The organism is Aliinostoc maniaoense (assembly GCF_058172895.1).
In genome coordinates, this window is the sequence record NZ_CP187952.1 from 1,556,300 (window position 1) to 1,613,970 (window position 57,671).

The 57,671-nt window shown below is 41.2% G+C and carries 49 protein-coding genes and 1 pseudogene (2 of these 50 running past the window's edge); 24 read left to right on the forward strand and 26 right to left on the reverse strand.

Going from position 1 to position 57,671, the window contains the following annotated elements:
* The 5 genes from ACPZ3T_RS06965 to ACPZ3T_RS06985 form a co-directional block, all read left to right on the forward strand.
* Window positions 1–2,258, forward strand: the 3' portion of a protein-coding gene (locus ACPZ3T_RS06965; RefSeq protein WP_490274676.1) for a WD40 domain-containing protein. Its footprint begins 1,276 nt before the window's first position; only the last 2,258 of its 3,534 coding nucleotides appear in the window; the start codon falls outside the window, past its left edge; the stop codon is at window positions 2,256–2,258.
* A gap of 359 nt (window positions 2,259–2,617) precedes the next feature.
* The gene (locus ACPZ3T_RS06970) at window positions 2,618–3,160 is read left to right on the forward strand and encodes a GAF domain-containing protein (protein ID WP_490274678.1); all 543 of its coding nucleotides are present in this window, start codon (window positions 2,618–2,620) and stop codon (window positions 3,158–3,160) included.
* A gap of 131 nt (window positions 3,161–3,291) precedes the next feature.
* On the forward strand, window positions 3,292–3,414 hold the full coding sequence (locus ACPZ3T_RS06975; RefSeq protein ID WP_490274680.1) for a hypothetical protein: 123 nt from the start codon (window positions 3,292–3,294) through the stop codon (window positions 3,412–3,414).
* Window positions 3,415–3,540: 126 nt separating this feature from the next.
* The gene (locus ACPZ3T_RS06980; RefSeq protein WP_490277145.1) at window positions 3,541–4,740 is read left to right on the forward strand and encodes a class I SAM-dependent methyltransferase; all 1,200 of its coding nucleotides are present in this window, start codon (window positions 3,541–3,543) and stop codon (window positions 4,738–4,740) included.
* 557 nt (window positions 4,741–5,297) lie between these two features.
* The gene (locus tag ACPZ3T_RS06985; RefSeq protein WP_490274682.1) at window positions 5,298–6,176 is read left to right on the forward strand and encodes an NAD(P)-dependent oxidoreductase; all 879 of its coding nucleotides are present in this window, start codon (window positions 5,298–5,300) and stop codon (window positions 6,174–6,176) included.
* Between the two features lie 174 nt (window positions 6,177–6,350).
* Here ACPZ3T_RS06985 and ACPZ3T_RS06990 read toward each other — a convergent pair whose 3' ends face one another.
* On the reverse strand, window positions 6,351–7,709 hold the full coding sequence (locus ACPZ3T_RS06990; protein WP_490274684.1) for a sensor histidine kinase: 1,359 nt from the start codon (window positions 7,707–7,709) through the stop codon (window positions 6,351–6,353).
* 686 nt (window positions 7,710–8,395) lie between these two features.
* Between ACPZ3T_RS06990 and ACPZ3T_RS06995 the strand changes: the two genes are divergently transcribed.
* The 4 genes from ACPZ3T_RS06995 (at window position 8,396) to ACPZ3T_RS07010 (ending at window position 14,067) form a co-directional block, all read left to right on the forward strand.
* On the forward strand, window positions 8,396–9,451 hold the full coding sequence (locus ACPZ3T_RS06995; protein WP_490274686.1) for a permease: 1,056 nt from the start codon (window positions 8,396–8,398) through the stop codon (window positions 9,449–9,451).
* 119 nt (window positions 9,452–9,570) lie between these two features.
* Window positions 9,571–10,335 carry a TIGR03943 family putative permease subunit gene (locus ACPZ3T_RS07000; RefSeq protein WP_490274688.1) on the forward strand — a complete coding sequence of 255 codons (765 nt, stop codon included), beginning with the start codon at window positions 9,571–9,573 and terminating at the stop codon, window positions 10,333–10,335.
* Window positions 10,336–10,584: 249 nt separating this feature from the next.
* Window positions 10,585–12,075 (forward strand): Ig-like domain-containing domain, encoded by a 1,491-nt coding sequence (locus ACPZ3T_RS07005; RefSeq protein WP_490274690.1) that lies wholly within the window; start codon window positions 10,585–10,587, stop codon window positions 12,073–12,075.
* A 435-nt stretch (window positions 12,076–12,510) separates the two neighbouring features.
* Window positions 12,511–14,067 (forward strand): hypothetical protein, encoded by a 1,557-nt coding sequence (locus ACPZ3T_RS07010; RefSeq protein WP_490277146.1) that lies wholly within the window; start codon window positions 12,511–12,513, stop codon window positions 14,065–14,067.
* A gap of 10 nt (window positions 14,068–14,077) precedes the next feature.
* On the opposite strand, the gene ACPZ3T_RS07015 is transcribed toward ACPZ3T_RS07010, so the two are convergent.
* From ACPZ3T_RS07015 to ACPZ3T_RS07045, 7 genes are all read right to left on the reverse strand, one after another.
* Complete coding sequence (locus ACPZ3T_RS07015; protein ID WP_490274692.1) at window positions 14,078–14,833, reverse strand: TspO/MBR family protein; 756 nt, start codon at window positions 14,831–14,833, stop codon at window positions 14,078–14,080.
* A gap of 250 nt (window positions 14,834–15,083) precedes the next feature.
* Window positions 15,084–17,102: a GAF domain-containing sensor histidine kinase gene (locus tag ACPZ3T_RS07020; protein WP_490274694.1), complete on the reverse strand. Its 2,019-nt coding sequence runs from the start codon at window positions 17,100–17,102 to the stop codon at window positions 15,084–15,086.
* A gap of 727 nt (window positions 17,103–17,829) precedes the next feature.
* On the reverse strand, window positions 17,830–19,086 hold the full coding sequence (locus ACPZ3T_RS07025; RefSeq protein WP_490274696.1) for a glycosyltransferase family 4 protein: 1,257 nt from the start codon (window positions 19,084–19,086) through the stop codon (window positions 17,830–17,832).
* A 1,228-nt stretch (window positions 19,087–20,314) separates the two neighbouring features.
* Entirely contained in the window at window positions 20,315–20,806 is a 492-nt protein-coding gene (locus ACPZ3T_RS07030) for an RNA recognition motif domain-containing protein (RefSeq protein ID WP_490274698.1), read from the reverse strand.
* Between the two features lie 772 nt (window positions 20,807–21,578).
* Window positions 21,579–23,765, reverse strand: a complete 2,187-nt coding sequence (locus tag ACPZ3T_RS07035; protein ID WP_490274700.1) for a M48 family metalloprotease — start codon at window positions 23,763–23,765, stop codon at window positions 21,579–21,581.
* 159 nt (window positions 23,766–23,924) lie between these two features.
* Window positions 23,925–25,553 (reverse strand): peptide chain release factor 3, encoded by a 1,629-nt coding sequence (gene prfC / locus ACPZ3T_RS07040; protein WP_490274702.1) that lies wholly within the window; start codon window positions 25,551–25,553, stop codon window positions 23,925–23,927.
* A gap of 471 nt (window positions 25,554–26,024) precedes the next feature.
* Window positions 26,025–26,195 carry a hypothetical protein gene (locus tag ACPZ3T_RS07045; RefSeq protein ID WP_490274704.1) on the reverse strand — a complete coding sequence of 57 codons (171 nt, stop codon included), beginning with the start codon at window positions 26,193–26,195 and terminating at the stop codon, window positions 26,025–26,027.
* 8 nt (window positions 26,196–26,203) lie between these two features.
* Between ACPZ3T_RS07045 and hemB the strand changes: the two genes are divergently transcribed.
* Entirely contained in the window at window positions 26,204–27,184 is a 981-nt protein-coding gene (hemB, locus tag ACPZ3T_RS07050; protein ID WP_490274706.1) for a porphobilinogen synthase, read from the forward strand.
* 855 nt (window positions 27,185–28,039) lie between these two features.
* Window positions 28,040–30,229 carry a PhoX family protein gene (locus ACPZ3T_RS07055; RefSeq protein WP_490274708.1) on the forward strand — a complete coding sequence of 730 codons (2,190 nt, stop codon included), beginning with the start codon at window positions 28,040–28,042 and terminating at the stop codon, window positions 30,227–30,229.
* Between the two features lie 121 nt (window positions 30,230–30,350).
* Here the strand turns inward: ACPZ3T_RS07055 and ACPZ3T_RS07060 are convergent, their stop codons facing one another.
* On the reverse strand, window positions 30,351–30,893 hold the full coding sequence (locus ACPZ3T_RS07060; protein WP_490274710.1) for a PEP-CTERM sorting domain-containing protein: 543 nt from the start codon (window positions 30,891–30,893) through the stop codon (window positions 30,351–30,353).
* A gap of 198 nt (window positions 30,894–31,091) precedes the next feature.
* On the reverse strand, window positions 31,092–31,688 hold the full coding sequence (locus ACPZ3T_RS07065; protein ID WP_490274712.1) for a MarC family protein: 597 nt from the start codon (window positions 31,686–31,688) through the stop codon (window positions 31,092–31,094).
* A 194-nt stretch (window positions 31,689–31,882) separates the two neighbouring features.
* Here ACPZ3T_RS07065 and ACPZ3T_RS07070 point away from each other — a divergent pair, with 194 nt between their 5' ends.
* The gene (locus tag ACPZ3T_RS07070; RefSeq protein WP_490274714.1) at window positions 31,883–32,698 is read left to right on the forward strand and encodes a carbon-nitrogen hydrolase family protein; all 816 of its coding nucleotides are present in this window, start codon (window positions 31,883–31,885) and stop codon (window positions 32,696–32,698) included.
* 157 nt (window positions 32,699–32,855) lie between these two features.
* Here ACPZ3T_RS07070 and ACPZ3T_RS07075 read toward each other — a convergent pair whose 3' ends face one another.
* The 7 genes from ACPZ3T_RS07075 to ACPZ3T_RS07105 form a co-directional block, all read right to left on the reverse strand.
* Window positions 32,856–33,434 (reverse strand): HMA2 domain-containing protein, encoded by a 579-nt coding sequence (locus tag ACPZ3T_RS07075; RefSeq protein ID WP_490274716.1) that lies wholly within the window; start codon window positions 33,432–33,434, stop codon window positions 32,856–32,858.
* A 360-nt stretch (window positions 33,435–33,794) separates the two neighbouring features.
* Entirely contained in the window at window positions 33,795–34,103 is a 309-nt protein-coding gene (locus ACPZ3T_RS07080) for a DUF5132 domain-containing protein (RefSeq protein WP_490274718.1), read from the reverse strand.
* Between the two features lie 73 nt (window positions 34,104–34,176).
* A complete protein-coding gene (locus ACPZ3T_RS07085) occupies window positions 34,177–36,501 on the reverse strand; it encodes a heavy metal translocating P-type ATPase (protein WP_490274720.1) in 2,325 nt (774 codons plus the stop codon).
* A gap of 205 nt (window positions 36,502–36,706) precedes the next feature.
* Window positions 36,707–36,889: a hypothetical protein gene (locus ACPZ3T_RS07090; RefSeq protein WP_490274722.1), complete on the reverse strand. Its 183-nt coding sequence runs from the start codon at window positions 36,887–36,889 to the stop codon at window positions 36,707–36,709.
* A 55-nt stretch (window positions 36,890–36,944) separates the two neighbouring features.
* The gene (locus ACPZ3T_RS07095) at window positions 36,945–38,075 is read right to left on the reverse strand and encodes an HMA2 domain-containing protein (protein WP_490274724.1); all 1,131 of its coding nucleotides are present in this window, start codon (window positions 38,073–38,075) and stop codon (window positions 36,945–36,947) included.
* A 90-nt stretch (window positions 38,076–38,165) separates the two neighbouring features.
* The gene (gene def / locus ACPZ3T_RS07100) at window positions 38,166–38,738 is read right to left on the reverse strand and encodes a peptide deformylase (protein ID WP_490277147.1); all 573 of its coding nucleotides are present in this window, start codon (window positions 38,736–38,738) and stop codon (window positions 38,166–38,168) included.
* A gap of 283 nt (window positions 38,739–39,021) precedes the next feature.
* Window positions 39,022–40,299, reverse strand: coding sequence for an HhoA/HhoB/HtrA family serine endopeptidase (locus ACPZ3T_RS07105; RefSeq protein WP_490274726.1), 1,278 nt, complete (start codon window positions 40,297–40,299; stop codon window positions 39,022–39,024).
* Between the two features lie 105 nt (window positions 40,300–40,404).
* Between ACPZ3T_RS07105 and dnaA the strand changes: the two genes are divergently transcribed.
* The 3 genes from dnaA to ACPZ3T_RS07120 all read left to right on the forward strand — a co-directional run bounded on the left by dnaA (window position 40,405) and on the right by ACPZ3T_RS07120 (window position 43,651).
* Window positions 40,405–41,772, forward strand: a complete 1,368-nt coding sequence (dnaA, locus tag ACPZ3T_RS07110) for a chromosomal replication initiator protein DnaA (protein ID WP_490277148.1) — start codon at window positions 40,405–40,407, stop codon at window positions 41,770–41,772.
* Between the two features lie 575 nt (window positions 41,773–42,347).
* Entirely contained in the window at window positions 42,348–43,505 is a 1,158-nt protein-coding gene (gene dnaN, locus ACPZ3T_RS07115) for a DNA polymerase III subunit beta (protein ID WP_490274728.1), read from the forward strand.
* A 14-nt stretch (window positions 43,506–43,519) separates the two neighbouring features.
* Complete coding sequence (locus tag ACPZ3T_RS07120; protein ID WP_490274730.1) at window positions 43,520–43,651, forward strand: hypothetical protein; 132 nt, start codon at window positions 43,520–43,522, stop codon at window positions 43,649–43,651.
* Window positions 43,652–43,679: 28 nt separating this feature from the next.
* Here the strand turns inward: ACPZ3T_RS07120 and ACPZ3T_RS07125 are convergent, their stop codons facing one another.
* Together ACPZ3T_RS07125 and ACPZ3T_RS07130 are read right to left on the reverse strand one after the other, a co-directional pair.
* Window positions 43,680–43,865, reverse strand: coding sequence for a DUF6887 family protein (locus ACPZ3T_RS07125; RefSeq protein WP_490274732.1), 186 nt, complete (start codon window positions 43,863–43,865; stop codon window positions 43,680–43,682).
* A complete protein-coding gene (locus tag ACPZ3T_RS07130) occupies window positions 43,862–44,038 on the reverse strand; it encodes a DUF6888 family protein (RefSeq protein ID WP_490274734.1) in 177 nt (58 codons plus the stop codon). Before ACPZ3T_RS07130 ends, ACPZ3T_RS07125 begins: the two co-directional genes overlap by 4 nt.
* A 453-nt stretch (window positions 44,039–44,491) precedes the next feature.
* Between ACPZ3T_RS07130 and rpsB the strand changes: the two genes are divergently transcribed.
* Together rpsB and tsf are read left to right on the forward strand one after the other, a co-directional pair.
* Window positions 44,492–45,283 carry a 30S ribosomal protein S2 gene (gene rpsB / locus ACPZ3T_RS07135; protein ID WP_490277149.1) on the forward strand — a complete coding sequence of 264 codons (792 nt, stop codon included), beginning with the start codon at window positions 44,492–44,494 and terminating at the stop codon, window positions 45,281–45,283.
* 180 nt (window positions 45,284–45,463) lie between these two features.
* Window positions 45,464–46,405: a translation elongation factor Ts gene (gene tsf / locus ACPZ3T_RS07140; protein ID WP_490274736.1), complete on the forward strand. Its 942-nt coding sequence runs from the start codon at window positions 45,464–45,466 to the stop codon at window positions 46,403–46,405.
* A gap of 142 nt (window positions 46,406–46,547) precedes the next feature.
* Here tsf and ACPZ3T_RS07145 read toward each other — a convergent pair.
* Window positions 46,548–46,700: pseudogene (locus ACPZ3T_RS07145) on the reverse strand (DUF4058 family protein); the annotation flags it as partial.
* 52 nt (window positions 46,701–46,752) lie between these two features.
* Between ACPZ3T_RS07145 and ACPZ3T_RS07150 the strand changes: the two are divergent.
* Window positions 46,753–46,938 (forward strand): DDE transposase family protein, encoded by a 186-nt coding sequence (locus tag ACPZ3T_RS07150; protein ID WP_490274738.1) that lies wholly within the window; start codon window positions 46,753–46,755, stop codon window positions 46,936–46,938.
* Window positions 46,923–47,117 (forward strand): hypothetical protein, encoded by a 195-nt coding sequence (locus ACPZ3T_RS07155; protein WP_490274740.1) that lies wholly within the window; start codon window positions 46,923–46,925, stop codon window positions 47,115–47,117. Before ACPZ3T_RS07150 ends, ACPZ3T_RS07155 begins: the two co-directional genes overlap by 16 nt.
* Here ACPZ3T_RS07155 and ctpC read toward each other — a convergent pair.
* The 4 genes from ctpC to ACPZ3T_RS07175 all read right to left on the reverse strand — a co-directional run bounded on the left by ctpC (window position 47,108) and on the right by ACPZ3T_RS07175 (window position 52,172).
* Window positions 47,108–48,409, reverse strand: a complete 1,302-nt coding sequence (gene ctpC / locus ACPZ3T_RS07160; protein WP_490274742.1) for a carboxyl-terminal processing protease CtpC — start codon at window positions 48,407–48,409, stop codon at window positions 47,108–47,110. The genes ACPZ3T_RS07155 and ctpC overlap by 10 nt on opposite strands.
* A 224-nt stretch (window positions 48,410–48,633) precedes the next feature.
* On the reverse strand, window positions 48,634–49,860 hold the full coding sequence (ispG, locus tag ACPZ3T_RS07165; RefSeq protein WP_490274744.1) for a (E)-4-hydroxy-3-methylbut-2-enyl-diphosphate synthase: 1,227 nt from the start codon (window positions 49,858–49,860) through the stop codon (window positions 48,634–48,636).
* A 288-nt stretch (window positions 49,861–50,148) separates the two neighbouring features.
* Window positions 50,149–50,907, reverse strand: coding sequence for an undecaprenyl-phosphate galactose phosphotransferase family protein (locus ACPZ3T_RS07170; RefSeq protein WP_490277150.1), 759 nt, complete (start codon window positions 50,905–50,907; stop codon window positions 50,149–50,151).
* Between the two features lie 104 nt (window positions 50,908–51,011).
* Window positions 51,012–52,172, reverse strand: a complete 1,161-nt coding sequence (locus ACPZ3T_RS07175) for a glycosyltransferase (RefSeq protein ID WP_490274746.1) — start codon at window positions 52,170–52,172, stop codon at window positions 51,012–51,014.
* A 265-nt stretch (window positions 52,173–52,437) separates the two neighbouring features.
* Between ACPZ3T_RS07175 and ACPZ3T_RS07180 the strand changes: the two genes are divergently transcribed.
* Together ACPZ3T_RS07180 and ACPZ3T_RS07185 are read left to right on the forward strand one after the other, a co-directional pair.
* Window positions 52,438–53,373 carry an NAD-dependent epimerase/dehydratase family protein gene (locus tag ACPZ3T_RS07180; protein ID WP_490274748.1) on the forward strand — a complete coding sequence of 312 codons (936 nt, stop codon included), beginning with the start codon at window positions 52,438–52,440 and terminating at the stop codon, window positions 53,371–53,373.
* Window positions 53,374–53,914: 541 nt separating this feature from the next.
* Complete coding sequence (locus ACPZ3T_RS07185; protein ID WP_490274750.1) at window positions 53,915–54,265, forward strand: hypothetical protein; 351 nt, start codon at window positions 53,915–53,917, stop codon at window positions 54,263–54,265.
* Window positions 54,266–54,282: 17 nt separating this feature from the next.
* On the opposite strand, the gene pgsA is transcribed toward ACPZ3T_RS07185, so the two are convergent.
* Window positions 54,283–54,816, reverse strand: a complete 534-nt coding sequence (gene pgsA / locus ACPZ3T_RS07190) for a CDP-diacylglycerol--glycerol-3-phosphate 3-phosphatidyltransferase (RefSeq protein WP_490274752.1) — start codon at window positions 54,814–54,816, stop codon at window positions 54,283–54,285.
* A 20-nt stretch (window positions 54,817–54,836) separates the two neighbouring features.
* Window positions 54,837–55,400 carry a Uma2 family endonuclease gene (locus tag ACPZ3T_RS07195; protein WP_490274754.1) on the reverse strand — a complete coding sequence of 188 codons (564 nt, stop codon included), beginning with the start codon at window positions 55,398–55,400 and terminating at the stop codon, window positions 54,837–54,839.
* Window positions 55,401–55,655: 255 nt separating this feature from the next.
* On the opposite strand from ACPZ3T_RS07195, the gene ACPZ3T_RS07200 reads away from it, so the two are divergent.
* The 3 genes from ACPZ3T_RS07200 to ACPZ3T_RS07210 form a co-directional block, all read left to right on the forward strand.
* On the forward strand, window positions 55,656–55,820 hold the full coding sequence (locus ACPZ3T_RS07200; protein WP_490274756.1) for a hypothetical protein: 165 nt from the start codon (window positions 55,656–55,658) through the stop codon (window positions 55,818–55,820).
* Window positions 55,821–55,884: 64 nt separating this feature from the next.
* Window positions 55,885–57,297: an aspartate ammonia-lyase gene (locus ACPZ3T_RS07205; RefSeq protein WP_490274758.1), complete on the forward strand. Its 1,413-nt coding sequence runs from the start codon at window positions 55,885–55,887 to the stop codon at window positions 57,295–57,297.
* 120 nt (window positions 57,298–57,417) lie between these two features.
* Window positions 57,418–57,671, forward strand: partial view of an Npun_F2552 family protein gene (locus tag ACPZ3T_RS07210; RefSeq protein WP_490274760.1) — the beginning only. 718 nt of this gene lie beyond the right edge of the window; 254 of the gene's 972 nt are visible here — the first part of the coding sequence; its start codon is at window positions 57,418–57,420; the stop codon falls past the right edge of the window.

Here is a 57,671-nt window from a genome sequence, read left to right on the forward strand (position 1 = left end):
GTCACGAGTATGAACAACGTGAAATTCAAACATTATTGGAGGCGGAACGAGCCAAAGAAATAGAAGCAAGACTAGTACAAGAGAAAAAAACTGCTAAATTGCAGAGAACTCTCTTGATTTTAATGTGTATTAAGTTACTCATTTCTATTACCTTGGGATGCGGAATCTACATTTTGTATCGCCAATCCCTCAAAAGCGAAACTCAAGCCAAAAACAGCGAAATTCGAGCCTTGGTATCTGCTTCTGAAGGAATGTTTGCTTCCAATCGCAGATTAGATGCGCTAGTAGAAGCAATTAAAGCCAAACACAGACTAACAAAGTTCGGAAAACCAAATGCCAAGATTGAGCGTCAGGTGAAGAATGTACTACAGCAGGCAGTTTATGGTGCAGATGAATACAATCGATTTTCTGGTCATACAGCAGCAGTAATGGCAGTAGATATCAGTCCTGATAGTTCTTTGATTGCCTCAGCAAGTATAGATAAAACCATCAGACTGTGGCAACGTGATGGTACAGCAGTGGCAACTCTCACAGCCCATCAAGGAGCAGTCAGAGCAGTCAAATTCAGTCCTAATGGACAGATCCTCGCCTCAGCCAGTGAAGATGGGACGATTAAACTCTGGAAACGGAAGGGTAAAGAAGCACTGTGGAGTGTTGATAAAACATTGAAAGGTCACACGGCTTCTGTTTGGGGAGTAGCTTTTAGTCCTGATGGTCAGTTCCTTGTCTCTGCTGGTTGGGATAGAACAGTTAGGTTATGGCAGCACGATGGTAAACTCTTAAAAACATTTTCAGATTACAAATGGGGATTTTGGGGAGTAGCTTTTAGTCCCGATGGTCAAACCGTTGCTGCTGCAAATCTAGACGGGACTGTAAAAGTTTGGCAACGAGACACTACAGGCTGGGAAAACGCCAAACTCCTACAAATTCTGCAAGGTCATCAAGCTTGGGTTCAGGCAGTAGCTTTTAGTCCTGATGGTCAAACTATTGCTTCAGCCAGTGAAGATAAAACAGTAAAACTTTGGCGGCGAGACACTAAAAATGGTAGCTATCGCCTTGATAAAACTCTCTCTGGTCACAGTGCTGGGATTACAACAGTAGCATTTAGTCCCGATGGTCAGACTATTGTCTGTGCCAGTCTCGACAAAACTATGAAACTTTGGAATATTGACGGTACAGAACTGAGAACCCTCACAGGACATAGTGCCTCTATTTGGGGGCTAAGTTTCAGTCCTGACGGCAGCTTTATTGCTTCAGCAGGTGCAGAAAACCTTGTTAGACTTTGGCAAAGTCAAAATCCCTTCCAAAAGAGTGTAATTGCCCACAGTGCTGGGATTTGGTCAATAGCTATTACCGCAGATAGTTCCACCATTGGCACAGCCAGTCACGAAAAAACTGCAAAATTTTGGAGTCGTCAAGGCAAATTGCTAAAAACTTTGACTGAAAAAAGTGTGATCTTTGAAGTTTCATTCAGTGAAGATGGCAAGTTAGTTGCTCTTCCTGCTGAGGACGAAACAGTAAAAATCAAGCGGCGAGATGGCACTGATTTTGCTAGTTACAAAGATATCCACGGTAAAATAACAGATGTGGTTTTAAGTCCTAATGGTCAGGCGATCGCTATTGCCAATGTTGAGAAGATTGCTCAGATATGGCAACGCCATCAACCTAAATCGCGGGTTCTCAAAGGACATCAAGCAGAAGTATGGCAAGTTGTTTTTAGTCCCGACGGTAAAATGGTAGCAACTACCAGTGGTGATGGTACTGCGAAACTGTGGACAGCTGATGGGAAGTTACTTACAACCCTCATGGGACATTCTGCGTCTGTATGGACAGTTGCCTTTAGTCACGATAATAAAATGGTAGCAACTGGCAGTGGTGACAATACCGTCAAGTTGTGGACAATCGATGGTAAGTTATTGCAGACATTCAAAGGTCACACAGCAGCGATTTGGGGAGTAGGATTTAGTCCTGATGGTCAAATAATTGCTTCTGGTAGTGTGGATGCTACAGTTAAGCTGTGGAAACTGGATGGTACGGAAATAACTACCCTGAGAGGTCATACCTCCGCCATTCGCAAAATTGCCCTCAGCCGTGATGGAACTTTCCTGGCATCAGGTGGCGATGATAACACACTGATCATCTGGAATTTGCCGCAGATTCTCAACTTAGAGCCATTAGCTTATGCTTGCACACTTGTGCAAGATTATTTGAAAACTAATACCGCAGTGATAGAAGGCGATCGCTCTTTGTGTCATTGATTTGATTAACTTCAGTTCGGGTTAAGACAATTTCGTTGCTAGTTATACGAAATCATAGGAGTTTCAGGCAACGATAGAATCATGGTTTGAGCTTATCCCGAACTCACGTTATTTATTGAGAATTATTAAAGGAGCATTAAAAGTTGCGAAACATTAAAATTTAATTAATTATTATTAACTTACATATTTTTTTATATAAATTAAGATGAGAAATCATAATTTTGATAAAGTCGTATTTAGAGTTAACTGAATTGTTATGAAATTTAATTTGTTTTTGTAGTGAATCTAATTGAGCAATAAAATTCCATAAACTCCTAAATAGAAATAACGATTATAACTGTATCTCTAGTTTTAAATCCGTGCAAATTAATTTTCACGCAGAAGAATTTGATCCTAGCTCAAGCAACCCTATAGAAGAGGGTTTAAACAGGATTCTGGAGCGTCTTGTTAACAAAATGCAACGGGACGCATTAATCAGACAAACAACTCATGAACTTAGAGAATCACTTCATGTTGATCGGTTAGTCTTATATTACTTTTACTGGCAATGGCATGGACAGGTAACGTGTGAAGCTGTAAGTTCTCAACAATTTTCTATACTAGGTTCAACAGGGGCTGATGAGTGTTTTAATGATGAGTATGCAGCTTTGTATTTAGCAGGTAGAGTCAAAGCGATCGCTAATATTGAAACAGAACAAATCGCCACTTGTCACCGAGAATTTCTTCGCAGTTTACAAGTCCGCGCTAACTTAGTAGTCCCTATTCTCACACCCAAAGGCTTGTGGGGATTACTAGTAGCCCATGAATGTCAAAAAACACGTTCTTGGTCAAAATCAGATATAGAACTAATGCAAATAGGAGCAAAAGCCTTAGCCACATCCCCCTACATTTTAGAAAGTTAAGTAGAACAGGATAAATAATAAAAGGTTTGTAGTCAGAAATCTAGTTCTTAAATAAGGACTAAAGTCCTTACTACGAACTCAATCTTAGTTTTTTTATATTAGTTGACATAGTTTGAAAATGGGCATAGGGCATGGGGCATGGGAAAGACGGTGGACAAAGGGGTTTAGGGAGACAAGGGAGACAAGGGAGACAAGGGAGACAAGGGAGACAAGGGAGACAAGGGAGACAAGGGAGACAAGGGAAAGAATTTTAGATTTTAGATTTTGGATTTTATATTGAAATGCAATGCAAAATTTAAAATCCAAAACCCAAAATTGAATTGCCCAATGCCCAATGCCCAATGCCCAATGCCCTATTACGAATTACGAATTATTTAACTATGGATTTTCAGTTGGCACTATATCAAACCATAAGCCATCGCATTGCTAACAGTCCTCAACAAAGAATTACGTTTGCTGAGTATATGGATATGGTGCTGTATCATCCAGAATATGGTTACTACTCGAGCAACACTATCAAAATTGGATTTAAAGATGGGGATTTTTTCACCTCGGTCAGTCTCGGTAGTGACTTTGGCGAGTTATTAGCAGTACAATTTCTGCAAATGTGGGTAATTTTAGGGCAGCCTGTACCATTTTATTTAGTAGAAATGGGTGCAGGTCAAGGGCTTTTGGCGTTGCATATTCTGGAATATATTCAGCAGCATCATCCAGATTTTTTTGCTGTATTACAGTATATAATTATTGAAAAATCACCAGGTTTACAACAAGAACAACAGCAACGTTTACAAGATTTTGCAGTAAATTGGCGTGGCTGGGATGAGATATCACCTAACTCGATTATTGGCTGTTTTTTCTCTAACGAATTAGTAGATGCCCTGCCAGTACATCAGTTTATTTTAGAGTCTGGTGAACTGCAAGAAATTTATGTCACCATTCCAGAAGAAAACATCAATCCTCCCCTATCCCCCTTATCTCCAATACCGTCCTTTACAGAAGTTACTGCCCCACCCTCTACACCCCGCCTAGGAGAATATTTGAATTTAGTCGGGATTGACTTCCATCAAAGTGGTTATGAAGACGGCTACCGCAGTGAAATTAATTTAGCAGCTTTAGACTGGTTGAGTATAGTAGCCGACCGCTTACAACGGGGGTATGTGCTAACAATTGATTATGGCTACCCTGCCAGTCGTTATTATCATCCCAGGCGATCGCAAGGAACACTCCAATGCTACTATCAACATCGTTATCACAATAACCCCTACGTTAATATTGGGCGGCAAGATATCACAGCCCATGTTGACTTTACAGCCTTAGAACGATGGGGAGAGGACTGTGGTTTAGAGACAGTAGGTTTTACACAGCAGGGTTTATTTTTGATGGCTTTAGGCTTAGGAAACCGTATTGCAGCCCTTTCCCATCAACAAATCCCCCTCTCTCAACTCCTACAGCGAAGAGAATCACTACATCAACTTATTGATCCCACAGGACTAGGTAACTTTGGTGTGTTAGTTCAAAGCAAAGGACTATCCAAACCAGAAACAGCTCAACCACTAACAGGCTTAACTGTGCCACAGTGAAAAGCAGAACAGTCAACATTCAACAATATCTACTCCCCCACACCCTGCAAAAAATTAAAACTCTCTTTAAGAATGCCGTATTAGCCAGATATAGACTAGCATAACAGTGATTGCTATCAAGCCGAATCAACAATCGGAGTCATAATTATGTCTACTCATGACCTATTAATGCTAGTAACACTACTTAGCCCTGGTATTTTGTTATCAGTCATCATCATGGCGACTTTTGCCGCAGGGGGCTAATTACCTCATCACACCAGGAGAGTACAAAAGCTGATACAAAATAAATTAATAAAAGTGCATTCTTAAAGAGAGAGCATCCCAAATTTGGCAAACTCCAAACCGCTAGATAAAACATCCGCGCTTCTGTGCGCCAACCTCCTGCCCCTCTGCGTAAAAAAAACGGATGCTCCTCCTCAAAAAAACTAAAATCTGATAAATTATCTCAACTGAGGATGGAATCGGGAGTAGCAACTCCCTCACTGCTGACAATCCAAAACTGAAAACGCGATGTCTAATCATAGACTCGCCTATGGTCTACTAAAGGAACGTGAACAATGAAGGTGGCATTTCTGGGAACTGGACTGATGGGACTACCAATGGCCCAAAGATTGTTAGCAGCAAATATAGAGGTAATTGCTTACAACCGTACCCCAGAAAAACTAGTACCCCTGCAAGCCGCAGGTGCTGAAATCGTCACACATCCCCGTTATGCAATTCGGGAAGCTGAGTGTGTCATTCTCATGTTGACAAACGCCGCAGCAATTTATCATGTCCTGCTGTCGGATACCTCTTGGCGGACTTTGGCAGGGCGTACTATCATCCAGATGGGAACAATTACCCCAACACAAAGCCAGGAAATTCGAGATTCCATAGTTGGGGGTGGTGGTGAATATATAGAAGCACCAGTATTGGGTAGTATACCCGAAGCCAAAGCCGGGACGCTCACGGTAATGGTAGGGGCGCAACCACATCAATATGAACGAAACTTAGACTTACTCAAAAATTTTGGTTCAGAACCAATACTCATAGGCCCCGTGGGAACAGCATCTGCGCTGAAATTAGCCTTAAATCAACTCATTGGTTCATTAACTACTAGCTTTGCCCTGAGTTTAGCTTTTGTGCAGCGTCAAGGCATTGACGTGGATAAGTTTATGCAAGTCTTACGGGAAAGTGCGCTGTACGCCCCGACTTTTGATAAAAAATTACCTCGTATGTTAAATGGGAATTATAGCAATCCGAATTTTCCCACCAAACATTTACTCAAAGATACAGATTTATTTATTTCGGAAGCTCAATCTCTAGGTTTGGATCTTAGTAGCATTGAAAATGTGCAAAAAATTCTGCAAACAGCGATGAAAATGTCCTTTGCTAATGATGATTATTCTGCCCTATTTTCTGTAATTAGAGATTGGGGAGAGGTGAGTGGAGGATAAGCTGTTACACCTATAAGTTGGATCATTTCATTTGTCTAAAGAACTTGTAAATCCTTGCTGCCTGCTTCCCTGCAATGTGAATATACAAATTAAATGTCCAATAGCTGAATCAGTATTTAGCGCAGCTTCATCAAGAATTGGTGTGAGGAAATCATGAAAGGCGAAAAATTCAGGCTATAACAAAGGCAATAAAATTTCAAATTCAGTACCCATATTTGCTTGGGAATGGAAACTGAGATTACCCCCATGCCTGGCTGTGATAATGCGATAACTAACGGCTAAACTTGTTTCCTTATCGGCTCTTCTTTCTAGAGAAAAACTTTCGAGTAATTGTTTTTGTAACTCATCAGACATTCCTATGCCATTATCTGCAATGGCAATGGAAACCCAACGGGAATCAGGAGACTCTAGTGTTTGTGGTGCTTGAGAAATCACCTTTGTAGTAATGACAATTTCTGCTCTTTTAATATTTTGGCTGGAGTTCAGTTGTAGTTGATGTCTCACTGCTTCATCGAGCAAACTATCAACCGCATGACTTAAAATATTCATTAATACTTGGTTTAACTGCCCAATAAAGCAAGGAACTGGGGGTAATTTACCATAATTTTTAATAATTTTAATTTCTCCTTTTAAACGAGTTTTAATTAAAATTAGAATGCTATCTATACAAGTATGTAAATCTACAGGTTTAGGATAAATTGCATCAATATGACAAAAATTTTGTAAACTAGTGACGAGTTTTTTTAGCCTTTCTGCTCCAGTGCGTGCGCTAGTTAATGCTTTGGATAAATCTTGTTCTAAATAATCAAATTCTATTTCTTCTTTAATGATATTTATTGCCTGACAACCGGGAGGCAAATGATTTTCATAAGCAGCTATGAGTTTAAGTAAATCTTGACTGTAGTTAGAGATATAAGTTAAGTTACCCCAGATAAAACCGACAGGATCTAAAATTTCATGTGCCACCCCATCTACTAATCTACCGAGGCTGGCCATCTTATCATTTTGAATCATTTGGGTTTGAGTACGTTCATAGCGCACCTGAGTTTCAATACCACGAATTTGCCAAGCAGCAATATTGAGTTCATGGGTATCTAGTAATTTGTAGGTATTGTCTGCGGTTTGAACTACTATTGGTTCTGCCAAAAATTCTGGCGATCGCTTCAGTAGATGTTGCATCGCTGTTAAAATTGGCGTTGTCTCAGGTAGCTGTAAAATTGCTGTGCGTGCGTAACTGTAGAGAACATCTAAAGGTTGTTTGGTAAATAAATCCTCTCCGTAGGGACGAATTAAAAACTCCACGAGTCGCCGCCGAGAAATCATCCCTCGGAATTTACCCTGTTCTAATAAAATCACCCCTGGGAGCAAGGGATATTGATCAAAATACTTTGCTACTTCTGCACCTGTACAGCTAAGTGCCACCGTAAAGGTGTACATTGGTAATTCTTGTAGGCTTGACTCTAAAGATAAATCACGCTCGCTACCCACAGATAAAATTGGTGGCGATATTTGGCAACAAAACTCTTTTGACACGCTAAACTCTCATTTTAACCAAAACTGACCAATAATCAGTTAAGATTTGACCTGTTACATTTACCACTAATAATCATGGCAGAAAGCAGCAGAAAACACCCTGATTTATTGGCTATTTAGCTATTTTAACTAGTGCCTTGATTAACTCCGAACCGTACTAGTCTCTAACCTCTATCTATAAACCTTGATGATATTAGTGAAAATACTTAGATATAATTGACGATTCAGCATTTTTATAGTAGAAATTCAACGAACCCTAAAATTTTCTTGGCGGAGGCATGACGAAAAGCATGAATATTATTAACTTAGAACGATCCCCAAATATTTAAAGACTGTAAATTCTTTATGAACCAGCCCAAAAGATAACATTATCAAGCGTTATTGTACGGTAAGTATAAATATGAGGTAGTGAATTGACAAGCTAGTGAAGCAGTTGCTAGACAAAACTTGGAACTATTGTTCAGATGAAACAATCATCAACATAGTCAATCCTAGTACATCTACTCAAATCCATACATCTGATTGATGACAAGCGATCGCCCTGATGATTGAGAAAAAACTGCCAACCCAATCTAAACTTACTGTTTTCAATATGTTGTATTGTACCTAAATGAGTTTGATCCCCATTCAGATAGAATGACTAGGCATAACTTCAAAAATTCAAACCGCTTTTGACTGCGACACCCATGAATCAACTGAACAATGGTTTCACTATATTTCTGAGTCTGCTAGTCGAGGCGATGCCTTTCTTGCTTCTAGGGGTTTTATTCTCTAGTTTGCTGTTGTTTTTTGTTGATGAACGCAAACTAGTAGAAAAAATGCCCACAAACCCGCTATTGGGTGCTTTAGTTGGCAGCATGGTTGGCTTTTTGTTTCCGGTGTGTGAATGTGGCAATGTGCCAGTAGCCAGGCGATTGCTGATGCAAGGAGTACCCACATCTGTAGCAGTTGGTTTTTTACTAGCAGCACCAACAATCAACCCGATTGTGATTTGGGCAACGTGGACAGCATTTCGAGATCAGCCAGAAATCGTAGTCCTCAGAGTCGTATTTTCCTTATTAATTGCCACAATTATTGGCTTTGTGTTTAGTTTCCAACCCGACTTAGAACCGATAGTTCAACCGGCGATCGCTCGTTATTTAAAATTTAATCCTCCCCCCAAACCAGAACCAAAACGCCGGGGCAAATATCAGCCAGGATCAAAAGGCAATAAAACACCAAATATCTTACGTTCTGGCACTTATATTTTAGGTGGGAGAGGAGGCATAACTGCACGGCTAGACGCTAACTTAGTCCCAGCCAGTGAACCCATCCTCAGCACCAGTAAACCCACCGCCGATAAACTGCGCCTAGTGCTAGATAACAGCATCCAAGAATTGCGAGAATTGGGAGGCGTAATGATTTTAGGAAGTGCGATCGCCGCCGCCATTCAAGTACTAGCCCCCCGTGAGTTAATTCTCAGTCTAGGTGCTGGCCCCATTACATCCATTTTGGTGATGTTAGTGTTAGCAGCCGTCGTCTCAATTTGTTCCACAGTCGATTCCTTTTTTGCCCTCTCCTTCGCCTCAACCTTTAGCACTGGTTCATTATTAGCATTTTTAGTATTTGGCCCCATGATTGACATCAAAAGTGTCGGCTTAATGTTATCAATGTTCAAGCCCAAAACCATCTTTTACCTATTTGCCTTAGCAGCCCAACTGACATTTTTATTCACCCTATTTATTAACCTCCACGTTATTTAATGGAGGCAAGGGGGCAGGGGGAGACAAGGTAGACAAGGTAGACAAGGTAGACAAGGGGGAGTATAAAACTCTTTAATTTTGAATTTTGAATTTTGAATTTTGAATTGGAGCGAAGCGACTTGACTAAATCTCCTACCCAAAACAAATTTCTTCCTTGGCTGGATGTCTTAGCAATTACAGCTTGGGGTGTGTTGATGTTGAGATATTGGCTCAATGGCAAGCTAAACCTGCTGATTCACCCTAATTTCTTTGGTTTAGTGGTTGCTGGTGGTGTTGCTTTGATTGCCCTTGGTTTGTTGAAAGCACAAGAATTATGGACACGACGACGGCGACAGCGTGATGTCGCACCTAATCCGCAGCACATTAATTTCTTTGCCCCTGGTTGGGGTAGTAGTTTGTTATTATTTACAGCGATTTTAGGTTTAATTATCACACCCCAAGTATTTGCTAGTGATAAAGCACTCCAGAGAGGAGTAACAGATTTATTGTCAACTGCTCGTGTTCAGCCCCAAGCCTTTCGAGTCACCGTTCGTCCAGAAGAGCGATCGCTTGTAGACTGGGTACGTACACTCAGCGTTTACCCTGAACCAGATTCATATACAGGTCAAAAAGTCAAGGTGCAAGGATTTGTGATTCACCCACCAGACATGGGTAAAGAATACATATTTATAGCCAGATTTGTACTCACTTGCTGCGCTGCCGATGCCTATCCTATAGGATTACCCGTCAAACTCGCAAAAGGACAAGAAAGATATTCCCCTGACACCTGGCTAGAAATAGAAGGGCAAATGGTGACAGAAACCATCAACGATAAACGCCAACTTACCATAGCCGCTAATTCTTTAAAAAAGATTCCCCAGCCAGAGAATCCCTATAGTTATTAATTAGGGACTGGGGACTGGGGACTGGGAAAGCAGGGGGGCAGGGGGCAGGGGGAGACAAGGGAGACAAGGAGAGAAGGGAGACAAGGGAGACAAGGGAGACAAGGGGAAGAATTTTAGATTTTGGATTTTAGATTGAAATGCAATCCAAAATTGAAAATCCAAAATCCAAAATTAAATTGCCCCATGCCCCATGCCCCATGCCCCATGCCCCATGCCCAATACCCAATACCCAATACCCAATAATTAATAATGACTAAAAAAGATTTTCTCCAACCATTAGATCGGGTAGCAATTGCCTGTATGTTGCTGCTGAGTTTGCTGATTGGATTACTCATCTTGCAAGGCGATGTGGTTACAGCACGAGTAAGAGATTTTACTTGGCAAAACCAGCAAATTGGGGCAGAAGATGTTTCTTTTACCCTCACTTTTAGCCGTCCTATGAATACAAAAAGTGTAGAGGATAATCTTAAGATTGAACCACCCCTGGCAGGTAAAATCAGTTGGGCGGGACGACGGATGGTTTATACTTTGTTGACACCTGCACCCTACGGCACGAATTATAAAGTGCAGTTGCAAGGAGCTAAAGATAAATTTTCGGAATCAGAAGATCAAACGCGAATTATACAGCCTTTTGAGGGACAATTTCGCACACGCGATCGCGTTATCTTGTACATAGGAACTGATCCAGAAAATAAAGGGCGTTTAGTTCTCTACAACTTAACTGAAGAACAAAAAACAGTCCTCACCCCCAAAGAGTTGATAGTGATGGACTTTAAACCATTTCCCAATGGTGAAAAAATTCTCTTCTCCGCACGCACTAGTAATAATCAAGACTTACTATCAGCCAAAATATATAGTGTAACCACTGGCGTTGCTGCTCAATCTGGCACTAAAACCCCAGCCCCAGGATTAATTGAGTTAGTTTTAGATAATAAAGACTATCAAAACCTGAAATTTGACTTGTCAGCAGATGGACAAACCATAGTTGTACAACGGGGCAATAGAAATAATCCCAGTGACTTTGGACTGTGGTTTATGCCAGCTAATCTTGCTCCCGGACAAAAACCTCAGCCTCAACGTCTGCAAAGTCAGCCAGGGGGAGATTTTATTATTACTCCTGATAGTAAAGCTGTGGCTGTTGCTCAAGGACAAGGGGCAGCAATTCTACCACTCCAAGAAGATGCCACTAAACCCTTAGATTTCCTGCCCCAGTTTGGACTAGTGCAGGCATTTTCTCAAGATGGTTCTCAGGCAGCTATGGTCAAATTTAATACTGACTTTACAAAAGATTTATTTCTAGTGACCAATCAAGGGACTCAAAAAGCTTTATTAAAAACTAAAGGCTCTATTCTCAGTTGTCAGTTTGACCCCTCCTCACCCACTCTTTACTGCTTATTAACACAACTTGTTTCACAAGAACAATACATAGAACAACCTTATCTAGTAGCGATTGATCTGAAAACTCAGCAGCAGAAGCCATTGTTAGTATTGCCTGTAGAGCAAAGAAACGTGCAAATGAGTTTAGCTCCCGATGGTTTAGCTTTACTATTTGACCAAATAGTTCCCGAAGCTAATTCTACTACAGCATCTGCTAATAATTTGAAAACTGATAATGGGGAAGCGATCGCTACTAGTAGTCTCTGGTTAATGCCCCTATTACCGATTTCTGATACTGGCATCAGCAGCATCAAACCAGAAAAACTTCCCCTGATTGGATTTCACCCCCGTTGGTTGCCATGACTAAAGACGCGCGAAAGCCTAATCTCAAATTTTAAATTTTTGACTTTTTTTATTGACTAGCCCAAGGATACTTTTGATAAATTATATACAGATACAGTGTTTCTCCAGCGTGTGAGTTCATACCAGGGTGCTGCTACCACAAAACTTTTGACCAAAGCCCACCCAGCTTAAACCGAAACATTTAAGTATCTGTACACTAACTCATACATTTGTAGCATTTAAACTCTAAATCCCCTTGATATCTCAGGTTGACGAGGGGTCAGTTCATAATGTTATAACGACATCAGTTATGTATGCAAAATGGGGAACACTGAATAAATGATTGACTAATGATTAACTACTGAAGCTAGGGGAAAAATAACTTGGCTGCAAAAGTAACCCCTCAGAAGTTGATCAGTACTGCTGAATTATTGATACGTGGGTGGTTCAAGAGTGATGAATGAAGCTGACACCTCAAATAACAGGACTGTGATGGAATCTCTTAACTCTGCTGCTAATTCTCTACAACCAGAACAAACGATCTGTCCTTTTTACTCAGTTGTGCCTGCTGACAACACACCCGTTGCTAAATTACCACTCCTCAAACCCGCAGCAGATGAACAGCATCATCCTCAAAGCCCCGATTTTGTCCAAGACACCACCAATAACCAAGATTGGGTCGTAGAGCCTGATAGTGAACAGCAAACACAGGTTGCAGGCGAATTTCAAAAGCTACTGACCTTAAGTGAAGAATTGCGTGCTGCCAATAATGATTTGTACCAGCAAGTAGAAAATCTCAAAGATGAGTTGACTGAGTCAGAAAAGGCTTTGCAGTGGCAGAAAAGACGCTCTAGCGTCACTGAATCCATGCTCAATCAGCAAGCACAAGAACTTTCTGCTGCTCAAGAACAAATCCAATCACTTTTTCAACAGCTAGAGACTACATCTCAAACTGCACAGCGTCAAGAAATTCTCATTGAAAGTTATAAAGCACAATTACAAATTAGTCAACAACGCATTGCTCAGTTAGAAAGAGAATGCGCCTTATTACAAACGAACTATAGTGAACAATCTCAGCAGGTTTTGCAATCAGAAAATGCCTGTCGAGAGCTACGTACTAGATTAATGCGCCAGCAGCGTCAGACCCTACAATTTAAGGCTGCACTCGAAAAATGTCTAGATACATCCATTCCTGGTTATGATGCTGGTGATGCTGCTAATGATCAGCCTCAAAATCCAGTCATCCATAAATCAAGATTTGCCAGAAAAGCGCGCTCTTTGTTTCCTAACGCTCAACCGATTCAACCTTGGTCAGCAGAACCAGAATCACCAACAGAAAATGCTGCTCAGTCCAAGAGTGAACCTTCATTACCACCTCCCTTTAGCGGTGATTACGCTGTTCCCAATCCTTCACCGATTTGGAACTGGCCGCCCAAGCCAGAGACACCCCCAACCTCACAGCCATCTGTATCCAATGAAGTCACAGACAATCAACCTCCAATTAACCTAGAAGAGATTTCATCGGTCACTCCTTCATCAGAACTAGATGAGCAAATAGATAGCCTCATCCAGATGTTCTTTTCCTCCCAGTCTGGAACAACATCAACAACACAGCCAGCAGCAGATAACCACCCAGATCCTCAAACCGGAGAAACTGAGGCTTGGAAAACCTTGGATACAGATGTTCAGGAAGATGACACAACAGAAGCTATAGCAGAACAACCATCGGTGATATTGACAGATATCACCCTTCCGACAAATAATTCTGCAACATTGTCCTTTACTTTATCTCCTACAGAACAACCCACTGAAAAACCCGTATCTTCTGACTCAGAATCATATCCTGTAAATCACGTAGAATTAGACAGTGATTTACCGCCGGAAATTTTGGGTAACTTTGCTGATGAAGATACTCAATCGCCTTCACCAGTAGTTTATCCCCAGCGTCCACCAAAGAAACGCAAGTCTTTGGCTGCGGTAGAACTGCCGAATTTTAAGCCCAATTCACAATGAAAAGGCGTGTTTATTGTTCTACTGGTGTGAGTTTTAAAGGATACAATGGCTCAGATCCATTTAATTGCCAAATTCTCACTACTAAGGCAGCAGCTACGGTGAGCCAGATGCAAGAAAATGATAAAATCGTTCCTGCTACGGCATTAGTTTGCCAATAAACTGCTGTCACTACTAAAGCAGATAACCAAGGCCCTAAAATTACTACAGGCACAGCAGCACCTAACCTGCGTTCTACGGTAAAAATCGTATTCCAAGTATCACCTACAGCCAGATGTACTACAAACAAAATGAAAGGTAGCACTAAAAATTGGTGATTCATTTCCTGCCAAACTAATACAGAAGAAATTACCCGTAAAACGGCAATGATCATCCAAACTATGGGAAATACTAAAGGTGGAGGAGACCATCTTGGTCTGATTACTTGATCGTATGTCTGACGAGAACGGGTATTATCTAAAAGTGAAAAAATTCGTGAACGGATGCTGAAGAGAGTAAAAAACAATCCTGTTAATAAGGTACTAGACCAACTGGGAAAGGAAGAATTATCATCAATTAACATGATTAATTTTTCCATTCCCAGCAATGCCAGAACCATAACTACTATTTGCAGAATAGTCCCTAGTTTATAAACTAACACCGCCTTAATATCTAGTTCTTGTGTAGTTGTTTTTGATGTATTAGAAGACTGGTGTTGATTCCCAGTTTTTACACCCATGACGATGTTAACAAACTGTTCTAGGATTCCAGTATTATTGGATTGATTCATAATTAAGAGATGGTCAGCCTTTTAAACTATCAACAATCATTGATTATATAAGAATCATATTTGATTTTAGAGCCTATTTATAAAGTAAATATTAAGTAAGGGAGGCAAAAAGCGATGTGGATTTTCCTCCCGCTTTATTGCCCTTATGTTAAAGCTATGTAAGCATTTGAGGATTTTACCAAATGATATCTAGCCGCAGAGAATCAATATTATACGGTGCGTTACGCGTTGCTTGAACGCACCCTACAATTTAAAGTTTATTAACTAAAGGCTGTGAGGGAATTTCTATGCAGAACTCACTACCCTTTCCAGGTTCAGAAACACACTTAATTTTACCACCGTGTTCTTCGACGATAATCTTATAGCTAATAGATAAACCTAACCCAGTACCTTGTCCTGGTTGTTTGGTGGTAAAGAAAGGCTCAAAAATCCGCGATCGCACATTTTCTAGAATGCCACAACCATTGTCAGCAATCTTGATTAAGATAGTATGATTTTCTCTAAATTCTGTACATATTTTAATTTGGGGATTGATAGTAATTTTACCCAAAGTCATTGCAGATTCTAAAGCATCAATAGCATTATTAATAATATGTAGAAATACCTGATTTATCTGCGCTGCATAACATATTACTTCTGGTAATTCACCATATTCTTTAATTACTTCTACACCAGGAAACCCATTCTTAGGCTCTAGCCGATGTTGTAAAATTAATAGTGTACTGTCGATGCCTGCATGAATATTTACAGGCTTCATCTCAGCTTCGTCAAGTCTAGCAAAGGTACGTAATGATAAAACTAAGTGAGAAATACGTTGTGCGCCTATCATCATTGATTGGAGAATTTTTGGTAAATCATCAGCAATAAAATCTAAATCTAATGTTGTAATTTCTTCTTGCAATTCTGGCTGGAGATGAGGATAATTCTTTTGGTAGATATCCACTAATTTCAATAAGCTTTTCGTGTATTCATTAACATAAGTAATATTACCGTAAATAAAATTAATGGGATTATTAATTTCGTGAGCTATGCCAGCTACTAATTGCCCTAAACTCGCCATTTTCTCCCTTTGAATTAATTGGCTTTGGGTTGTTTGTAGTTCTTGTAATGTTTGGGAAATTTCTTCCTTTTGTCGCTGAGTTTCTTCTAGTAATTCTGCTTGCTGAATTGCTACACCTAATTGACTACCGACTTGAGTAAGTAAGTAAATCTCATCTTCTTGCCAATCACGAATCCCGCTATTTTGGTAAACCGCTAACAAACCCCACAAGTTCTGTCCGTGATATATAGCAATAATTACATAGGCTCTAGCCTGATAAATTTCTAATATATTGAGGTAGCAGTCACTAAAACCTGCATTGTAAATATCATGACAAACTCGATACACTTCGCCTCTGCTAAAACGACCACCTTCTGTATCTTGTAAATAAGTATCTGCTAGTGGAACTTTGGCTAAATCTTTAGCACTGCATTCGCTAACATTTTCTTTTAATTCTGGTTTTTGTAACTGTTCATCGATTAGGGAAATCCAACCTTCTCCCACAGATTCAAACACAAATTCCCCACTCCAATCGGGATGAAAGCGATAGATAGCTACACGATCTGCATGGATGAGTTTTCTAATTTCTGCGGTACTAGTGCGGAAAATTGTTGATAAATCGAGGGATTGGCGAATTTTTTCAATAGCGATCGCAATTGTTTTTTGCCACTCTGCTGCTTTTTCTCTGGCTTTTGCTTGTGCTAGTTGTGTTGATTGTGCTTTGGCTTGTTCTATATAATCTGCTTGCTGTAAAGCCAATCCTAAATGTTCAGCTATCAATTCCACAAACTCGATTTCCCTAGTTTCCCATTGTCGTATCTGACTACAATGATGAATGCACAATAAACCCCATATCTCTTTAGCTTTGATTAAGGGAACAATCAGATTAGCACATACTTGAAATTGCTTGAGCATCTGAAGATAACAATCACTGATTTCAACTGTATTAATATCAGTTATTGCTGTAATTGCAACTTGTTGATGAAGTCTAGAAAATTCCTCTTGAAGATAGCGATCGCCTAATTTTGTAGTTAAAATAGGACTCCATTCTTCTCCCACATCTTCATAGATAAATTTTTCTTCCCATCCCCAATTTTGATGCCAACAAAATACCACAACTCTATCTGTATTCAGAAACTGGCGAAGTTCAGTGACTGTAACTTTGAAAATGGTATTTATATCCAGAGATTCACGAATTTGGGATATTATTCTAGATAAGGCTGTTTTCATAATTTGTCTCAAAAGTAGGGAGTGGGGATGTAAGTGACAGCAGCATTTTATGGAATAGTTTTGTAACTTATAACACCAGTAATTGGCTGAAAAATTTCAGCATGGGGAATTGATTATGAACTTCTATTTCATAATTCCCTCAACAGAGGTAAATTGAACAAGCAATAGGGGTAGTTTTGCCGGTTAGGGATTTTACAGAGGCGTAATCTCACAAGCGGTGAAGTGGAGGCCGTTGTTTCCAGCAATCAAATATGATTCCTAAGATAGCGTTCCCCTCTAACATCAAATGCTGACTACAAAACTAATACCTCATCATAAAAGTCATCATTTTTTGATTTAATTAAGTAAAAAACTATAAAATATGCTGATATAACAACATATTGGTTCAAAATTATTAGATAATTTCTTATTAGAAGTAAATTAATAGTAAAAGGGAAAAGGTAAACTCATTACTAAAAAATATTTCTCAAAATACCAACACATATCACAAGCCTAATTTAACTTGTCAGTTGAATATCTGAGAAATAATTGATTCTACCAATTCCCTAATAGTTATAGCGTTTCCTAGTCTGCTGAGGTACAAATCTCTGCGTACCTACCCTTCGGGAACGCCTGACGGCGAATGCGCTTTACTTTGCGCCCCTTTGCGTTTCAAAATATTATCTGTACCTCACTTAATTGGAAATCGCTATAATTATTCAGGTAATTTTTACCTTTATTGAGCAAATCATGCTGGTTCTAGGACAGAGGCTTCTAAAATTTGGGTGTATAGTTGATTTAAATTCTCTGCCACACCACCCCAACTAAACTTTGATTCGATGTGTTTTCTAGCAGCTAGACCTAACTCGTCTCTCCATGTGGGATTCATCAAAATTCGATCAATAGCAACAGCAAAAGCTGCTACATCTTTTGGTGGGACTAATAACCCAGTTTTCTCTGTAACTACTGTAAACTGAAGTCCGCCAACATCGCTAGCAATAACTGGTGTACCACTAGACATCGCTTCGATTGCTACTAGTCCAAAAGGTTCGTAATGGCTGGGAACAACACATACATCCGCCGCCGCATAGTAAGTAGGTAAAATTTCTTGTCCCAGACGGCCGGGAAGAGTTGTAAAATCACTCATACCCAATTCTTGCACAATGCCTTGAATGCGATCGCGCTCTCTACCGTCGCTAGCTCCTGGGGTACTGCCACCACCAATAATCAGTTTGAGTTTACCACTGTCCCGTAACTGAGATTCATTCACTGCACGCACTAAAGTTTCTATGCCTTTGCGCGGATCAAAACGTCCCACATACAATATAACTTTGGCATCTGGAGCAATTCCGAGTGCGGCTCTAGCAGCTTGTCTATCTATTGAGCCAAATTGCTGGATATCTGTACCACAAGGAATAACCTCAATATAACCTTTTGTAGAAACTAGCGATCGCATATGTTCCTGTTCTTGAGGACTTGTAGCCACAATTCTTTCAGCTGTTTCCAAGACTTGTTTTTCTACTGCTAAACGTTTAGTCGCAATTAAAGGAATTGTGTCTACACTTTTATATTTAACTGCTCCTAAAGAGTGGTAGGTGTGGACTTGTTTACTTCCTTGGAGAGTTTTTAATTGCATTCCTACCCAACTAGAAAGCCAGTAGTTTGTGTGTACAACTGGATATTTAATGTGATTTTCTCGTTGAAATTGGAGTAATTGCTGAACAAACTCTGGTAAATATTGGAAACCATAATCTCGTGATACAAATTCCTCTGGCCCGGCTGTTAAGCGAATTGTTCTACACAACGGACTATGTTCCACAATAGTCTCTTGTTCAGGACTTACTCTCCGGCTAAACATATCAACTTGCCATCCCAATTGAGCTAGGGATTTCCCTACTTCACGCACATAAACATTTTGCCCTCCGGCTTCCTCTTTGCCAATTTCAATCGCTGGATCTCCGTGGACAGAAATCAAAGCTATACGCTTTTCAGTGGTAGAGTTCATGGTTTGTGTGTTGCTGATGTGAATAAAGTTGTAGGCAGTTCCTCAAATTACTGACAGTGGATTTACTTGAATTATCTAGTAAATTTGAGTAATTTTTATTTTAATTTAATATGTCAAATATTTTTCTCTATCTATTGCCAAGATGATACTTTCTTTGCAGTTTTTATATTTGATTTGTTTATACATAATTAGCCATATTAAAATCTAATACCTGTGATAGATGAAGCTCTATTTAGCTACCAAAAAGCAGGCATATATCAACTTATTTTGAATATTAATGAATCAGTTTTTTTACTGAAAAATAAAGCTTGTTATGTGAATAGACATTCTATTTTTAGTAATCTTTCTTTAAAGAAGCTACCGTATTTACACTTATTTTTCGCCTAACTTTATCTGAATTTCTCAAGTAAATGCTCAAATATCCTGAATTATTAGTATTAATGCTGAATAATGTTTTTACTTAAAAAGAAACAAATAATACTAAAATTTAAATATGATTTTTGTAGCTTATAATACAGATTTTTGCAAAAATTTCTTAGCTCAATTATTTGTATTTCACTCTCAAGAAATGAATCAATTCAAAATTCAACAGACCCTACAAAGAATTTGGAGAGTAGCAAGCTACAAAATTCAAAATTAAAGACAGCCACCCACAAGGGGAAGCCAGTCTCGTGGGTGGGTTTCCTGGCTTGAGAGAACTGGCGTTGGGGTTTTAAACCTAACTTTTTCCGCTCAAAGTGAAGGTTGTTGCGGCTGTCTGCCTACACCCCACACGTATCAAGCGTCATAACAAAACTAGAAACCCCTCCAGCCTGGATTCAAAACCTCAGCAGACTGAAGGGGTTATTAAATATCTATCCAAATTAATGCTTTAATCAGATTTGATTCCAGTCGAGGAGTTTTTTTCTTGCCCTCACTCTGGTATGAGATTGATGACTCTGGAAGATTGGGAAAACTTTGATCAGTTAAGTACACGTTAAGTACACGTAAGTGTCGCCAGTTTTGGAACAATAGAGATTAAGTTTATCTAGTTATGTTGCTAGACAAACCGAGCTAATCAAAACCTTTGAACCAAAAACAGCGATCGCCTACGGTGGGGTGCAGCCCATCACACTCGAAATTTTACCTATCATTAACCCTCAGTTGAGCCATGACAGAAACGTTAGCAATTAAAAATTAAAAATCAAAAAACTCTGACTTTTAATTTTTAATTATTCGCTCCTTCCACTTAGTTTGTAGTTTGAGCAGCTAGCATTTGCTTGAGCTTCTCTAACTCAGCAGCCCAACGTGGATCGGGACGAACTGCATCTGAATCAGATGTGCTTGTAGTGGTTTCACGTCCACCACCACCGCGACGAGACTTCTTACCACCTTTGTCACGGCGACTGCCTTCTTTGTTGGTTTTAGGAGTAGAATTACCACTAGCAGCAGGTGTTGGGGCGGCTTGTTCGTCTCCTTCCTCACCTTTTGTCCGAGGTAAAGCTTTCTCTAACTTGATGGGGGTTTCTTTGAACATCTGACCATTATATTTTTCGATAATTTGGTCAGCTTGTTCATCATTATTGACTGTTAGAAAACCAAAACCCCGACATTTGCCGGTTTTACGGTCTTTGATTAACTTAGTAGTCACAGCATCGCCTTCTGCTGCAAAAACTGCTTGCAGTTCTTGACGATCTATTTCTTCTTTTGGCAAATTGCCTATATATAGGCGAACGGACATGAACTATACCTCCAGAGTTGAATGAACATGGCAAGGCAAGAAAACAATGGCTTGGCGTTGGCTTTTAAATGCTATTGACCAAGACTGCCATAAACCAATTTTTTTACTCCAAACTGTCAATCTATACAATACAGTTTTTTGCTGGGATCAAGCTTATTGAATCCAACAGCGCATACAACGCTCTGTTAGTACCACCTTAATTCTAAAAGTTGTAAATTTGCTTTTAACTGTCTCTTGCCATCAGCATTTTTTTTCAATGCCTTCGCCCGCAGAATTAAATACCATCCTTTAGATTACCACGGTATTTTCTACGTAGCTAGTTCAGCATATACTTTTTTTGCAATAGTTTTACGGCATCGTAACATAAAATACATATTTTTTCAAGAAGGAATATTGACATAGTACGAAACAAAAACCAGCCAATGGCTGGTTAATTCTCTGCTGTGTTGGGAGGATAAACATCAATAGATTGGCGTAGGCAGCTAAGGATAATTACCAAGCCTGAACGCTAAGTTATTTCAGTTATCAAGAATTTTGTAAATAAATGTAACACATAGATATGGAAGTTGCAATATTTGTTTACATTTGGGCATGGGGCATGGGGCATTGGGCATGGGGCATCGGGCATGGGGCATTGGGCATTGGGAATAGTTATGATGAACTACTCAGTTGCAATCAGCGCAAAGCTTGAAAAATGAATCTCTTTGACGAAGAAAGGCAGAGGGCAGAGGGCAGGGGGAGTAAAACTCTTGAATTTTGAATTTTGAATTGATTAGCCTGTGAGAAAAATGTAAGCACCCCAAGCTTGGGCTAAAACAGCGATGACAGTAGACCAGATAGGATGAGGGCTATTGAGGGTTTTACCGTTTTGAATTTGCAGGGTGTGGATATCTATCCAAGGTGTTGCACCTCGACGCAACCAGCCTGTAACTGTCACTTGACGACCAATTAATTCTTGATGATAAATCGGTTGTCCTAACCAGGAAACATGGTGTAGTTTTACTAAACCTGTGCTGGACTGTAAAATTAAATCCTGTGATAAAGCATTACTAATACCAGGTCTGCCTAATAACTTACCGACAAAACGCACCTTAATACTATCGATAGGAATGCTGGAGGGATTAGCTAATAAATAAGGTAAGTGTTCCTCTGTGTGGATGCTATTGCCTTTAATGTCGGGAAAAAAGGAGTTCATCCTAACTACCATACCGATACTAAAACAGATGAGTAGACAACCTGTGACAAATGACCAATCTTCGTAAATCCACTTGAGATTTAAAAATTTGAGTGCAAAGGCAGTTTGCCACAGCAGCCAAATCAAGCCTGCAAATAAAAATCCTAGGGGAATACCTAGGAATGGGGCAATTTGCAAGAGGAAAGACTGACGAGTGACGGTTAATGCCTGCTCACTGAGGGATTTTTGGCTAGCTAGATGTAATTCCGGGTCAATATGCCAGTATTTTGCTATTTGACATAGGCGTTCAATCCGATCGCCAATTAGTGGATGTGTGTTATTTAGTGTCAACCAACGGCGATAGGGGTTGATATTATCCCACATCAACATTGATTCAAAGTTGAGATGACCTGCCACACTGCCTAAAGTAATACTTTGTTGATAACTAACAGGTAACAAAATATTTAAACTTTCTAATTGCCAACTAGTGGATTCTGATTTTTGGATATCAACAGCAATGCCAATGGTAATTTTGAGTAAGGCGCGGATTAAACCATTGGGATTACCTGTGATTTCGGCGGCGAGGCGATCGCTATAATAATGCCGCCAGCGTGAATATAGCAATGTCGTTCCAGTCAACACACACCATAACCCATAAATGAGACTAGAAACGATAGTAAATGGCCAATGCCATATCCCCTTGCCTATTGTGTTGCCCCAGGCTGAAACTTGCTGGTAGAGTTTGTAAATTGGTAGCGTTACCAGTAACATTACAGACATCAGGACAAAATCTTTGTAAGTTATTTGTCCCAGTTGTGCTGCATAAATAGTAGCAATTTCATCATCTGCTAATTGTGCTAACAAACCTTGACTGACAACTATTCTGGCATTTCTGGGTAAATTACCATAGGTAAAAGCTAGGGGTGCAGCCGTGGGTAAAATTCGCAGTTGGGGCTGTGGCCAGTGGCGTTGTTGACAGTAACGATGTAATACACGGGGAGTTTCCCGACTATGGTTTTGTAAGACATCTTTAGATAACTCACACTGCCCGTAGAATTGTGCTAAGAGCGAATCTAATAACCAAGGCGATAGGGCGATCGCTACGAACAAAACAGCAAATAAGACTGGGGTAGGATCACGATAGAGTAACTGCACTGGCTGTAAATAAGGCAGTTTCACCAAAGTCCAGTTAATTGTACCCATGACGAACTCTAGCAGTTCTCGCAGCACCCAAAACAGTGCCATAAATGTGCCTGCTGCCAAAAGTCGCAAGGGAATTAAACCTGTTTTTTGTAAAGGCTGCCAAACCTTGGCGCGTTTTGCTTGTCGCCAATAAACTCCAAATTCTTTAGCTTTGGGGTAATTTGTTGTGCCAATCAAGGGGTTGCCAACTAAATTCTGCCCACTGTAGGGATTTTGAAGCAAATTACCAACATAATTAGGTTTAGGTTGGGCTTGTGTCTGTTGTGATGGGCGATTAACTGGAGTATTGCTGGTTTTTTTGCGCTTGTTTTTGCTTTTAGTCAAGTGAACAAGAGCAGTTTTTGCCCATTCTTGCACCTTGGGGTTTTGACTTTCCGTGAGAGTTTGACACAAAGCGATCGCCTTACGGACTTCGCCACTGCGCGCATAAGCCATGACTAAACCGACCCTAGCTTGTAAACTGACAGTCTCATTACCCTGATGACTGGCTAAAGGTTGTAGTTGAGCGATCGCAGTTTGATAATTTCCTTGTTTGAGGGCAACTAAACCAGCCTCCAAAGACGATTTAGCGTGTGAAGGCATAGAAATTCTGACACTCCATCTGTGTGATTTGATCCACGGTTATAGCAAAGCGCGAATCATCAGATGCCGTGTACATCAAGGCCAGTGGTTTCTAGGAAAGGGGGCAGGGGGCAGGGGGCAGGGGGCAGAATAACCGTGTACTCACTACTCAGCACTAACTCACTCTTCAACTGCCTTTTGACTAGAAAACACTGGGGCGATCGCGCTGAGTTTTAACTCTGGATGATCTCCCTGTAACTGTTGACAGTTCCATTCATTGCGGAACAGTAAAACTGGGCGATTCATGTTGTCTTTGACTGTGGTGGTGTTAAATATACGTCCCACCTTGTTCAAAGCTTCCCAGCCACCTTCTACCCAACGAGCAACGCTGTAGGGTAGTAGTTCCAATAGGGTTTCTACACCATACTCGTTTTGTAAGCGAAACTGCACCACTTCAAACTGTAACTGCCCCACGGCTGCCATAATGGGGTCACGTTTAGCTTCATCAACGGAATACATAATTTGTACTGCACCCTCTTCCCGCAATTCGGAGATGCCTTTTTGGAATTGCTTAAATTTGGAGGGGTTGGGATTGCGAAGAATCGCAAATAGTTCTGGTGAAAAATACGGAATCCCTTCATATTCCAGCTTTTGCCCCGTGTAAATTGTATCGCCGATCGCAAAAACACCTGGATTATTTAAACCGATAACATCACCTGGATAAGCTACATCAATCGATTCCCGTTCTTGAGCAAACAGTTTTTGCGGTCTGGATAACCGCACAACTTTGCCAGTTCGAGCATGATTCACTGTCATATCTTTTTCAAACTTACCAGTGCAGACCCGGACAAAAGCAATGCGATCGCGGTGTTTTGGATCCATATTGGCTTGCAGTTTGAAAACGAAACCGGAAAACTCTGGATAAGTGGGGGGTACTTCACCGACGCTACTGATGTGGACACCTGGTTTAAGCGCGTAGTCGAGGAAGGATTTCAAAAATAACTCTACCCCAAAGTTAGTCATGGCACTACCAAAGAAAACTGGTGTCATTTTGCCTTGGTGTACCAAATCTAAATCTAATTCTGGGCCTACCCCTTCTAATAGTTCTAGATCATTTTTCAGTTGGTGATACAAATCTTGTTCCAGTAATTCCTCAATGCGCGGATCACCCAAGTTGACAATTGTATCACGGGCTTCCTTACTACCGTGGGAAGTGCGTTCAAACAAGTGAATTTGCTGCTGTTTTCTATCAAACACACCCTTAAAGCGATCGCCCATACCTATCGGCCAATTCACCGCATAGGTTTGCAAACCCAACTCTTGCTCAATTTCGTCTAATAATTCCAGTGGTTCTCTACCCGGACGATCTAATTTATTTACAAAAGTAAAGATTGGTAAACCACGTAATTTACAAACTTCAAATAACTTTCGAGTTTGGGGTTCTAGACCCTTAGCCGCATCAATCAGCATCACCGCATTATCAGCCGCCGCCAGAGTCCGATAAGTATCTTCACTAAAATCCTGGTGTCCAGGAGTATCAAGTAAATTAATTTGACAATTTTGATATGCAAACTGTAATACTGTAGATGTGATAGAAATACCCCGTTGTTGTTCCATCGCCATCCAGTCAGAAGTAGCCTTACGCTGCGCCCTGCGAGCCTTCACAGCACCCGCCTCATGAATTGCCCCCCCGTAGAGCAGCAACTTTTCCGTCAGCGTAGTTTTCCCAGCATCAGGGTGAGAGATAATCGCAAAATTGCGCCGCAGCTCAACTGCTTGACCCAATTCTGCCTGAATTTCAGTTGACATAAAACCCTATTTACTTCCTTGTTACGTAACTTAATGCTTTTCTAGATTAGCGAGTCCCTTCATCTTAAAACAACCCACCTAACCACAAACAAATTAAACCGGACTCAAACACTCCCCAAACTCAAAAAACCCTCCGCGCGACGGCAGTCGCTACAAGTCGGCAAAGCCGCCCAACGCGCTGCCTCCCCTTTGCGTTTACCTCCCTTTGGGTTCACCAGTCGTCTACGGAGGGAAACCCTCCTACAACGCTGGTTCACCGCGCCCCTTTGCGTTTAAATTGACTCTTAATCATCGGCAGATAAACTTTTAATAAAAATTATCATAAAACATTCCCAAAAATTGAGAATTTAGAAGTAGATAATTGAAAGTAAATTCATATCTCAATGACAATTCCCCATATTTGTCTAACCTCATGCTGAAAACAGACCGCCAACAATTTTAGATTTAGATAACCAATCCAAAATCCAAAATCTAAAATTCTTCGTCTCCTGCCTCTTGTAAAATACAAAATTGCCCCACAGCTTGAGCAGGAGTAGGGCAAAGGACAGTTAAGCACTGTCTGTAGTCTGGCTGACAATAGCGGAGTTTTGTCCGACTTTTGTGACGCTTTGTCTTGTGTCCATCATATTCGTATTTTTTCACAGAAATTTATGTTTCCCACCCATCGCCCCCGCCGTCTGCGTACCCATCCCCAACTGCGCCGGATGGTACGAGAAACCGTATTAACGACAAATGATTTAATCTATCCCTTGTTTGCTGTACCAGGTGAGGGCATTGCCAACGAAGTCAAATCCATGCCCGGAGTGTACCAACTTTCGATAGATAAAATTGTCGAAGAAGCCAAAGAAGTTTACGACTTAGGCATTCCCGCCATCATTTTATTTGGTATTCCAGCCGACAAAGACACCGATGCTACCGGTGCTTGGCATGATTGCGGTATTGTGCAGAAAGCAGCCACAGCAGTAAAATCAGCCGTACCAGACTTGATTGTGATTGCTGACACCTGCTTGTGTGAATACACCAGTCATGGACACTGCGGTTATTTGCAAGTGGGTGATTTAACAGGACGAGTTCTCAACGACCCCACCCTAGAACTGTTGAAAAAGACAGCCGTATCCCAAGCTCAAGCCGGTGCTGATATTATCGCGCCTTCGGGAATGATGGATGGCTTTGTGCAAGCAATTCGCTCTGCTTTAGATGAAGCAGGATTCCAAGACACACCCATTTTGTCTTATGCTGCTAAGTATGCTTCCGCTTACTATGGCCCATTTAGAGATGCTGCCGATTCAACACCGCAATTTGGCGACAGAAGAACTTATCAAATGGATCCTGGTAACGCACGGGAAGCGATTAAAGAAATTGAGCTAGACATTGCTGAAGGTGCAGATATGCTCATGGTCAAGCCAGCCTTAGCATACATGGATATCATCTGGCGTGTGAAGGAAGCAAGTAACTTACCTGTAGCTGCTTACAACGTTTCTGGTGAATATTCAATGGTCAAAGCTGCGGCTTTGAATGGTTGGATAGATGAACAGCGCGTAGTCATGGAAACCTTAACCAGTTTCAAACGTGCCGGCGCAGACTTGATATTAACCTATCATGCTAAAGATGCAGCTAGATGGTTGCGGTAAGCTAGGATTTATCCTTCTGAGAGACGCTGTATGACAGCGTCTCTTATTACATTCGTAATACTCGCAAAGCGAGTTCGCGGAGCGTTCTCGGAGAGTAGCAAGCTACGTAATTCGTAATTAATAGGACTTACGCAATTGGCATATTTTTTATGTAGGGGAGGCAAAAAGCGGTGTGGATTTTCCTCCCCACCGAACTCAGAGCGGCGGAAGCCGCCGCTCTGAGTTCTCGCTTTATTGCCGTTGTGTGACGCTGCGAAAGTATTGGAACGTATTCATCAGACTTATAGCGTCACGCACCAACCATCAATTGTGACACTTGCATAAGTCCTGGTTATTTAATGCACTATTTTAGGCTTGTCAGTCTACTACACATACTACATATACTGGAATTTTTCTCAAAATCAAATCGGATTCCTACAGCAGTATTTTCTCTCAAAAAATAGTTGTTAATAAACTTTAATTAATTAATATATAACCTTTTATTAACTATTGGTGACTAAACTTCATAATTGTCATCTGTGTGAGCAGTATAAAGACATCTAAGAAATATTTAGAAAGTAAGTTGTGATACCAATATTGGACTAAAAGCGGCAAAAAACCACCCTATTGATATGGGTTGTAAGCCTTTTATTACTATGTCGATCTCAATATCGCTTGCTAAAAAAGCCAGGGTAACTGACTTGATTAAATATTTTTATAAGTTGTATTTATGCTGCTCATTCACTGTTTAAAAGTCCGAGAAATTCAGTATCTTATGTGATTTTATAGAGCTTTTATTAGCAGTTAAAGATTCCACTTTTCCTTAAAGAATGAACTGAAAAATCGAGCCGTCAGCACCAAAATGGAGAACAAAGAATGAAAGGACGCTTTCACCCTAAAAACAATGTCACCCTCAACCCGTCTAAGAACGAGTCCATCCGTGATGTAATTGATCGTGTTAGTTTGAGTCGTAGGCGATTCATCATGACAGCTGTGGGTACGTCGGTACTAACTGTTCTTGGTGATGTTTCTATTGGTGGCTTTCTCCAAAGTGTTGAAGCAGCACCAATTCCTAAAGGAAAAGGATTTGCTGGTATTGGCTTCAAGAGCATTGCACCAAATCTACTCAACCCAGATACAGGTTTTCTACAAAATGATCTGGTGAGTGTTCCTGAAGGCTATACAGCCAAAGTATTGTTTGCTTGGGGAGATCCAATCATGCCTGGCGCGCCTGACTGGTTGCCAGACGCATCCCAGGATGCCGCAACCCAAGCAATGCAAGTGGGGATGCACCATGATGGTATGCACTACTTCCCCATATCACAAGGTAATGTGATTGGTCGGACAGTTAGTTCTCAAGCCAGATCATTAAGAAGCTTTTTAAACCAGCCGATTAATACTGGCTTGTTGTGTGTGAATCATGAGTATACCCAGGAAAATATCCTGCATGGTTCTGAGGGTCTAAGTCCAGTCACAATTCAAAAGGTGCGTAAGTCTCAAGCTGCTCATGGGGTGTCCGTAGTCGAAATTTCTAAAAACGGCAATGAGTGGACTTACAATCGCAATTCACCTTATGGTCGCCGCATTACTTCTAACACTGAAATGCGAGTTTCCGGCCCTGCGGCTGGCAGTCCGTTGTTACAGTCTAAGAAGTTTAACATTACTGCTAGCGGCTCTATTGAAATTGGCACAAACGACGGCTTTACTGCATACGGTACAGTCAACAACTGCGCCAACGGTTACACACCTTGGGGTACTTATTTAACTTGTGAAGAAAACTGGAATGGTTACTTTGGCAACCTGGGTGAAGCTCTAGTCTCTACTCCAGGAATTGAAGATTCAGAAATTCTGGCAGGACAGAATCGTTACGGTCTTTCTGCTAACGGTTCTGGCTATCGTTGGCATGAAGTTGACCCACGCTTCAATAACCGTACTAACCCACTTGAACCCCACTTATTTGGTTGGGTAGTGGAGATTGATCCTTACGATCCTCAAAGCAAGCCAGTGAAGCGGACTGCTCTAGGTCGATTCAAGCATGAAAGCGCGCAGGTTGTTGTTGATGACAAAAACCGGGTGGCTTTCTATATGGGTGATGATGAGCGTAACGAATATATCTACAAGTTCGTTTGCGCTCAACCTTATAATCCTGGTAATCGTGCAGCTAACCGCGATTTACTTGACTCCGGTGTGCTTTACGTGGCCAAGTTCAATGACAACGGCACTGGTGAGTGGATTCCTCTAATTTTTGGTCAAAATGGTTTGACACCAGAGAACGGTTTTAGAAGTCAAGCCGAAGTCTTAATTAAAACACGTCAGGCTGGGGATAGAGTCGGTGCAACCATGATGGATAGACCAGAGTGGACAGCTGTCCGTCCTCGGATTGGTGGATATAAGGAAATTGAGGTCTACTGTACACTAACCAACAATAACCGTCGTGGTACAGTGAACCCACCCACTGTTAACCAAATAAATGGTTCAACAGCTGCGGGTAGTGCGCGTCCTCCCGTGGATGCAGCTAACCCCCGTCCTGATAATCGCTACGGTCATATTATTCGCTGGCGCGAAAATGGACAAACAGTGACCGCTACAACTTTCAAATGGGATATTTTCGTTGAAGGTGGTGACAGCACTAGAACTGAAGCCAATCTTCAAGGCAATATCAATGGTGATGACTTCAGTTCACCTGATGGTCTGTGGTTTGATGACTTCGGTCGTCTTTGGATTCAAACTGATCAAGCTGGTGATGGTCGTGGTAGCACAGTTAATGGTGTTCCTGAGCTAATAAACATCGGTAGCAATGGTATGTTTTGTGCTGATCCCAACACCAAACAGGTGAGACGCTTCTTAACTAGTCCTACAGATTGTGAGGTAACGGGTATTACTAGTACACCTGATGGTAAAGCGATGTTCATTAATATTCAGCATCCTGGTGATAGTGGCACTACCTCGAATCCCACATTCTCTAGTAACTGGCCTTTCAGCCAAGGTTATGGTTTACCTGGTCGCCCTCGTTCTGCCACAGTAGTAATTACCCGCAATGATGGTGGCGTTGTCGGTGGTTTGTAATTTAAAGTTTTCTCATTGAGAATCTATCTAAAATAGAGACGTTGAAATACAACGTCTCTATTTTTTGAGGTAAAAAAAAGACAGGTAAAAAGCCTGTCTTGGACAATGGAAAAAATTGTTTTTAGCTTGCTAATGCTGCTTTTTTCTTACGCTTCATCCACAGTCCTAAAGTAGTAGCGATCGCAGTTCCACCAACAGCAAATGGTTCTGGTACTTTGGCATATTTTACTGTACCTACTTGTGTTGTATTTACTGAATCACTAATTGTGTAGAATACGTTTCCGCCTACATTTGGATTTTCAGCATCTCCGATCAAAAATTGATCTGGTACAAAATAGCTCAGTCCCAGAAGTTGACCATCATTGAAACTAACTATGGGGAAAGCGTCAAAAGCTTCGTCATCTGCTTCTGTATAGTTAGTATCTAGATAGTTGAAGGCAACTTTTAAACCCTCACTAACTCCTAAATCTTCTAAACCTAGTCCTGTTAAAAATGAATCATCGTATTGTAAAGAACCAAAATATGTGCCAGGGTTATCACCGGATGTAGCATTAAGAGTGAAATTGTATTTAACAATCGCCGCTTGGGCAGAGTGAGCATTAATTGCAGTCATAGAAATGGCGGCTGCAATAGTAGCAAGACCTAGGTTTTTAGCCAATCTCATTAAATAATACTCCCAAGGTTAAAAGTGAATCATTACGCAATTTCACTTAATAAACCTTCAAGTAATTAATCAAGGTTAAGGAATATCAAATAAAAGGTTAAATAGTAACTGATTGACCGTATAATTACGGCTAAGAGCATAAGAGGTAGGGGGCAGGGAGCAGGGAGCAGGGAGCAAGGGGGAGGATCAATAGGTTTTCTACTGGCAAAATAATTCTCGAATCCCGGTGCTACCAATTTCCACAGCTAAGGCTGCCAACAAAAAACCTAATAGTTGGGTGACAATAACTGTACCCTCAACACCAATTAATTGATCAATCTGGTTGGCTAAACGTAAAATTAACCAAGAAACAAACATTGCCCCCAAAATACCCAACACTACAGCTAAATGTGGACTCTGGGATTTAGCCATGAATAACATCACACTTGTGAGTGTACCTGGCCCTGCTAACAAGGGTAAAGCCAAAGGGGTGATTGCAACATCGCGTCCTTGTTCATGAACAGGTGTATCTAATTCTCCGCGCAGCATTTGCAAGGCGATGAGCAGTAGTAATAATCCCCCAGCTACCCGCAACGACCCCATGCTAATTTCTAAATAAGTCAAAATATATTGACCTGCAAAAGCAAATGTTAGCAAAACTGCGATCGCTACAATAATCCCCTTATCAATGACTTTATTTCTATCTTCTGGTGTTATACCCTTAGTTAAGGCTAAAACTACTGGTATATTGCCTACAGCGTCTGCTAAAACAAACACCGCAATAAAAGTTTGAATCAAAATAGAAGTATCGACCATCACGCCCAATTCATCAAATTACATAAAATCAGTCATTAGTCAATAGCCATTATTAGTTTTTCGCCCTACACCCCTACACCCCTACACCCTTAAACCCCTACTCCCCCCCTTGCCCCCTCATCCTCTTTGTTGGATATTGAAGTAACGGTATATTTGATTATCTATCGCACACAACTACATTGCTTACTCAGTCTATGAAGTCTTATTTAGCCGCAGCTATTCAAATGACCAGTGTGCCAGATTTACACAAGAATTTGGTACAAGCAGAAGAATTAATTGACCTGGCTGTGCGCCGAGGTGCAGAATTGGTAGGATTGCCAGAGAATTTTTCTTTTATGGGCGAGGAAAAAGATAAACTGGCACAAGCAGAAGCGATCGCTCATGAAAGTGAAATTTTCATCAAAAAAATGGCGCAACGCTTCCAAGTTACTATCTTAGGCGGTAGCTTCCCTGTACCAGTGGGTGAAACTGGTAAAGTTTACAACACTACAATTCTAGTTAACCCTAGTGGTGAAGAACTCGCCCGTTATAATAAAGTTCACCTGTTTGATGTGAATGTTCCTGATGGTAATACCTACTGTGAATCTAGTACAGTGGTTGCCGGTGAACAACTACCCCCGGTCTATTTCTCGGAAACCTTGGGAAATATCGGTATGTCTATTTGTTATGATGTCCGCTTTCCTGAACTCTACCGCCATCTTGCCACTAAAGGCGTAGATGTAATTTTTATCCCTGCTGCTTTTACAGCCTTCACAGGTAAAGATCATTGGCAAGTATTACTACAAGCCAGAGCAATTGAAAATACTGCCTATGTCATAGCTCCAGCACAAGCCGGCAATAACTACGGTCGTCGTCTCACCCACGGACACGCGGTAATTATCGACCCTTGGGGGACAATTTTAGCTGATGCTGGCGATAAACCGGGAGTAGCGATCGCAGAAATTAATCCCTCGCGTCTGGAACAAGTCCGCCGTCAAATGCCTTCTTTACAGCACCGAGTGTTTAGTTAGGGTGTAGGGGGCAGGGGGCAGGGGGCAGGGAGATAAGGGAGACAAGGGAGATAAGGGAGACAAGGGAGACAAGGGAGACAAGGGAGACAAGGGAGACAGGGGAGACAGGGGAGACAAGGAAGAAAACAATAAATTTTGAATTTTGAATTGTTATGCCCTATTCACCACTAGATTTTTGTGGTGTAATTCCATGTAGTTTGATAAAACTATCAAAGGAATACCAAGCTAATACATACCAAGGGATAATTTCAAATTGCAACCCTTTGATGATTAACTGTCTCACTGCCAAAATACTCAGTCCCAAGGGAAAGAGAAAGCGGATATCAACAACACCTTCAGTTGCTTGTTTGACTCGTTTATTCAAATCTACAACTGCACTGGCTACGTTAGTGGCAGCTTCAGTATTACCCTCTGTAATCTCTGCAAAAATTATGCCTAAATCTTTTAGGGTTGCTAATACATTCTCTAAGCTAGTTTTTGTATCATCATGCCTAATTACAATACTGCCATGATCTATATTTGTCCTCACCTGTTGGATATTTGGTTTGGCTTCTAGTGTATTAGCAATGTGTTGCATGGTGTCAGGTTGACGATGAGCGTGGGCAATTCTCAACCTGAGTCTGCCTGGAGTGTCACTCACAATTTTAGTTGATATTGGCTGGGATGATTGATTAAAATTGATGCGCTCTTTTACTTCTGGCATTTTAGTAAGATTCCCATGACTATTTGTTAACATCAACTCACGCTCCTGTGTTAATTCGTAATTCGTAATGGGCTGCGCCCCGCTACGCTAACGTAATTCGTAATTCGTAATTCGTAGTTTGTTTATTAATAATTTATATTTTAGATGCAGATAAAATTAATGTTTTTACTTATGAATAATTTCTGAGTGTAGTTAGGTTATATCGCACTGACGCACGCTACAGTTTCGATATGATTTTAATAAATTTGCTCACAGCATAGTCAATTACAACAGATTCGATGTTTATAAGCTACAGCAAGTGATTGAAAAAAGTAATGAGTAATGAGTAATGAGTAAGAAATTTACTTATTACTCATTACTTAATACTTATTACTTAACTTCCACGTAGGGCTGCTAAACTCCATTCTCAGCCGTAGCATCAATGGTATTAGTACCAGGTTCAAAAGCTGGTGTTTCTTTTGCTTCTGCAAGTTCAGCTTTGGCTTCTGCAACGATATCTTCCCAAGTTTCACCTAGTTCAGCAAAAGCACCTTTGCTTTTTTCATAAGCAACGATACCACCTTTGATAATTGATTTAGCTATGGGTTTACCAATACCTGCGACAACAGGGAGAAGCACGGGAGCTAGCAATACTGCACCGATACCAGCGATAAGTCCAGGTGCGCCAGCGTCTTCAACAAAGTCTGTGATTTTAGGGGCCATAATTCATTCCTCCGATTTGAATTGAAAAACTTGTTTGAAAGCTTTCTAGCCTAATGTGGCTAGATATGTCATCTCATCTTCCTGATGGTAGAGCTTTTTGAGATGAATGCTTGAGAATGGGACGTAAACCGTTGACTCCAGCAACTATGGTTGAGCCATTATTAACTACTGTGGCTGCTAGGGGGTTCAAGCCAAACAACACAGCCATCATTAATGCTCCCAAGTTAGGTATAGCAACAATACCTGTGTTTTGCCGAATTAAGTGCTTGGCTTGACGGGCGATCGCAATTGCGGCTAATAATCCATGTAGGTCATTCTGCATTAACACTAAGTCTGCTGTTTCACGGGCAATTTCTGAGCCGTGGGCAAAGGATACTGAAACATCGGCGTAGGCTAAAGCTGGGGAATCGTTGATACCATCCCCAACAAATGCTACTGTTTTACCTTGTTCGTGCAGTTGACGGACTACTGTGGCTTTTTGTTCTGGGAAAGCTTCTGCATGGGTATGACTGGGCGCAATTCCCAGTTCAGTTGCTACAGTTTGGGCTGTGCGCTTGTTATCACCAGTCAGCATATGCACCTCCACACCTTCTACATTCATCAGTTGGGAGATGACTTCCCGGCTTTCTGGGCGGAGAACATCACTATATTTTATTCTACCTTGAAGTTGCCCATTACTGGCGACATAAATTACCGAGGTGGCTTTTTGTCCGTTGCTGTTGAGTGCGTCCATATTGATATCTTGCTGACGCAAAAATCTTTCGCTACCCACATACACACACTCGCCATCAATCTCGGCTTTGACTCCCAACCCTAGTTGATAATCCCACTTGCTACGGCTGGGAATCTCGACTTTTTGGGACTCGGCATAGCGAATTACGGCCTCGGCTACTGGATGGGTTAAACGTTGTTCGGCGGCGGCTGCTAATGCCAAAATGCGATCGCTTGATATTTCAGAATTATAACTTTCAACCGCAATTACCGATACTTCTCCTTGGGTGAGTGTGCCTGTTTTATCAAAGACTATGGTATCAACTTCTGCTAGTTGTTCTAAGGCTCTACCACTACGAATGAGAATCCCTTGACGGGCTGCATAGGAAAGTGCCGCCAGTACTGTTGTCGGTACAGAAACTCTAATTCCGGTAGCAAAATCTAGAGTCAATACACTAGCTGCCCGTGCAGGGTTACGGGTAGCAGCAAATACGGCTGCTCCTAGTAATAATGTTGGTAATACGGCTTTTTCGGCAAATTTAATGGCGTAATTCTCCATGCGGGTATCATGGACAGGTGCTTCTTGCATTAATTTGATACTCTGTCCGGCGCGGGTGTCGTTACCTACCCTTTCTGCTTGGATGTAAACCCGCCCTTCCCGTACTAAGGTGGAGGCAAATACAGCTTGTCCTTTGGTTTTTAAAATGGGAACAGATTCCCCTGTGAGTTTTTGTTCATCTAATAGTGCCTTACCTTTAATAATGCTGCCATCTACGGGGATTTGTTCGCCGGGGTAAACGATGACTGTATCCCCTGGATGTACCTGTTGAATAGGGATTTGTATTTTCTCCCCATCCCGTTCTACCCAAACAAATTGTCCTAGGGAGTTGAGTAAATCTAGGGTTTGCATTTTGGAGGAGCGGGCGGTGCGATCGCGGATATTTTCGCCAATTTCAATTAAACTCAACATCAGTGATGGTGTGAGAAACTGTCCTTGGACGGTAGTAATGGCGATCGCCATAAAATCTAAGAAGTCGATAGTAAATTTACGTTGGGTTGCTATGCCCACCAATGCCCTTTGCAAGACGGGTAATGTAGCTAGGGCAATAGTCCCTGCCGTCAACAAGGGGGGGATCGCTACTCCTACAGGGCCACCCAACACGGCTAAACCAGTGGCTAAAACCGAAAGTTGCAATCCTGGCCAGGATGTTTCTTCTTTATCTGTTTGTGTCGTTAATGATTGTTTGGTATTTAGGGGAACAATGCCGGGATCGCTAGCTGCTAAAATCAAACAGCTGAGGCGCGATCGCATTTTTATATCAGTAATTTTACTACTTTTGTATGTTACAGCTACAGATGCGGCGGCTGGTTTAATTTTGGTTTTAATGATTAAGGGATCAGCTTCTAATAAAGCTAATAGACGACTAGCATAATCCGTATCATACCGTAACCGAGGCACACGCCAACGTAACCGCCCCGGTACTGCATGGACAATACTATAACTAATTTGAGTAATTTGCTTATGAGGTGGAACTTGCGGCGCAGTTGCAACTACCTGACTATGTTGTTTTTCTGGCGTTTGATAAGCGGCGATTTCAGTTACAGATGTTGCTTCGCTTTTAACTTCTACCACTTCTAAAGACTGGGGAATATGAGGTGAGGCTAGTTGCATGGTGGTTTTTGCCATTGATTAATCCCTGATACGGTGGATAAACTTGTTGTTTTATTGATCTCTTGGGTAAAAAAAGAGACTAGCACCCCTGGACAAAATCTCTTTTGCCCTCGTTGTTTCAGCACTAGCCTCAATCACCAGAGATTGATTACTAAATGCAGATTTGTGTTTTGGTTAAATGCTTTGAGCGTTAATTACTGGGTAGCGGCTCACGTTACTTTCAACACTGCACACGCAAAATCTGTAAGCGTCGGCAATATCTCAGTTCTGAAGCTATCTGTTGTTGATAAAACTGCACTATTCCTAAAATTTTATGAATAATGTTGCGCTGTACAGGATATGTGCAGTGATGTTTTCTGCCTCGCGGAATAGTATCTGATGTTGATGATGCAGAATCTTGCATCTTGTTTCCTCCAGTCTTTTTGAGTCAGACAAAAGTTAGAATTGATAGTCAAGCTTTAAAGCGGCAAGTTCGCCATTAAATCTAGAGAATAAGATAGTGCCGGAGACTTCATCTCAGCCCACCAACTCGATATATATATAGTTTGGCTTTCAGGCATAATGATATTATCTGGCTCACTCACCTCTCGGGCTGCAACTGACTCAGATGTAGGTGCTGTTGGCTGTGAGACTTTACTGACGGGAACTGTCGGAGGGATTGTCTCTAGGGCTAATTCCATCAGACTCACCCAATGAGATACAGCTATTTCTGCCTGACTTTGGTAGGTAATAGCAATAGAAGCTGCATCAGTATTGATTCGCACGGTTTTGACTACAGGATCTGTTGTCAACAACTTCTCCAATCTGCGTCCATAGGCGCGATCGCTAGTCAATATGGGAATGTGAAATCTAATTCTTCCAGGTATTTGATGTATAACATTATATATCACTTTCGCCGACCAGGTTGTTGGCTCTTTATCGATTTTCACAATCGGGGTGTGATTTTCTTTGTGTGCAGATTTATTATCCCCATCGGCTTTTATATCACTATTTCCACCACCCAGGCGCGGTTTTAAATAATCAATTACTCTCCGCGTAGCATCGGCAGTAATCATATAGACTGGAATTGATGCTAAACCGCTAATTCCTAATCTGCTTGTCACCGCTAACCCTGTCATTAAGGGAATGAAAGATATAGTCTGCTCTTGCCAAAATTCAACGGATTTCCAAGCTGCAAAAGGATCTGATCTGGGTGCATCTGGGGTAATCTGAATATCTAGCTGTTGCAATATAGCCAACATCTCAGACAGTGACAATTGCTCCTCATCAAAGTAAACTACCAAACTGCTAGTTTTCTGGTTGGTAGCAACTTCCTTTACCCCTGGCAACTGCCGTAAGTATTGGATGATAGTCTTACCGTTGCTGCTAAAACTATCCTTAGTCGTTTTGATGCGTATGCGCCCATTTGTTGCGTGTACAACTTGCATACCAGTAGCAGAAAGTTTCAATTGTGGCTCTATCACCACTTTACTGCTATTTGTATTCATTTTTGCTTCATTGTTGTGACGCTGAGTCAAGCTTAAATCCCAGAATCTTGGCAGATGCAGATTCGGACTTAGCCTGTCACGACTAATAATAGTTTGTGCCATTTATCCGATAGTTACACCCAATTTGCGGTTAACAATAGGTTAAGTATACATTAAAAAAAATTGTTAGGTATCATTCTTAAGAAGAAATTTTTATTTTGTAGTTTGTAATACATTTTTGTGATATTCTTCCTCAGTGAGTATATCTAGATGAGATTCTAGACGATCAACAAAAACAATACCGTCGAGATGGTCATATTCATGCTGAAAGATACGGGCTACAAAGTCTGTTAACTCTTGCTTGTGCAATTTGCCATAGCGATCGCTATATTCGACTTCAATAGCTTGGTAACGAGGAACTAAACCTCTGATACCAGGAACACTGAGACAACCTTCCCAACCTTTGACCACCTCAGTCGAGTGAGCTACTATCTTGGGGTTGATCATAGGCGTTGGTGTCATTTCCGGCGCATAGGGATATCTGGCGTTAGGACGGGAAGCCACAATAAATAAGCGCACAGATTCAGCAACTTGTGGTGCAGCAATGCCGACACCATTCGTATTGGCAGCAGTAGTAATTAAATCATCAATTAATTTTTGAATAGGTGCATCATGAACATTTTCTACCGCAGCCGCTTTGTGTCGTAGCCGAGAATCACCTAATTGAATAATGTCTAGTGATTGTGTCACGTTGCTTCCCTCCAAATTTAAAACAATATAGGGCATTGGGCATGGGGCATTGGGCATTGGGCATGGGGCATTGGGCATTGGGCATTGGGCATTGGGCATTGGGCATTGGGCATTGGGCATTGGGCATGAGTTATTGTCTACCTTGTCCCCCTTGTCCCCCTTGTCCCCCTTGTCTCCCCCACACTCCCCACACTCCCCACACCCCCACACTCCCCACACTCCCCACACCCCCACACTCCCCACACTCCCCACACCCCCCACACCCCCACACCCCTGCCCCCTGCCCCCTGCTCCCTGCCCCCCTGCCTCCCTGCCCAAATCAACCTTCCCTTTCCACCGGTAAAGGTGCAGGAGTGACATCTAACTGCCGAGTTTCTCCATTACGTTCTATTTGAATTTGTAGGGGAGTACCAATTTGGCTATTTTCTACTAGCTTTTGTACTTGTTCAACTTTGGTAACAGATTGATTATTAATTTTTTGAATGATATCTCCGCTTCTGAGTCCGCCAATATCTGCGGGAGAACGACGGACAATTCTCAATAATAGAACACCTTGATCTGATTGAATATTAATGCGATCGCCAAATGTTTCATTAAATCTTTCTTTAATTCTGGGTGTAAGTGTGATCATCTGCACACCCAAATAAGGATGATCAACCCTACGATTCTTAATTAATTGCTGGGAAATTTTCTGCACAGTATTAATCGGAATTGCAAATCCTAAACCCTGTGCGCCCCGAATAATGGCTGTATTCATCCCAATTACCTGGCCATTAGCATTGAGTAAGGGGCCGCCAGAGTTCCCCGGATTAATAGCTGCATCCGTTTGCAGATAATCAACCCGTTTATCGCTTGCACCAATATCACTACTAGAACGACCAGTAGCACTAATAATCCCGGATGTCACTGTATTATTCAAACCCAGGGGATTCCCAATAGCAATCACGGGTTGTCCTGGTTGTAAACTATCTGAATTACCCAAAGATACTGTTGGTAAGTTCTGAGCATTAATTTCAACCACTGCTACATCTGTGACAGGATCTTGACCCCGCACCTTCCCATCAAAGCTTTTGCCATTTTTGAGGGTAACTGTCACCGCGTCAGCACCATCTACTACATGAGCATTAGTCAAAATATAAATCTTCCCAGAATCTTTAATAATAAATCCTGAACCGCTACCCCGTTGTACACGCTGTCTCTGTTGTGGAGCAGGATCATTAAAAAAGGGAGGGAACAGGGGATTATCAAAGTCATCTGGTACACGGGTAGTTATGGTGCGAGAAGAATCAATTCTCACTACTGCATCCCCCACCCTCTCTACTACTTTGACAACAAAGTTAGGATCTCCAGAGGATGCAATTATCGGTGGCAGTGTAGCCTCTGGAGTATTATCAGTTGTAGTTTGAGATGCAATTTGCGCTTGGGATTCATTGGTTTGGGTTTGTAGTGTCTTAGTTGGTAAAAGAGAACAACCTCCCAGAGATACTACTGTTACCCCACTAAAGAGTATTAACTTTATACTGTTAACTCCCTGTTGTTGAAACCAACTGCTAATATGAAGGTTTTTTAAGCTCTGATCATACTCTGTTGTCTTCATGTGTTTTTGTTTCTCCGTGTTGGTCTGCTGATGCTAGGATTTCCTGAGTGCTGAGTCATGACTCATAACTCTATTGTGACGATTTAGGTGCAAAGGTAGTAAATGATGGAAATTACTATTGACAGTTTGTGGACTGAGGTACTCAACCGCTTACAAATAGAATTATCCCGTCCCACCTTTGAGACTTGGATTAAAACTGCTCAGGCAGAAAAATTAGAAAATAATTGTTTATTTATCGTTACACCTAATCCCTTTGCTCGTAATTGGTTACAAAAGTATTACATTAATACTATTGCTCATGTGGTGCAGGATATTTTGGGATATCCTGTTGAAATATTTATTAAAGATGGCGCAGAACTAGGGCAGTCAACAGTAAATTGGGAATTACCAACCCTGAATACTACTGGTGAGACTGGGAGTAAAAAACGCCAGCCAACCACAGATTTAAACTCTAAATATGTGTTTTCCCGCTTTGTAGTAGGAGCAAATAGCCGCATGGCTCATGCTGCATCCTTAGCCGTCGCTGAGTCTCCTGGGCGGGAATTTAATCCTTTATTTTTATGTGGTGGTGTCGGGTTAGGTAAAACCCATCTGATGCAAGCGATTGGTCACTATCGCTTAGAAATTTGTGCTGATTCTAAGATATTTTATGTTTCTACAGAACAATTTACTAACGATTTAATTGCAGCTATTCGCAATGACAGAATGCAGAGTTTTCGAGAGCATTATCGGGCTGCTGATGTCTTGTTAGTAGATGATATTCAGTTTTTGGAAGGTAAGGAATATACTCAAGAAGAATTTTTCCATACTTTTAATACATTACATGAAGCTGGCAAACAAGTGGTGATTGCTTCTGACCGTCCACCTAACCAGATTCCCAACTTACAAGAGCGTCTTTGTTCTCGTTTTTCAATGGGGTTAATTGCTGATATTCAATCACCAGATTTAGAAACGAGAATGGCTATTCTCCAGAATAAAGCAGAATATGAAAATATCCGCTTACCCCGTGATGTTATTGAATATATTGCAGTTAATTATACTAATAATATTCGGGAATTAGAAGGAGCTTTGACCAGAGCCTTAGCTTACATTTCTATTTGGGGGTTGCCTATGACTGTAGAAAATATTACCCCAGTTTTACAAGTTCCATCGGAAAAATTTGCGGCAACACCACAGGCAATTTTAACAGTGATAGCTGACCATTTTCATATTTCTATAGAAGACCTCAAAGGCAACTCTCGAAGACGGGAGATTAGTTGGGCGCGTCAAATTGGAATGTATTTAATGCGCCAACATACTGATTTAAGTTTACCGAGAATTGGTGAAGAGTTCGGAGGTAAAGATCATACAACTGTGCTGTATAGTTGCGATAAAATTACTCAATTGCAGGAGAGCGATCGCACTTTATCACAAACTCTCCGTCAACTGAGCGATCGCATCAACATGACTAGTCGTTCTCAAAAATCATCTTGACTGTTTTCCACAACTACTAATCATCTCACTCTGACTCAATTACAAAAAATATTAACTAATGTATAAAATTAGGTTAATTGTGTAGTTTTTCTGTGGAAAAGTAGTTATTCTTTGTGGAAAACTTCACTTAAGTATAATTACTCTGTGGAAAACATAGGGGGTTTTTCCACAAGTTTTCCACAGTTATAAAGTAGATCAAGCAGTATGAATATGGATTTATTTTAAGTTTTCCACAGTTTCCACATCCTGCCATTCTCAATTAGGCTCTACTGCCAAGTGACTGCTAATTTCAAAAATATACTATCAAGTTGAGCAGAGGGCAGGGGCAATTGCGGAGGGGAAAGACACTTGTTTTGAAGAAGATATAGCGATTTCCAATTAAGTGAGGTACAGATAATATTTTGAAACGCAAAGGGGCGCAAAGTAAAGCGCAAAGGTACGCAGAGATTTGTACCTCAGCAGACTAGGAAACGCTATAAATTATATAGTTTATTCTCTGGAAGTACCCAAGAAAAGTTACTCCAATAATCAGTAACAGGGATGTTACGATATTCATTCACCTGCTGAATCTCACCATGAAACTAGTTTGCGCTCAAAGCGATCTCAGTACAAACCTCTCCCTTGTTAGTCGTGCTGTACCGTCACGACCAACACACCCCGTACTTGCTAATGTTCTATTACAAGCAGATGCTCAAACTAACCAAGTAAGCCTCACAGCCTTTGATCTCAGTTTAGGTATTCGCACTAGTTTTAATGCTGAGGTATGGCAAGAGGGAGCGATCGCACTTCCTGCTAAATTACTTGTAGATATCACCTCTCGTCTACCAGAGGGAGAAATCAGCTTAGAGGATGAATCCACCGATAGCACTACAGGAGAGGGTTTAGCTGTTACCCTCACACCCAAAACTGGTAAATATCAGCTACGTGCTATGGATGCCGAAGAGTTTCCTGAATTACCTCTAATTGAAAATACCGAACCGATTAATATTACCACCACAGCCTTAATTGAAGGACTACGCGGTGCTTTATTTGCTACAAGTGCAGATGAAACCAAACAAGTTCTCACAGGAGTTCATCTCACAGTCAAACAAGACACATTAGAATTTGCTGCTACAGACGGACATCGCCTAGCAGTTGTCGAAACGACTAATGAGCGTCCATTAGAAGATAATGAACAACAACTAGAAGTTACAGTCCCAGCCAGAGCATTACGAGAACTAGAACGGATGTTGGCACATAAAGCTAGCTCCGATGAACCAATAGCCCTATATTTAGATCAAGGCCAAGTAGTCTTTGCATGGGGTAATCAACGCCTGAGTAGCCGCACCTTAGAAGGTCAATATCCTGCTTATCGACAACTCATTCCTAAACAATTTGAACGACAAGTTACAGTCGAACGCCGACAATTTTTAAGTACATTAGAGCGAATTGCCGTACTAGCAGATCAAAAGAATAATATTGTTAAAGTCAGCATAGATAGTACTGCCCAAACATTAACTTTATCTTGTGAAGCCCAAGAAATGGGTAGTGGTAGAGAGTCAATGCCTGCGGAAATTTCAGGAGAAAATATAGACATTGCCTTTAATGTTAAATATTTAATGGAAGGCTTGAAAGCCTTACCATCTTCAGAAATTCAAATGCACCTAAATCAAGAGTTAACCCCAGTGATTTTTACACCATTAGGTGGCTTAAAGATGATCTATTTAGCTATGCCAATTCAATTGAGAAGTTAGTAATTTGTTCTCTGTTGAGGCAGGGTGTAGGAGCAGGGTGCAGGGAGCAGGGAGACAAGGGAGACAAGGGAGACAAGGGGGCAGGGGTAGTAAAAGTAGGTTGGGTTAAGCCAAGCGAAACCCAACATGAATCTCTATTTACTTAAAAAATAATAGTTTTTTGCTAATTTTAATTCAAGTAGCTTGGCTAATACGCCGTTGTAACTCGGTTTCAAATTCCTCATCAGTGCGAGTGATAACCTTGGGTCGCTGATCTAACCTGTCCATTAAAATATGGAATGCCTCCGTATCCTGTGGGTGATATCTGACCCAATCTCTTAATTCATCATCTGACATAGCTTGATAATTAGGTGTAGTCATGGAAATGTCACCTCACCATTTGGATATATCTCTATTTGTATCGTGTCTCCAATTAAAACGTAAATGCGGTTTGTTCTTTCGTCTAGTCGCACTACGTTAATAGGTTGAAACATATTACTTGCTCTTACACATATACTGTAAAACGCTCTCAACTGTTGTGTTGTTGGTTTCATTTAAACCCCACTCTCAATCAAACTATCAGATAATTCACTAGGACTTCCAAGTAAAAACATATTCAAAATCGTAGAGCGCATAAGTGCAATAAAACCGAACAATACCAAAAAATTATTTATACTGACGCAATCTACCAACTTACTGTTGAGGCAGGGGAGCAGGAAGACAAGGGAGACAAGGAAGCAGGGGAGCAGGGGGAATGTGGGCAGAGAGGGGAGTGTGGGGGGAAAGATTTGTTCTCCACCATCCCACACCAAGCACACCTCCCACACCCTGCCCTGACAAGGTTTCAGCTTAACAAGCGTGCTATTCTCCAATGCCCAATGCCCAATGCCCCATTATGTGTTACCCTAGTAGAGTTGTCTAAATTCCGCACATCTGGGGATTCGGGTGTTTCTCATTGGGAAATACGCCTGGATGGAGGTTTAACCCGAATAGGAGTAAAAAAATATATGCCAGTTGTTTCATTGGCTCAAATGATGGAGTCAGGGGTTCACTTTGGGCATCAGACCCGGCGTTGGAATCCTAAGATGTCTCCGTACATTTACACAGCGCGCAATGGTGTACACATCATTGATTTGGTGCAAACAGCCCAATTAATGGATGAAGCGTATAACTATATGCGATCGCAAGCCGAGCAAGGCAAAAAGTTTCTCTTTGTTGGCACAAAGCGGCAAGCAGCTGGCATTATTGCTCAAGAAGCTGCCCGTTGCGGTTCTCACTATATTAATCAACGCTGGTTGGGGGGAATGCTCACCAACTGGGCAACCATTAAAACCAGAGTAGACCGCCTCAAAGACTTGGAACGTCGGGAAGAAAGCGGCGCATTAGATTTACTGCCCAAGAAAGAAGCATCTATGTTGCGTCGGGAGATGACGAAACTGCAAAAATATTTGGGTGGTATTAAAACCATGCGGAAAGTTCCTGATGTGGTAGTAATTGTAGACCAGCGTCGGGAATATAACGCAGTTCAAGAATGCCAAAAACTCTCCATCCCCATCGTGTCGATGCTGGATACAAATTGTGACCCCGATGTTGTAGATATTCCCATTCCAGCTAACGACGATGCTATTAGATCAATTAAATTGATCGTTGGCAAATTGGCGGACGCTATTTATGAAGGTCGCCACGGTCAGTTAGAGGCAGAAGAAGACTACGAAGACTACGAAGGTGCAGAGGAAGATTACGACTACGACGAAAGTGATTATTCTGACTCTATGCCCGATGAAGAAGAGGAAGAATAACTCTAATAGATGAAATTTCATCGTTTTTTCTTCCCCAGCCCTGAGTAAGATAGAAATACTCAAAACTCTTGCTTAGTTTTCAGTGCTGAGTCATATATAGTCAGTAGTATTGAATATCTTTACTCAGCACTGCTTTGGTGAGCAATAAAAACTCAAGGTCAAGTTAGGAATTGAGGCAACATGGCGGAAATATCTGCAAAACTCGTCCAAGAGCTACGCCAAAAAACTGGTGCAGGCATGATGGACTGCAAAAAAGCCCTAAAAGAAACTGATGGCGATATCGAACAAGCCATAGACTGGCTACGGAAAAAAGGTATCGCCTCTGCGGGTAAAAAAAGCGATCGCATTGCGGCAGAAGGTTTGGTAGAAACCTACGTTCAGCCTGATGGCAAAGTAGGCGTACTCATTGAGGTCAACTGCCAAACAGATTTTGTTGCCCGTAACGATGCTTTTAAAGTTTTAGTCAAGAACCTAGCCGAACAAGCTGCAACAGCTGATAGCGTGGAATCTTTGCTAGCTCAACCTTACATCAAAGATAACAGCGTCACTGTAGATCAATTCATCAAGCAAAGCATTGCTAGCTTAGGTGAAAACATTCAAGTACGTCGTTTTGTTAACTTTGCTATCCAAGACACACCAGGAGTAGTAGACAGCTATATCCACACTGGTGGCCGAGTTGGTGTATTGGTTGAGATTAATTCTCCATCAGAAGCAGCTGCTAGTAACGAAGAATTTCGAGCATTGGCTCGGAACTCAGCTATGCAAGTTGCAGCTTGTCCCAACGTTGAGTATGTCAGTGTAGATAACATTCCTGCGGAAGTTGTCAAAAAAGAAAAAGACATCGAAATGGGCAAGGAAGACCTGGCTAATAAACCAGAAAACATTAGAGAAAAAATCGTTCAGGGGCGAATTGACAAGCGTCTGAAAGAAATGACCTTGCTAGACCAACCTTACATTCGTGACCAAAGTATTTCTGTAGAAGACTTACTCAAGCAGGTGAAAGGGAAAGTTGGCGAAGATGTCACAGTATCCCGTTTTGTGCGCTACATCTTAGGCGAAGGCATTGAAAAGCAAGAAAGTAACTTTGCCGAAGAAGTTGCTGCTCAAATGGGTGCGAAGTAGTTATTACTTATGAGTCGAGATGACTCTTTCTTGTACAGGTCAAGCTATTAGCCTGACCTGTATTTTATTGAAAATTTTAAAGAATTATAGATAATTATTTGCGAGTAATTACGTGTATTTATACATATCATCAAGATTTTAATTGATATACTCGCTTTTCTACGGCTACACGATATTTTGGTCGTAGTTGAGGAGCAATAGCATCTGCGATCGCAATTATTAACCTACTATCAACTTCCGACCAAAGTTCTGGATTTTCAAGGTAGGGATTCATACCTGGAAACGGTGAGGGCATAAGTTGATCATGATACAGTTCTTAAGGCTGCTCCTAGCAATCTGCTAAAAATATGAGTGATACACAAAACTGGTATATTGTCAAGTGTGATAATGGTAATTGCAAAATCGTCCCCAGCCAGGAAGTTGAGGACGATAGTGTCAATATTACCGAACAGTGGGGGCCGTTTAGCTCACGAGAAGAAGCGATCGCCCGCCGGGTGGGATTAATTAGGGCTGGCAAATGCCAACCGCAATGAGAGGAAGCAGGGGAGCAGGGGAGCAGGGAGGCAGGGGAGCAGGGAGGCAGGGGAGCAGGGAGGCAGGGGAGCAGGGAGCAGGGGGAGACAAGGGAGACAAGGGAGAAATTTTTACGCCAATGCCCGATGCCCAATGCCCAATGCCCCATGCCCCATTCCCCATTCCCTCTTATAATTGAGTATTTTGGGTTTTTTCTGCCGTTGGTGTAGTTTTGCCAGCAATTTGTTTACCCAACACTTCTAAAGCTTTAGCAAATTGGGGGTCTGCTAGTGTGCCGATTTTGTCTCTTTCTCGTAGCCACAACTCTTGACGCTGGGCATCTGTCAATTCGACTTTCACATCTGGGTCAATACCATGTTTATTAATATCTTTACCACTGGGGGTATGATATTTGGCAATGGTGACTGCTAGACCTGAACCATCTTCGAGAGGACGTACAGATTGCACCAGTCCTTTACCAAAGGTTTGTGTACCGACTAAAACAGCGCGTTGATTATCCTGCAATGCACCAGAGAGAATTTCACTGGCACTAGCTGAACCTTTATCAACTATGACCACCAAAGGTTTATCTGTCAAAGCTCGACCCCTGGCTACTTCTCGCTCTTGTTCTCCTTGGCGGTCAATAGTAGAAACAATTGTGCCTTTATCTAGCCACATCCGGGCAATTTCTACACTAGAAAAGAGTAAGCCGCCAGGATTACCACGTAAATCTAAAATATAGCCATTTACTTTTTGTTTTTCTAAATCTCTAATGGCTTGCTGCATTTCTTTACCAGCGTTGGCACTAAACTGATTTAGACGAATGTAGCCCACTTTGCCAATAGTTGTTTGTTTTTGAGAATAACGCACCGGATGAATTTCAATCCGCGCCCGTGTGATTTGAAATTGCTTTTGTTGTCCGTTTCGCTGAATTGTTATGATGACTTTTGTACCTGGTTCGCCTCGAATTAAGGATACAGCTTGGTTGGTATCCATGCCCTCGGTGCTTTTGCCGTCAATTTTGACAATCACATCCTTAGAAAGAATCCCGGCTTTAAATGCTGGTGTATCCTCAATTGGTGCAATTACAACCAACTGCTTAGTTTTTTCATCCTGACTGATGGTGATACCAATACCTGTGAGTTCCCCAGAGGTATCCACCTGCATATTTTTAAATTCTTGTGGAGTCATAAACCGGGTGTAGGGGTCTTCTAGCTTTTTGAGCATTTCCCGGATAGATTTATACGCTTCCTCCTGATTACTGTAAGACTTGTTCAGGTACTCTTTGCGTACAGCCAGCCAATCGACCTGATTAAAAGTTCCGTCAACATATTGGCGTTGGACTATTTGCCAAACTTCATCTACTAATTCCTTGGGACTTGCTTTAAATAAAGCCTGACCGCGCGAGTGAATGCCAAGGCTAGTAACTGCGATCGTGGAGAGTGTTACTGCCGTAGCACCCAAAACAAGCCTACTTTTTGTAATCACCATAATGACAGCTGCGTCAGAGCGAAAAATTTATAGTCAGTATGCTCAATCTAACACAGGGTAAAGTGTAACGACCGAGGATGTATTCCTAACTTCATGAAAATACTTTGTGATCCGGTGATCTAGGCGATCGCCGTTTACATAAATTTTATCAATATGAGGTTGCTAGTAAACAGTGAATCTTGATCAACAGGCTGATAACTGTTCACTGTTCACTGTTCACTGATTTAAGGGTCTACCCAACGTCCATCTGCTTTAATGAGGTTAATTAATTCTGCTACACCTTGGTCTTCTGGGACTTTTTTAATTTCTTCTCGGCCACGATACAAGGAAATGTAGCCAGGGTTTTTACCTACGTAGCCATAGTCAGCATCAGCCATTTCTCCGGGCCCGTTGACAATGCAACCCATGACGGCAATATCTAAGCCTGTTAAGTGTTTAGTTGCTTCTCGGACTTTATGGAGAACTTCTTCCAGATTAAACAAGGTGCGCCCACAGGAAGGACAAGCTACATATTCCACCATTGTTTTCCGCAAACCCAAAGCTTGCAAAATGCTGTAACAAACGGGAATTTCTTTTTCTGGTGCTTCTGTTAAGGAGACGCGAATGGTATCACCAATCCCATCAGTAAGTAAGGTAGCGATTCCGGCTGTAGATTTAATTCGTCCGTATTCTCCATCACCAGCTTCGGTGACACCTAAATGTAAGGGGTAGTCCATCCCCAAATCATCCATGCGCTTGGCCATTAAACGATAGGCCGCTACCATCACAGGAACTCGTGAGGCTTTCATGGAAATCACTAGGTTACGGAAATCTAAGGATTCACAAATCCGAATAAACTCTAAAGCAGATTCCACCATACCTTCTGGGGTGTCGCCGTAGGTAAACAGCATTCTTTCAGCCAAAGAACCGTGATTTACACCGATTCGCATGGCTTTACCTTGGTCACGCAGGGAAATTACTAGGGGTGCTAGAGTTTCACGAATTTTTTCACCAATTTGATCAAATTCAGATTCAGTATATTCAGTTCTGTTTGCGTTGGGTTTTTCAAACACATATAACCCTGGGTTAATCCGTACTTTTTCTATGTGTTTAGCCACCTCTAGGGCGATTTTCATGCCATTGTGATGCACATCAGCCACAATGGGGACATCTTGATAAGTTTTAATGAGTGTTTCTTTAATTTTTGCTAGTGCTACGGCATGAGCAATACTAGGGACTGTCACACGGACAATTTCACAGCCAATCTCATGTAAACGACGAATAGCGGCTACAGAACCATCAATATCAAGGGTATCCTCGTTAATCATCGATTGCACCACCACAGGGTGGCCGCCGCCGATGGTGACATTACCCACCTTCACCGCACGAGTTTTACGACGCTTGATTGTAGTTTCAAAGGTGGGTTGGTTAGTTGTATTATTGGGTGTTGCGGGAGTTGAGAGAGTTTGCATAACCTTACTAGGTGAGTTTGCTATAGCGAAAATATTCAGATGAAAAGGCTCTGTTTCTCAGATTGCCATAGTCAGGGCTATTTTGAACGCTGCGATCGCAAAAAAGCCAACTAAAATTATATTTTACGTATCCTATTACACATTAATTAAAAATAAAGTAGGCACAATTCATAAATTGTGCCTACTAATAATGATTGCTGGGAAAACATATTTAGACGTGGTAAATGTCTAATCATTAACATTTAGGGGCAGTAAATGCCCCTAATCATCAAAAAACCAGATTTATTTTCAGTATGCCCCGTTATTTTTTGGTATAACAACCACATCAACCGTTTTCAGTATTATCCATAAATCCAGCCAAAAATTTCTTGCTTTGACGTAATGTAAATCTATTTGAACTCTACGAGGATAGGGGATATCATTACGCCCAGAAACTTGCCATAATCCGGTAATTCCAGGTCTAATGGTTAAAACTTGATCAATGTGAATACCGTATTTTGGTAGTTCTTCTGCGACTAGAGGACGTGGCCCGACAACACTCATATCCCCCTTGAGAACGTTCCAGAACTGGGGAAATTCATCGAGGCTAGTAATTCGCAAAAATCGGCCGATTGTGGTAATTCTGGGGTCTTTTTTCAGCTTAAAACTGCTTTCAAATTCTTGGCGCAACTGGGGGGATGTTTCCATCATTTGCACAAGTACTTCGTCGGCATTGCTGACCATTGTACGGAACTTAATACAATTAAAGGGCTTGTAATTCTTGCCGATTCTTTCCTGGACATAAAAAATCGGCCCTTCCGAGCTTAAAGCAATCAGCAAGGCCAAAATTAAGTAGACAGGAGAAAATAGAATCAAAACCAACAAAGAAAATACAATGTCGAACAGTCTTTTGGTAAACTCTCCGTTCAAACTGGGAAAAGACAAACCTTGAGGTTTTCTTTTCGGTGTCCTGGTTTTCTTACCTGGCTTGAGTGCAGAATGCGTAGACGAGCTAGCATCTGGCCTTAAGCGTCGTTTACCGGAGAGGAGTGAGCTCTGGGCAGTCATCATACTCCTTAATAATCCACACCACACATAGTCCCAATCTTAAAGCTAAAAGGAGGTGCTTCTGGGGTGAAATTGCCAAAAGCATCTAAAAGAATTGCAAAGAATTACAAAAAATTCTGGTTGTCACTGTCCAGAGGTGCTTTTTTGTCACACTGATATAAAAAATCTAGGTAGCGTCGAGCAAAAACTTGGGGTGAAAACTGAGCGGCGTGCGATCGCGTATACTCAGGGTTAAGCTCATGTTGATAAATTTCAAATTTTTCTACTGCCTCCACCAACGCTTCTGCTGTTTGTCTTTTAAATAGTATGCCCGTTCCTGTATCTTTATATGAGCGGACATCTTTGACGGTTTCTAAAGCACCTCCTGCACCATAGGCAATCACTGGAGTACCACAAGCTTGCGCCTCGACTAAGGCAATTCCAAAATCTTCACAAGCAGCATACACAAATGCCTTAGCCCTAGACATATAGTTTTTTACCACTTCATCAGGTTGCCATCCCAATATTTGGATATTCGAGTTCGCTAGCTCACGAATTTGTTTCATTTCTGAACCTGTACCAATGATTACCAATGGTCGTTGCAATTGATTGAACGCTTTAACAATTAGAGATACTTGTTTATAACTCACTAACCGGGAAACAGTCAGGTAGAAGTCATCTTTGTGAGGCAAAAATGGAAATGTTGCCACATTGACTGGTGGATAAATGACTGTGGCTTCTCGACGATAGCAACGCCAAATACGTCGAGCTGTATGGTGAGAGTTAGCAATAAAATAGTCAACGCGATTTGCACTCAATACATCCCATTGACGTAGCTGATGTAACAAGTATCGAGTCAGCCATCCGGCTACACCACTACCCAATTTACTGTGGTGTAGATAATCAAATGTTAAGTCCCAAGCATAGCGCATAGGGCTATGACAGTAGCAGATGTGCAACTGGTTGCCAGTGGTTAAAATGCCTTTAGCAACAGCATGGGATGAAGATAAAATGACATCATACTGGCGTAAGTCCAGTTGTTCAATCGCCAGTGGTAAAAATGGCAAGTATTTTTGAATGCCATTTTTGGCAAAGGGAAAGTGCTGGAGAAACGTACTACCAATCTGACGTTGATACAAATAACTTTCAGGATTGGTGGATTCAAAGTCAATGAGAGCATATAAATCAGCATCAATGTGATTGAGTATTTCTCGCACGACTAATTCTGAACCACCTGTGGCTTTTGGTGTTAGCCACTCATGAACAAGAGCATATTTCAAGGACACAGCTAACTTTTAAAGATGTAAAAAATATGTCAAGCGACAGTGTGAGGTTAACTGCAAAGTTGCTCTTAGTGATGGAGGAATGGGAATTGTCCCAGATAGCAATTGAAGACGTAATTCTTCTGATAGATGTTCCAAAGGGATGTAGCAACCTGATAACCTCAAGAGATTGGAGATTGGGAATTAGGGATTAGGGATGAGGACAATTTTTCCAAGTACCCAGTTCCTAGTTCCCAACCCCTAAAAAATACATAGGAGTTGGTACATTATGCGAATTTTGATCATGGGTGGTACTAGATTCATTGGTGTTTACCTAACTGAAATTCTTGTAGAACAAGGACATGAGGTAGTATTGTTTAATCGTGGTAATCGCCCCCTACCGAGTTTGCAGGGAGTAGGACAAATTATAGGCGATCGCACTGATCCTACACAGCTCAAGGAAAAATTATTACCAGAAAATTTTGATGTAATTTTTGACAATAATGGTCGGGAATTGGCTGATACTCAACCATTGGCAGAAATTTTTGCTGGTAGGGTGCAGCATTTTATTTACATGAGTTCGGCGGGGGTATATCTCAAATCTGACCAATTACCCCATGTGGAAGGAGATAAAATAGACCCGAAAAGCCGCCATCGGGGTAAACATGAAACGGAAGCTTACTTGCAGCAGCAGGGATTACCCTTTACTTCGATTCGACCGACTTATATTTACGGGACTCGGAACTATAATGATTTAGAAAGTTGGTTCTTTGATCGAATTGTACGCGATCGCCCGATTCCTATCCCTGGGAGTGGAATAAATATCACTCAATTAGGTCATGTCAAGGATTTGGCTATGGCGATGTCTCAGGTAATTGGTAATCAACAGGCGATTGGGCAAGTGTATAATATTTCTGGCGATCGCTTTGTGACTTTCGATGGTTTAGCCCGTGCTTGTGCTGAAGCTGCTGGTAAATCCCCAGATGACGTAAAAATTGTGCATTACGACCCGAAAAAATTTGATTTCGGTAAACGCAAGGCTTTCCCTCTACGTGTACAGCATTTCTTTGCTTCTGTTCATAAAGCCCAAATCGAATTAAATTGGCAACCCCAATACGATTTAATTTCTGGACTAGCTGATTCTTTTGTTCATGATTATTTAGCTACTAAACGAGATCAAGCAGAAATCGATTTCTCTGTTGATGACGAAATTTTACAAGCTTAGTTAATAGTCATTAGACTTCTTGCATAAATACTTTGGTGTTGCTAACAATATTATTTAAAAGCTCACGCAAAGGCGCAAAGGCGCAAAGAAGAACGCAGAAAGTCACTCTTGAATTTATGTATTCGTAGTGTTTAATTATTCGTGCAAGAGGTCTATTGGATATTATTCAGAGAAAAGGTAAAAGTAAATAATCAAAATATTGTTTACTTTTGCCTTTTAAGTTTTTATTCTAAATTGATTTGATTTTAGTTAAGTTGATTTAGCGATCGCCAGTTTCACCAATGCTGATATAGTTTTTAGTTTAAACCAAAATTAATCTGCTTAAACTTTTATAAATTGCACCTATCAGCATGATATTATCAAGTTAAAATTCATTAAATTTTAATATTACTCAATAAAATATATAAAAATTAGTTAAAAAATATCACAGCATGATACTCAATGTATGAGAATATGTGACATATTTAACTAGATAGTTATTTTAGGCTGTGCGATGCTTGACATTAATACCAAAAAAAATAGAATTAATCCGCTCAATTTTTTGAGTTTACTGAAAAAGAAAGCAGGCAAAAAAGAACCTCTCTTACTACTAACAACATTATTCGTTGCTTTTGTGCCATCAATAGCTCAAGCTAGCTGTTTAATCTGGACTTCTTGGGAAGACACAAGATTGACTCAACAGCAATGTTTAAATCGTGCTGAAGTTGCTATCAGAAATGCTGGATTTACTGAAAATTTTAGTCCCTTAGAATCAGGAGTCTATGCAGAAAGAGGATCATATAGCGGTACAATTCGGTGCATCAGTTCTAAGAGGATGGCATTCTTTATTGTAGCTGGGCCATCTGCTAGCACTGCGCGTAGATATCTCACACTTTTAGAAAGATACTATTAATATTGAATTGCCAGATTTCAGTTTTGCTCTGGGGTGTGTTTACTTGTGGGGTTTTGTGGCCACAGATAAATACCTCCAGAGATTATTGTTAAACTTACAGAAATCCAAAAGGCGATAAGAGATGGAATTTGCCATTCTAATGATAAGGGTGCAATGAGCAAGGCGATCGCAATAATCTGACTGACAGTTTTGAGTTTACCCCAAATATTCGCTCCGGTAATCGTGGTTTGATTAACTCGCCAACCTGCGATCGCTAATTCTCGCGCTAAAATTAAAAACACTCCCCAAGCTGGGATTTTTCCTAACTCTACTAAAACTAATAACGGTGCTAACACCAAGAATTTATCTACTAAGGGATCAAGAAACTTACCCAAGTCGCTAATTTGGTTAAGTTTTCTGGCTAAATAACCATCTAACCAATCTGTTAACGCTGCGACTAAAAATATTGCTAAACATATCCATCTAGCTTGCTCTGTAGGATTATACAAACCATAGAGCAGAAATGGCACACCAAGGAGACGCGAAAAAGTAATCCAATTAGGTAAAGTCATAATCTGGGTTGAGAAATTGTCTATAATTTCAACCAACCAAATAATTGTCTTAATGTCAAATGTAAATCACTAACTAAATCGGGAACTGGTAATATATCTGCTTCGTTGTCTAAATATATTGGTTGCTGTTGGGGTGGATAAACTAAAACTCCATACTCCTCTGGATCGATTAACCAACCTAAGCTAGTACCATGATTTAAGCAATGTAAAATATTTTTGGTGACTTTAGTTGTACTTTGTTCAGGAGATAAAACTTCAATTGTCCAATCTGGATGTGTATTAAAAACGTTGGCAATATTGCCTTTTTCATCTACAGGTATCCTTTCCCAAGCAAATACCGTCACATCTGGAACAGTAGAACGTCCTCCAAATGTACAACGTAATTCTGGAAAAGCTAGGGCAGTTTTTCTTGGTTCTGCTACATGATTAATTGTACTTACTAATTGCCCTTGCAGTCTACTATGTTTACCTTGGGGCATAGGTTTTTGAATAATTTCACCATCAATATATTCACTTGCTGGTTTAGTTTCTGGTAATTTTAAAAATTCCTCTAAAGATAGACGATGAGTTGGTGTTTTAATCATAATATTTTCCCTGCCCGTATTTACACACAAGTTTAGCTTAAATCAGTTTATTTCAGATAGTTTGGTGATTTACAGGACTTACGCAAGTGTCATAATTAATGGTTGGTGTGTGACGCTATAAGTTTTACTTGCTACGTTCAAATAGTTCCGTAGCGTCACACACCCTACTGGTGTGTCAAGGCTAAAATAGTGTATTAAAAAAAAGTAAAAAATATGCCAGCTGTGTAACTCTTGATTTACTGAAAATTAATAATTATGGAAATCATAGATTTAGCATTATCTAACTACCGTTGGTATCGTCGCCTAAGAGGTAAAACATGGTGGCAAGTAGAAATGCCCTTATTTGATGGTTGTAAAATTATTTGGGTACATAATTTACCAGAATGCGAGTGCTATATTTTGCAAGTAGAAAAATACTAGCAAAGCGTCGTAAAGCATCATTTGCATGGCATGATCTGTATTTTGAGATCATCCAAGTAATCATATGACTGACAACACAGATTTTCGCATCGAGCGCGATTCAATGGGCGATCGCCAAATCAAGAGTGATGTATATTACGGCATCCAAACTCAACGCGCAATTGAAAACTTCCCCATTAGCGGACTCAAGCCCTTACCTACTTACGTAGATGCTTGTTTATTTATTAAAAAAGCTACAGCAATAGTTAACGGTGAACTCGGTTGCATTCCCCAGGATATTAGCGAAGCCATTGTACAAGCAGCTGATGAAATCTTAGCTGGGAAATTACGTGATCAGTTTGTGGTAGATGTTTATCAAGCCGGTGCAGGAACTTCACACCACATGAACGTGAATGAAGTTTTATCAAATCGGGCTTTAGAATTACTGGGTGAAGCAAAAGGTAATTACAAGCGGGTAAGTCCTAATGATCATGTCAACTACGGACAGTCTACCAATGATGTGATTCCCACAGCGATTAGAATTGGGGGATTGTTAGCACTAACGAGAACATTACACCCGGCATTAGAAAAAGCGATCGCTACCTTAGAAACCAAAGCTGTAGAATTTCAAGATATCGTCAAATCTGGTAGAACCCACCTACAAGACGCTGTACCCGTGCGTTTAGGCGAAAACTTCCGGGCTTGGGCGCAAATCCTTTCAGAACACCAAAACCGCCTTTATACAGCCTCTGGGGATTTAATGGTGCTAGGTTTAGGAGGTAGTGCGGCGGGAACGGGATTAAATACCCATCCCCAATACCGTGTGCGTGTGGTAGAAGTTCTCTCCGAATTACTCAGCTTTCCTCTACAACCAGCACCGCATTTAATGGCAGCAATGCAAAGTATGGGCGCGTTTGTGAATGTTTCCGGGGCATTACGGAATTTAGCCCAAGATTTAGCTAAAATATCCCACGATTTACGACTAATGGATTCCGGGCCAAAAACCGGCTTCAAAGAAATTCAATTACCCCCAGTGCAACCTGGTTCATCAATTATGCCAGGGAAATATAACCCCGTGATGGCAGAGATGACATCAATGGTATGTTTTCAAGTCATGGGTTATGACAATGCGATCGCTTTTGCTGCCCAAGCTGGACAATTAGAATTGAACGTGATGATGCCGTTAATTGCCTACAACCTGATTCACAGTATAGAAATTCTCGGTAATACCATCGCTGCCCTAACAGAACGCTGCATCCAAGGAATTACCGCTAACAAAGAACGTTGTTTAGCCTACGCAGAAGGTAGTTTAGCTTTAGTTACCGCACTTAACACTCATATTGGTTACTTAAACGCCGCCGCCGTCGCCAAAGAATCTTTAGAAACAGGTAAATCCCTTAGACAGATTGTGTTAGAAAAAGGGCTAATGAGTGAAGCAGACTTAGCTACTGTGTTAAATCTAGAACAGATGAGCATAATTGTAGGCACTGGGGACTAGGGACTGGGGACTGGGGACTGGGGACTGGTATTTTAACTCAGCACGCGGCTCATCGCCCCGCTTCCGCTAACAGCACTCAGCACTCACTACTCACCACTTACCACTCACAATTATTGACTTATGCAAAATTCAAAACCATCTGTCAGCCTTATTCGGGCTAATTCTTACGCCCAAGATGCTTTAAAAGAATCTTTAGTCACCTTGTTAGAACCCTTGGGAGGGATGAAGGCATTTGTCAAACCAGGACAACGTGTCTTACTTAAACCTAACTTGCTCACAGGTTCACGTCCTCAAAAAGAGTGTACCACTCGTGCTGAATTGGTTTATGCCGTTGCCCAAATGGTGATTGCCGCAGGTGGCAAACCATTTTTAGG

What these genes read in the sequence shown, in the direction of transcription:
- ACPZ3T_RS06975 (WP_490274680.1), top strand. Translation starts at nt 3,292, where the DNA reads ATGGGGCATGGGAAAGACGGTGGACAAAGGGGTTTAGGGAGACAAGGG.
- ACPZ3T_RS06980 (WP_490277145.1), top strand. Translation starts at nt 3,541, where the DNA reads ATGGATTTTCAGTTGGCACTATATCAAACCATAAGCCATCGCATTGCT.
- ACPZ3T_RS06985 (WP_490274682.1), top strand. Translation starts at nt 5,298, where the DNA reads ATGAAGGTGGCATTTCTGGGAACTGGACTGATGGGACTACCAATGGCC.
- ACPZ3T_RS06995 (WP_490274686.1), top strand. Translation starts at nt 8,396, where the DNA reads ATGAATCAACTGAACAATGGTTTCACTATATTTCTGAGTCTGCTAGTC.
- ACPZ3T_RS07005 (WP_490274690.1), top strand. Translation starts at nt 10,585, where the DNA reads ATGACTAAAAAAGATTTTCTCCAACCATTAGATCGGGTAGCAATTGCC.
- ACPZ3T_RS07010 (WP_490277146.1), top strand. Translation starts at nt 12,511, where the DNA reads ATGAATGAAGCTGACACCTCAAATAACAGGACTGTGATGGAATCTCTT.
- ACPZ3T_RS07015 (WP_490274692.1), bottom strand. Translation starts at nt 14,833, where the DNA reads ATGAATCAATCCAATAATACTGGAATCCTAGAACAGTTTGTTAACATC.
- ACPZ3T_RS07020 (WP_490274694.1), bottom strand. Translation starts at nt 17,102, where the DNA reads ATGAAAACAGCCTTATCTAGAATAATATCCCAAATTCGTGAATCTCTG.
- ACPZ3T_RS07025 (WP_490274696.1), bottom strand. Translation starts at nt 19,086, where the DNA reads ATGAACTCTACCACTGAAAAGCGTATAGCTTTGATTTCTGTCCACGGA.
- ACPZ3T_RS07030 (WP_490274698.1), bottom strand. Translation starts at nt 20,806, where the DNA reads ATGTCCGTTCGCCTATATATAGGCAATTTGCCAAAAGAAGAAATAGAT.
- ACPZ3T_RS07035 (WP_490274700.1), bottom strand. Translation starts at nt 23,765, where the DNA reads ATGCCTTCACACGCTAAATCGTCTTTGGAGGCTGGTTTAGTTGCCCTC.
- prfC (WP_490274702.1), bottom strand. Translation starts at nt 25,553, where the DNA reads ATGTCAACTGAAATTCAGGCAGAATTGGGTCAAGCAGTTGAGCTGCGG.
- hemB (WP_490274706.1), top strand. Translation starts at nt 26,204, where the DNA reads ATGTTTCCCACCCATCGCCCCCGCCGTCTGCGTACCCATCCCCAACTG.
- ACPZ3T_RS07055 (WP_490274708.1), top strand. Translation starts at nt 28,040, where the DNA reads ATGAAAGGACGCTTTCACCCTAAAAACAATGTCACCCTCAACCCGTCT.
- ACPZ3T_RS07060 (WP_490274710.1), bottom strand. Translation starts at nt 30,893, where the DNA reads ATGAGATTGGCTAAAAACCTAGGTCTTGCTACTATTGCAGCCGCCATT.
- ACPZ3T_RS07065 (WP_490274712.1), bottom strand. Translation starts at nt 31,688, where the DNA reads ATGGTCGATACTTCTATTTTGATTCAAACTTTTATTGCGGTGTTTGTT.
- ACPZ3T_RS07070 (WP_490274714.1), top strand. Translation starts at nt 31,883, where the DNA reads ATGAAGTCTTATTTAGCCGCAGCTATTCAAATGACCAGTGTGCCAGAT.
- ACPZ3T_RS07075 (WP_490274716.1), bottom strand. Translation starts at nt 33,434, where the DNA reads ATGTTAACAAATAGTCATGGGAATCTTACTAAAATGCCAGAAGTAAAA.
- ACPZ3T_RS07080 (WP_490274718.1), bottom strand. Translation starts at nt 34,103, where the DNA reads ATGGCCCCTAAAATCACAGACTTTGTTGAAGACGCTGGCGCACCTGGA.
- ACPZ3T_RS07085 (WP_490274720.1), bottom strand. Translation starts at nt 36,501, where the DNA reads ATGGCAAAAACCACCATGCAACTAGCCTCACCTCATATTCCCCAGTCT.
- ACPZ3T_RS07090 (WP_490274722.1), bottom strand. Translation starts at nt 36,889, where the DNA reads ATGCAAGATTCTGCATCATCAACATCAGATACTATTCCGCGAGGCAGA.
- ACPZ3T_RS07095 (WP_490274724.1), bottom strand. Translation starts at nt 38,075, where the DNA reads ATGGCACAAACTATTATTAGTCGTGACAGGCTAAGTCCGAATCTGCAT.
- def (WP_490277147.1), bottom strand. Translation starts at nt 38,738, where the DNA reads ATGCCCTATATTGTTTTAAATTTGGAGGGAAGCAACGTGACACAATCA.
- ACPZ3T_RS07105 (WP_490274726.1), bottom strand. Translation starts at nt 40,299, where the DNA reads ATGAAGACAACAGAGTATGATCAGAGCTTAAAAAACCTTCATATTAGC.
- dnaA (WP_490277148.1), top strand. Translation starts at nt 40,405, where the DNA reads ATGGAAATTACTATTGACAGTTTGTGGACTGAGGTACTCAACCGCTTA.
- dnaN (WP_490274728.1), top strand. Translation starts at nt 42,348, where the DNA reads ATGAAACTAGTTTGCGCTCAAAGCGATCTCAGTACAAACCTCTCCCTT.
- ACPZ3T_RS07125 (WP_490274732.1), bottom strand. Translation starts at nt 43,865, where the DNA reads ATGACTACACCTAATTATCAAGCTATGTCAGATGATGAATTAAGAGAT.
- ACPZ3T_RS07130 (WP_490274734.1), bottom strand. Translation starts at nt 44,038, where the DNA reads ATGAAACCAACAACACAACAGTTGAGAGCGTTTTACAGTATATGTGTA.
- rpsB (WP_490277149.1), top strand. Translation starts at nt 44,492, where the DNA reads ATGCCAGTTGTTTCATTGGCTCAAATGATGGAGTCAGGGGTTCACTTT.
- tsf (WP_490274736.1), top strand. Translation starts at nt 45,464, where the DNA reads ATGGCGGAAATATCTGCAAAACTCGTCCAAGAGCTACGCCAAAAAACT.
- ACPZ3T_RS07150 (WP_490274738.1), top strand. Translation starts at nt 46,753, where the DNA reads ATGAGTGATACACAAAACTGGTATATTGTCAAGTGTGATAATGGTAAT.
- ACPZ3T_RS07155 (WP_490274740.1), top strand. Translation starts at nt 46,923, where the DNA reads ATGCCAACCGCAATGAGAGGAAGCAGGGGAGCAGGGGAGCAGGGAGGC.
- ctpC (WP_490274742.1), bottom strand. Translation starts at nt 48,409, where the DNA reads ATGGTGATTACAAAAAGTAGGCTTGTTTTGGGTGCTACGGCAGTAACA.
- ispG (WP_490274744.1), bottom strand. Translation starts at nt 49,860, where the DNA reads ATGCAAACTCTCTCAACTCCCGCAACACCCAATAATACAACTAACCAA.
- ACPZ3T_RS07170 (WP_490277150.1), bottom strand. Translation starts at nt 50,907, where the DNA reads ATGACTGCCCAGAGCTCACTCCTCTCCGGTAAACGACGCTTAAGGCCA.
- ACPZ3T_RS07180 (WP_490274748.1), top strand. Translation starts at nt 52,438, where the DNA reads ATGCGAATTTTGATCATGGGTGGTACTAGATTCATTGGTGTTTACCTA.
- pgsA (WP_490274752.1), bottom strand. Translation starts at nt 54,816, where the DNA reads ATGACTTTACCTAATTGGATTACTTTTTCGCGTCTCCTTGGTGTGCCA.
- ACPZ3T_RS07195 (WP_490274754.1), bottom strand. Translation starts at nt 55,400, where the DNA reads ATGATTAAAACACCAACTCATCGTCTATCTTTAGAGGAATTTTTAAAA.
- ACPZ3T_RS07200 (WP_490274756.1), top strand. Translation starts at nt 55,656, where the DNA reads ATGGAAATCATAGATTTAGCATTATCTAACTACCGTTGGTATCGTCGC.
- ACPZ3T_RS07205 (WP_490274758.1), top strand. Translation starts at nt 55,885, where the DNA reads ATGACTGACAACACAGATTTTCGCATCGAGCGCGATTCAATGGGCGAT.